This window comes from uncultured Anaerobiospirillum sp., assembly GCF_902485895.1.
GTDB classification, from domain to species: Bacteria; Pseudomonadota; Gammaproteobacteria; order Enterobacterales; family Succinivibrionaceae; genus Anaerobiospirillum; species Anaerobiospirillum succiniciproducens.
Genome location: NZ_CABTML010000051.1, coordinates 1 through 54,816, shown reverse-complemented (window position 1 = coordinate 54,816; position 54,816 = coordinate 1). Strand labels below are relative to the sequence as shown.

At 44.2% G+C, this 54,816-nt stretch carries 25 protein-coding genes; 18 read left to right on the top strand and 7 right to left on the bottom strand.

Annotation, left to right across the window (positions count from 1 at the left end; all coding sequences use genetic code 11):
- Positions 1 to 343: 343 nt before the first annotated feature.
- Positions 344 to 562 carry a translation initiation factor IF-1 gene (gene infA, locus RDO37_RS04115; RefSeq protein ID WP_027939629.1) on the top strand — a complete coding sequence of 73 codons (219 nt, stop codon included), beginning with the start codon at positions 344 to 346 and terminating at the stop codon, positions 560 to 562.
- Positions 563 to 1,178: 616 nt separating this feature from the next.
- Here the strand turns inward: infA and RDO37_RS04110 are convergent.
- The gene (locus RDO37_RS04110; protein WP_308498208.1) at positions 1,179 to 1,328 is read right to left on the bottom strand and encodes a hypothetical protein; all 150 of its coding nucleotides are present in this window, start codon (positions 1,326 to 1,328) and stop codon (positions 1,179 to 1,181) included.
- Positions 1,329 to 2,035: 707 nt separating this feature from the next.
- Here RDO37_RS04110 and RDO37_RS04105 point away from each other — a divergent pair.
- From RDO37_RS04105 to RDO37_RS04060, 10 genes are all read left to right on the top strand, one after another.
- Positions 2,036 to 2,164 carry a hypothetical protein gene (locus RDO37_RS04105; RefSeq protein WP_308498207.1) on the top strand — a complete coding sequence of 43 codons (129 nt, stop codon included), beginning with the start codon at positions 2,036 to 2,038 and terminating at the stop codon, positions 2,162 to 2,164.
- 1,303 nt (positions 2,165 to 3,467) lie between these two features.
- Positions 3,468 to 5,687 carry a hypothetical protein gene (locus RDO37_RS04100; RefSeq protein WP_308498206.1) on the top strand — a complete coding sequence of 740 codons (2,220 nt, stop codon included), beginning with the start codon at positions 3,468 to 3,470 and terminating at the stop codon, positions 5,685 to 5,687.
- Positions 5,688 to 6,099: 412 nt separating this feature from the next.
- Complete coding sequence (gene icd, locus RDO37_RS04095; RefSeq protein WP_027939632.1) at positions 6,100 to 7,356, top strand: NADP-dependent isocitrate dehydrogenase; 1,257 nt, start codon at positions 6,100 to 6,102, stop codon at positions 7,354 to 7,356.
- 847 nt (positions 7,357 to 8,203) lie between these two features.
- Entirely contained in the window at positions 8,204 to 8,668 is a 465-nt protein-coding gene (locus RDO37_RS04090; protein ID WP_027939634.1) for an NUDIX domain-containing protein, read from the top strand.
- Positions 8,668 to 9,894, top strand: coding sequence for a tRNA 2-thiouridine(34) synthase MnmA (gene mnmA / locus RDO37_RS04085; RefSeq protein ID WP_308498205.1), 1,227 nt, complete (start codon positions 8,668 to 8,670; stop codon positions 9,892 to 9,894). Before RDO37_RS04090 ends, mnmA begins: the two co-directional genes overlap by 1 nt.
- Before the next feature lie 212 nt (positions 9,895 to 10,106).
- The gene (locus RDO37_RS04080; RefSeq protein WP_052338952.1) at positions 10,107 to 10,778 is read left to right on the top strand and encodes a DUF489 family protein; all 672 of its coding nucleotides are present in this window, start codon (positions 10,107 to 10,109) and stop codon (positions 10,776 to 10,778) included.
- 443 nt (positions 10,779 to 11,221) lie between these two features.
- On the top strand, positions 11,222 to 12,589 hold the full coding sequence (purB, locus tag RDO37_RS04075) for an adenylosuccinate lyase (protein ID WP_308498204.1): 1,368 nt from the start codon (positions 11,222 to 11,224) through the stop codon (positions 12,587 to 12,589).
- Positions 12,590 to 14,285: 1,696 nt separating this feature from the next.
- Positions 14,286 to 16,943, top strand: coding sequence for an AI-2E family transporter (locus tag RDO37_RS04070; RefSeq protein WP_308498203.1), 2,658 nt, complete (start codon positions 14,286 to 14,288; stop codon positions 16,941 to 16,943).
- A gap of 1,307 nt (positions 16,944 to 18,250) precedes the next feature.
- Positions 18,251 to 20,815: an EAL domain-containing protein gene (locus RDO37_RS04065; RefSeq protein ID WP_308498202.1), complete on the top strand. Its 2,565-nt coding sequence runs from the start codon at positions 18,251 to 18,253 to the stop codon at positions 20,813 to 20,815.
- 298 nt (positions 20,816 to 21,113) lie between these two features.
- Positions 21,114 to 21,986 (top strand): DUF4253 domain-containing protein, encoded by an 873-nt coding sequence (locus tag RDO37_RS04060; RefSeq protein WP_303073774.1) that lies wholly within the window; start codon positions 21,114 to 21,116, stop codon positions 21,984 to 21,986.
- A gap of 300 nt (positions 21,987 to 22,286) precedes the next feature.
- Here RDO37_RS04060 and RDO37_RS04055 read toward each other — a convergent pair whose 3' ends face one another.
- From RDO37_RS04055 to RDO37_RS04045, 3 genes are all read right to left on the bottom strand, one after another.
- Entirely contained in the window at positions 22,287 to 23,477 is a 1,191-nt protein-coding gene (locus tag RDO37_RS04055) for an iron-containing alcohol dehydrogenase (protein ID WP_027939640.1), read from the bottom strand.
- A 357-nt stretch (positions 23,478 to 23,834) separates the two neighbouring features.
- Positions 23,835 to 24,437: a hypothetical protein gene (locus RDO37_RS04050; protein WP_308498201.1), complete on the bottom strand. Its 603-nt coding sequence runs from the start codon at positions 24,435 to 24,437 to the stop codon at positions 23,835 to 23,837.
- Positions 24,438 to 24,780: 343 nt separating this feature from the next.
- Positions 24,781 to 26,223 carry a DUF6056 family protein gene (locus RDO37_RS04045; protein WP_308498200.1) on the bottom strand — a complete coding sequence of 481 codons (1,443 nt, stop codon included), beginning with the start codon at positions 26,221 to 26,223 and terminating at the stop codon, positions 24,781 to 24,783.
- Positions 26,224 to 27,326: 1,103 nt separating this feature from the next.
- On the opposite strand from RDO37_RS04045, the gene mfd reads away from it, so the two are divergent.
- Positions 27,327 to 31,331 (top strand): transcription-repair coupling factor, encoded by a 4,005-nt coding sequence (gene mfd / locus RDO37_RS04040; protein ID WP_308498199.1) that lies wholly within the window; start codon positions 27,327 to 27,329, stop codon positions 31,329 to 31,331.
- A gap of 356 nt (positions 31,332 to 31,687) precedes the next feature.
- Here mfd and RDO37_RS04035 read toward each other — a convergent pair whose 3' ends face one another.
- A complete protein-coding gene (locus RDO37_RS04035; protein ID WP_308498198.1) occupies positions 31,688 to 32,617 on the bottom strand; it encodes an AEC family transporter in 930 nt (309 codons plus the stop codon).
- Between the two features lie 1,491 nt (positions 32,618 to 34,108).
- Between RDO37_RS04035 and RDO37_RS04030 the strand changes: the two genes are divergently transcribed.
- From RDO37_RS04030 to RDO37_RS04010, 5 genes are all read left to right on the top strand, one after another.
- The gene (locus tag RDO37_RS04030) at positions 34,109 to 35,458 is read left to right on the top strand and encodes a RimK/LysX family protein (protein ID WP_308498197.1); all 1,350 of its coding nucleotides are present in this window, start codon (positions 34,109 to 34,111) and stop codon (positions 35,456 to 35,458) included.
- Positions 35,459 to 35,821: 363 nt separating this feature from the next.
- Positions 35,822 to 37,519, top strand: a complete 1,698-nt coding sequence (locus RDO37_RS04025) for an inactive transglutaminase family protein (RefSeq protein WP_084281689.1) — start codon at positions 35,822 to 35,824, stop codon at positions 37,517 to 37,519.
- 3 nt (positions 37,520 to 37,522) lie between these two features.
- Positions 37,523 to 38,491 (top strand): alpha-L-glutamate ligase-like protein, encoded by a 969-nt coding sequence (locus RDO37_RS04020; RefSeq protein WP_308498196.1) that lies wholly within the window; start codon positions 37,523 to 37,525, stop codon positions 38,489 to 38,491.
- Positions 38,492 to 39,716: 1,225 nt separating this feature from the next.
- The gene (locus RDO37_RS04015; RefSeq protein ID WP_308498195.1) at positions 39,717 to 42,713 is read left to right on the top strand and encodes a sensor domain-containing diguanylate cyclase; all 2,997 of its coding nucleotides are present in this window, start codon (positions 39,717 to 39,719) and stop codon (positions 42,711 to 42,713) included.
- Between the two features lie 498 nt (positions 42,714 to 43,211).
- Complete coding sequence (locus tag RDO37_RS04010; protein WP_308498194.1) at positions 43,212 to 45,071, top strand: diguanylate cyclase domain-containing protein; 1,860 nt, start codon at positions 43,212 to 43,214, stop codon at positions 45,069 to 45,071.
- Positions 45,072 to 45,213: 142 nt separating this feature from the next.
- Here RDO37_RS04010 and RDO37_RS04005 read toward each other — a convergent pair whose 3' ends face one another.
- Both RDO37_RS04005 and rluC read right to left on the bottom strand, forming a co-directional pair.
- Positions 45,214 to 45,906, bottom strand: a complete 693-nt coding sequence (locus RDO37_RS04005) for an HAD hydrolase-like protein (RefSeq protein ID WP_308498193.1) — start codon at positions 45,904 to 45,906, stop codon at positions 45,214 to 45,216.
- A 520-nt stretch (positions 45,907 to 46,426) separates the two neighbouring features.
- Entirely contained in the window at positions 46,427 to 47,398 is a 972-nt protein-coding gene (gene rluC, locus RDO37_RS04000) for a 23S rRNA pseudouridine(955/2504/2580) synthase RluC (RefSeq protein ID WP_273324502.1), read from the bottom strand.
- A 2,688-nt stretch (positions 47,399 to 50,086) separates the two neighbouring features.
- On the opposite strand from rluC, the gene rne reads away from it, so the two are divergent.
- Positions 50,087 to 54,469 (top strand): ribonuclease E, encoded by a 4,383-nt coding sequence (gene rne, locus RDO37_RS03995; protein WP_374045303.1) that lies wholly within the window; start codon positions 50,087 to 50,089, stop codon positions 54,467 to 54,469.
- The last annotated feature ends 347 nt before the right edge of the window (positions 54,470 to 54,816 follow it).

Here is a 54,816-nt window from a genome sequence, read left to right as displayed (position 1 = left end):
TAAGATTAATATCATTAGAAAAGTATTCAAAAATGCTTCTGTAAAGAAGCTATTTGATAGCGGCTGCGTGTTTCAGCCGATATGGGTAACTTGTTAACCGTATGAGATTTGGCGCAACGGCGCCATGAAGCTCACGCCATAATCGTAAGATTTGGCAGGAGCAATTCACGGCTCAAAGATGGTAGCTGTTTATGGCAATGCCAAGCAGCTTTGTATAGCAAAAACAGCTCATTGCTCAGACACAGCAGATCACAAGATTGCTCTGCAGGTGTTGTGACATCTGCTGCAAGGTGCTCAAAGAGCGTAACCTGAACACAGTTTTTCAAATCATTACAGTTTACTTATGGCAAAAGAAGAAAGTATCGAGATGCAGGGCACCGTTCTTGAAACCCTGCCAAACACCACCTTTAAAGTAGAGCTTGAGAACGGCCACATCGTTATGGCCCACATTTCCGGTAAGATGCGTAAGAACTACATCCGTATCTTAACTGGCGACAAGGTAACCGTTCAAATCACTCCATACGATTTGACCAAGGGTCGTATTACCTTCCGCGCTCGCTAATCTTTAGCGCTAGCTGACAGCTTGCCAAAGCTTTAGGCATCTGTCTAATCTGACATCATAATGTCACGACTGCAGGGCATCTATAGCTTCATATAGATGCCCGCTGTGTTTCTAGGCACAGTAAAACCATCTAGCCTCCACTTACCCTGCCTCACTTTAAACAATACTAACCTCCAATAACCTCAAAAGAATCGCTAGGCTACCGTAGCCATACACTCAATTATCACCAAAGCCCCAAGCTCGTATTGCATCTACAGCTGCAAATGTTTAGTTCCCCTCACAAGCCACACGCCACCAGTCTCAATGACTCTTGATCACAAGATTCCATTTTTTGTGATCGATTCAAGGCCAGATCCCAAAATAGGCTCATAATCACCATGCTGTGATCGATGAGCTCAAGTTCCTGAAAAGCTGCTTTTACTAACTTGCTTGTGAACTAGCGCTTAGGTTAATGGGGTAGCGGCCTCATCCGAACCAAGACCACAATACATTTGTAAGCCCTTGTTTGTTGTGGAAGTCGAGTTAGATGGTTGCTGCAGCTGTATGCTGAGGGGCTATTTATTTGATGAAGGCTCGTGCTATCAGCAAAGATTGAAGTTAAGGTGCTGCCGTTTGCTCAGGCATAGGCATAGGCATAGGTTGATACAGAGACTGAGGCTAAGCCTAGGCAGCGGCTGAGACAGAGGATGAGGATGAGGATGAGGATGAGGATGAGGATGAGGATGAACTGATGGAGCTGCAGCGGCTGCCAGCTTTTGATTACCAATGATGGCTACTTGAGTGAGATACTCTGTATAAATATGACATATAAGCCATTTTGCAGGTACACGATGTCTTTATGGAGATATTTTGCTAAAGCTTTGTATGATGTCTTGTCATTATATGAAACATGTTACATTCTATTGATGGTTTTGAGAGCATATATACACAAAGTTATTGATATAAAGTTGGCATAAAAGAATCAAAACAAGGCCTCTTGTGAATTTTTTACAAAAAATATGTCGATTTTTACCAAGAGCACTTGTATACAAGAAAACACTAGATGTTATAAGGCTTTGCAGCAATTTCTAAAAGGTATGACAAGTAGCTGAAATTTTACAGTTTTACACTTTAAACAGCTTATATATAGTCTTTATTACTTTTTTGCACACCTAGATATAACGTGACAGCGATCATAAATTTAGCTTGCAAGGCCGTTTTGATTTGGATACATTTGCATGTGTGTTTTGGGGCTAGAAACAAATCTCCCAGCACAAAGCATCGCTAAGCGATAATGCTTAACTACTTATCTTAGTTGTCATAATTAGATGTGTGATTTTGACTTTAAAGACAACTATGAGTTGCTTCATCAAATCAGATAGCATCTGTTTTGTGTGATAACCAAAACTAAGCACGGTAGATCTAGCATATTCTCATTGACGCTTAGTTAACTTGCTCAAGCAAGTAACTTATAGGCCTTTTGGGTTGTATAGCATGATTAAAATGATCTCTGGTATCGTCATCACCTTGTCTTTCTTAGTTTGCGCATCTGTTGTGATTGCTAACCAACATCTGCTTGAAACTAATCCTGACGTTACTGAAGATCATCATATCTCTAACTAATCTGTACCCCAAACCATCGCCTCGAGCTAAGTTTTACCTCTAACAGCTAGCTCCAATCTATAAGCCCTAGCCACAAGCTAGCGGCTTGTACGAACCTAAAATCCCTCATCTGTTAGCATCTTAAAGCTACCTTGGCATCGTGCCCAAGTCTATCTTTAGCCACCTTGGCCTCAAGCTAAAGTCTCTCTTGAACTACCTTGGCATCGTGCCCATGTCTAACTTTAGCTACTTAAGCCTCAATCTAAGTCATTTTTAGCTTTCTTAGCTCCAGCTTAAGACTATCTTTACCACCTTAACTGATCCTAATGGGGTTGCCTTTGCAGTTGGATTTGCCTTTGTATTTCCTTTAGCTTTGAGCGCTGCTAATTACACTCGTTTAGCACCTTGCATATTTGCATCATTGTTTACTAATAAATTGCGTTTGAGCTGATGCACTTAGGCGTGTTTTTTTTGTTAGTTGCATATTGGGTTTGATTAGGCCTTGTAAGTTAGTTTTCACTAATCAAGCATGGATAGTTTTATGTGTTTGACTCGCTCTAAAAACGACCATTTTTGACAACTTGTATACTAGTTGACATGGTGCATATTTAAGCTATAATTACGCGCCTTTATCAATTTGTTTGTGCAGAATAATTAAGCTTCACATGCTTAAAAATCGGTATTTGCATAGTGCAATGCAAAATACGAATGGTTGCTTCAAGATAGGCTAGAGTGGTCATTCAAAGCTTTTGGTGCTCTGTACAACATCTTTCAAGGTGTTGATGATCTCGTGTCATCAAAAACCGCCTTTGGGCAAATGAGTCTTACAAAAATCCTGGCAAGCAAGACTCAATATGAAATTAAAATGTATTACAACTCGCAAAAAACACAGCTATGACCTACAGTGCGCTATAGTTTTTGACGCCGTAATGCTATGCTATTGCTTATTGCGTGGCTGATGGTAAGTCATTGACCTACATCTGAATGTCTAACGCTTGTCTTACTGAGTTTGTTCTGTGTATGTGCTGATACACTAACCTCAAAGGCGTTTTTTATAAGAGCAGAGTATCTTAAAGCTAAGAACGTGTAATTAGCTAAGTGCTTACATAAGTTCTTTTCCAATACTTTTGCTCAACCAAAAGTTTATTGTGGTTAGCTAGCTCGATGCATTTTTAAAGTTAGCTTGCTTACAGTGAGTGATACCTAGTTAAACCAACATATGCAAACTAAACCTGCTTTGCTGTTTGGTAAGCTTGCGCTTGCCTCATCTCGACTCTGTCAGAAGGCCATCTCCTTCTCTGTCAGTTTTGGCAGGGCTAGTTTTTTGCGCTCTGAGCACAATGCTATTGAGTCACTTAACTATCATTTACAAGAATCACTCAATGCACAAGCCGAGGCTTTACTAAGCGCATCTCATCAAGAAGATACCTCTGTACGTTCAGAGCAATCAGATATTGCTCCTTTGCACCTTAGCAGCCTTTCTTTTGAGCTTGCCTCACATCTGCAACACAATGAAAATGCAAAAGCACCCTTATATACCGAAGTGACCATCTATGATCATGATGATTATGCTCATAGGAGTTTTTGGTCCTTTGGTGCGGCTTTAAGTACTTGTACTGCGCTCATTCTCTCTTTAGCTGCCGCAAATACCTCAATAGCTGCACCTCATAATATGAGTAATGCAAAGGGTGCTGACACTCCTGTCGATCAGTACCTCATCGGCAGCTCTGCGATCTTAAAAAATGGACCAAGTCTTGAGGTTGAAAGAAGTCTTCTAACAACCCATGAGCAAATGGTTAAGCATTATGCAGATAACTATGTCAGCATGATGCAAAAGAAGCAGCCAGCTAATAAGACTGAACCTTGCACCATTACCGCTGACGCCCTTGATCGCGTTTTAAAACCAAATTCTATGGTGTTCTGGGAAGGTAACTGCGCCGATGGCAAAGCAGATGGCTTTGGTCGAGCCTATGTAGTTACTGGCGGTCGTATTGTCTTTGAGATGCTGACCAATCTGCACTCAGATGATCCGCTGTACAACACCATCTACTACATTAAGAACTCTGAGTTAGAGTCATCTACTCAGTACTTCTATGGTCGCTCCGTACGTATTCAAAGCTCTGGTCTTATCATTACACATACCAAGCTCAACAATGACCTTACCGTCGGCATGCAGATGTCGGACAAGGCCAATTTGATTACATACCAAAAGGATACCTCCTTAAAGGAGCCATACATCCTTAATATTAAGGACTATGGTAACTACGCTCACTTTATCCACGATCTCTCTGAAACCCCATACCCAACCTTGAGCATGTCCTATCGTCTGCTCGATAGACGCAGTGGTTACAATGTGGGCTATCAATTTACAGGTCGTAAGTCTGGCATGCTTAATGGCAAGTTCACCGACGAACAAGGCCATGAAAAGAGCGTTACCATTCCTAAAGATGTAATTGAGCGTGTTAAAGAAGTCGCTGATGAAGTGGATATCAACGTTGAGAACACTCTTTCTGATGTCATCGACTCAATGAAGGTATTCAACGCTTACAAAGAAGCCGTTTGCGATAGTGCATTTGATAACAATCTTTGTAAGAAGATGCGCTGCAAGGATATCTGTGATCTTAAAACCTACATCACCCCAGACGATTCTCGCGTCAAGGAGATGCTGGTGCGTTTAGTTAAGCATCACAATGGCCGCCCATTGTATGCATATTTAAGCTCAGCTAAAAGTGCAGACGCATCTGAAAACCAAGGTGCACAATCAGCCGCTCCTGGCATTGTGGATAAGGACTCCACCATTGTTGCCAACACTATTTCTGGCTATAACAATGGCACCACTACTCAGCAGCACGGAACAGCTGCTGATTTAGACTTCGTACCTTCATCAGAAAAAGCCAAGCAAGAAGGCATCTTGCACAATAATTTATATCCACGTCAGCTCACCGAGGAGCAGATGAAGGCTAAAGTACGTGACGCTCAAGCCGTAGCTGAGGCGTACCAAGCTGCAGCACAACGCGCATCTAATGAGAATATTAATAAGCGCTTAGAAGCTATCTTTGGAAAAGATGATGCTGCTAGAGCAAATACTAATGCAACGGCTTCTGATACATCAAAGCCTAGCTTTGGTAACAATGAATTTGGCTATGGCGATAATGATACTTATCGTCCAGAGAATACTCCTCTAGAAGGCGCACATAACGCTCCAAAAGAAGAGCCACTGTACCAGGCTAAAGGCCCTTCTTTAGCTCCACGTAGCTACGATGCCCATGATCCAAACTCTAAAGAGCGTCAGCGCTTAAGAGAGGCTCATCAAACTATCGATCCAAAGCTTAGTGCGCACGATCAAAAGTTTAAGGCACAGCAACAAGAGCTCATCGAGCAGCAGCGTCTAGAGCATCAACGTGAGATCGATACAGCGAAGGCACGTGCCTTAGAGCAGCTTCAACGTGATCGTGAGCGCCGCGAGGCTATCTTAGAGACCTCACGACCACGCATGTCTCAAGAAGACCAAAATCTCCCAGTAGACTTAAGCTCCGGCGAATAAGTCCTCACCATCTTAAATGCGGCATGCCCTCCAATCGGCATGTCGCTAAATCCCAATGCAGCCTAATTTCCATGCGGCAAAATCCACATGCGGACTAATTTCCATGCTGCAAAATCCACATGCCGCCACAAAATCCCATCTCATCGGCTTTCAGACTGAGTGCTTGCGCTTTGTTTGATTGTCTCCATATTGCTCAGCCTACTGTCTTATTTTTGTGCACAATAGCGTTTAAAGCGCCAAGAAAGCACCTTAGTTGTGCATAAATGCTGGCTAATGTCATAGCTTCACAGACTTTTTCGCTTTTTCTGTGCAAAGACACTTTCTTAGTTTACGATTAATGAGATCTGCATAGACCTCGTAGCCTATGCATAGCCTATTTTATGGCTTAGTTAATTTTTATTGAGGATTGAGCATGAGCTTTGAAAGTAAAGTAGTTGTTCCTGCAGGTGAGAAGATTCAACTTGATGCAGGCGGCAAGCTGCAGGTACCGAATAACCCAATCATTCCGTTCATCCGTGGTGACGGTATCGGTGCAGACATCACTCCTGTTATGCATGAGGTGGTAAATACTGCAGTTGAGAAAGCTTATGCTGGCTCTAAAAAGATTTCTTGGATGGAAATCTACGCAGGCGGCCGTTCATGCGAAGTTTATGGCGAGAATGTGTACCTGCCAGATGAGACCATGGAGTTTATCAAAGACTACCATGTTGCCATCAAGGGCCCTTTAACCACTCCAGTTGGTGGTGGCATTCGTTCATTAAACGTTGCCATGCGTCAGGGCTTAGATTTATACATCTGCCTGCGTCCAGTACGTTACTTCAAGGGCACCCCAAGCCCAGTTAAGCAGCCAGAGCTTACCAATACCATCATCTTCCGTGAGAACGCAGAAGATATTTACGCTGGTATCGAGTGGGATGCAGATACTGATGAGGTAAAGAAGGTCATCAACTTCCTGCAAAACGATATGGGCGTGAAGAAGCTGCGCTTTACTGAGCACTGCGCTATTGGTATCAAGCCAATGAGTAAGCCAGGTACTGAGCGTTTAATCCGCGCTGCAGTTGAATACGCTATCGAGCACGATCGCAAGAGCGTAACCATCGTTCACAAGGGCAACATCATGAAGTTCACCGAGGGCGGCTTCAAGAGATGGGGTTACGAGCTTGTTGAGCGTGAGTACGGTGCTAAGGCTGATGACAAGGGCGTTGTTTCATTCATCAATCCAAAGACCAACAACCGTATCGTAGTTAAGGATTGCATTGCTGATGCATTCTTACAAAACATCCTGCTCTACCCAGCAGACTACGATGTGGTTGCCTCCATGAACTTAAACGGTGATTACATCTCTGATGCATTAGCCGCGATCGTTGGTGGTATCGGTATTGCTCCAGGTGCCAACATTGGTACTGAGGCTGCGATCTTCGAGGCTACCCACGGCACCGCTCCAACCATCGCTGGTAAGGGCCTTGCAAACCCAGGTTCTATCATCCTCTCAGCTGAGCTCATGCTTCGTCACTTAGGCTGGAATGAGGCTGCTGATCTCATCGTTAAGGGTATGGAAGGTGCTATTAGCGCTGGCCGCGTCACCTCTGACTTTGCAGCTCAAATGCCTAACGCTACCCAAGTATCTACTCAAGAATTTGGTAAGGCTATTATTCAGGCTATGGCCTAAGCCACAACGGCAAACTACTATCTTGCTTAGCGCAAGGCGCTAAACAAGATCCCTAGTCCGCTACATTGCGGCATGCCCTTTAAGGCAAGATCATGACCCTAGCTAACCTAGGATGCGTGATCTTGCCTTTTGCATTTTTAAGCGCCACACCCTAAGCACAAATCTTAAGAGCTATTTACAGCTGATTCCTTGTAATTTAGGCCTCTAGCGAGAGTAGTTAAGACAGTTTTTATCATCAAGCGAGCGAGTCACTTTTGATGTTTGTGGGCAATGCTGTTCTGTCTATTAATATGCATGTGATTAATTATTTACATGCACCAAGATTAAGATAAAGCTGCTGCTAGAAGTCTCGCAGCTATCAAAATTACTCTGCTTTTGATAAAATTACGGGTTTTGTGAAGTAATTGTGCTGATTTTTGACTCGCTTTATGTTGCAGTAAGCTGCAAGCAGTCATGATCTTTTTTAGCAGCATTACTCCATCACCACCTGCTACTCTAGGCTTGAGCCTAAGTGCAAACAGGTACCCAATTAATACTAATAACCCCATCTAATGGCCGCATCTAGACTAAGATCGCAGTAGACAAAAGATCGCTATTGTTATGCGCTAAGATCGCAGCAAGCAAATGATCACTAGCGTTATGCGTTAAGATCGCAGTAGACAAAAGATCACTGGCGTTATGCGTTAAGATCGCAGCAAACAAAAGATCACTGGCGTTATGCGCTAAGATCGCAGTAGACAAAGGATCGTAGATGAAAAAAGGCATAAGCTTGTCTTTGCATCAGCACTGCAGTCGATTTGTTTATTGATTGCTAGGCTTTTAGATTTAGGTTTTTCAAGAGGCATGTATGGCCGAGCGTTTTAAGCCACATCTGACCATTGCGCTCATCATTGAGCACGAAGGTCGTTTTTTAATGGTTGAAGAGTTTCAGGATACTGGCGAGCGTTGCTTTGGTATTCCAGCAGGCCATGTCGATGCTAAAGAGAGCATTTTAGAGGCTGCCGTGCGCGAGGGCCTTGAAGAGACTGGTTGTGAAATTGAGCTTGAGCACTTAGTTGGTATTTACGACTACGTAAAAGAAAAGGATACCATTATCCGCTTTACCTTCAAGGCTCGCCTCAAGGACAACGATCCTACTAAGGCACATCCAGCCGATCCTGATGGCGATATCTTAGCTGTACACTGGATGACTCGTGAAGAGATCAACAATCGCAAGAGTCAGTGGCGTACTCGTTTAGTCGGCTCATCTTTCGATGATTACGACAAGGGTCAGAATTTCCCTCTTTCATTAATCACTACGGTTCGTGGCTAATGTCTAAGACTTTATTTGCTCCTGACCATGTCTTTGATGACAAGATTCCTTATGACGAGCTCAAAGGTAAAAACGTCGTAGTAGGCATGTCAGGTGGCGTGGACTCTTCTGTATCTGCAGCCTTACTTAAAGAGGCAGGCATGAACGTCACTGGACTGTTCATGAAGAATTGGGAAGAGGACGATAACGACACCTATTGCTCAGCTGCTGAGGATCGTAAGGATGCTCAGGATGTTTGTGACAAGCTTGGTATCGAGCTTAAAACCATCAACTTTGCTGCTGAGTACTGGGATAACGTTTTTGAGAACTTCTTAAGCGAATACCGCGCGGGTCGTACTCCTAATCCAGATATCCTGTGCAATAAAGAGATTAAGTTTAAAGCTTTCATGGATTACGCCATGGAGGATTTGAACGCTGACTTCATTGCAACTGGTCACTATTGCCTCAGATCTTTTGATGGCGGCATCGGAGCAGATGCGCATTTACTGCGTGGCTTAGATAAGAATAAAGATCAAAGCTACTTCTTGCACGCCATTGGTCCAAATAAGCTTAGCCGCGTTCTCTTCCCAGTTGGCCATATTGAAAAGCCACGTGTAAGAGAACTTGCTCTAGAGCGTGGCTTAGTCACTGCCAAGAAAAAGGACAGCACAGGCATTTGCTTTATCGGCGAAAAGCGCTTTGGTCAATTCTTGCATCAGTACTTACCTGATGCCTCTACTCCAGGCCCAATCATTTCAACTGAGGGCAAGGTAGTTGGCGAGCATCCTGGTTTAATGTACTGCACTATTGGTCAACGCAAGGGCCTGCACATTGGAGGTAGCGCCGATGGTACTGGTGAGGCATGGTATGTTGTGGATAAAGACATGGCTAACAATGCCCTTATCGTAGCTCAAGGCCATAACCATCCAGCCTTGTTCTCCAATGGCTTACTTGCTGGTAATGAGACCTGGATTGTAGGCCTACCTGAACTGCCACTTAAGTGCACTTGCAAGGTTCGCTATCGTCAGCCTGATGTTGCATGTACAGTGCAGCGAGTTTATCTCGATGATAATGGCACTCAAGTAAACTCAAGCCCTGCTACAGCAACTGAGTCAAACGGCCTGCGATCCATGCTCAAGGTTACTTTTGATAACCCAGTCTCTGCAGTAGCTCCAGGACAGTCTGTGGTCTTTTACAATGGTGCTGACTGTTTAGGCGGTGCAATTATTGAAGAGCCGATTAAATAAGAATTTTGTTTGGCAAAACTTTAAGCATTGCTCCTAAGTTTTGCCTTACTCAAGAGTGCTAAAGTCTTGTGACTAGGCTGCATTCAAAGCATAAGATCGTAAGATCGTCTAACGAACAAAATCTTATGTGTGCCTTCAGCCGAGCACTTAAACAATTAAAGTATTAGTATCGTAGTTTTTATGGATGCTCTTAAGAGTAGGAGTCCTTAACAATGTCTACCAATACCTACGCCGAAACTCTTGCGCTCGCAGGCGTGTTCCAGTCTGCTGCACAAATCCAAACTGTTGCTCGTTTCGGTAAAGTTGATGAAAGCGCCATTGCTCCTTTAATGCGTGCTCTCATCATCACTAATCCAAACACTGTTGAGGACATCTATAATCCATCAACCATGATCCCTGGTTTAACTCAGCTTCTCACCTCTTTATATCCAAAAGAGGCCGCTCAGCCTAAGAATGCAGAGTTAATCAAGATCGCCTTCTCTATCATGTCACTTGAGACTAATTTAGAGCGTCAGTCTATGGTCTCAAAGCAGCTTGATAGCGAGGTAGATAGACTCAGAGATCAAGTACTTGCTATGCATCCAAACTATGAAACTGCCGAGAATAATGTCTTAGTTGATTACGATGTCATCAAGCTCTACTCAGGCATTTACTCTGGTTTAATTAGCCCTAACTTCCCTAAGCTCATCATCTACGGTGAGGAGAGCTACTTAAGCCGCAGTGAGTTCCAGCTGATGATTAGAGCCCTGCTCTTATCAGGCATCCGTGCCTCCATGCTCTGGCATCAGATGGGTGGCAAGCGTTATTCATTAATGTTCCACTATAAGAACATTATTGAGTGCGCCCGTCAGATCATCTCTAAGCATCAAGGCGGTCTCCGTTAATTACGTCTTAGTTAAAGACCAAAAGCAGCTATCTAACTAGATGGCTGTTTTTGCTTTAACACTTGCAAAAGCACAACACTAAAGTTACTTGAGTACCAAGACTACTAAGCTTAAGCACGTAGTTAAGCATATGCAGATCATTTACTCAAACATCAATAGATTGTTGCAGCTTGTTTAAAAAACTCTTGATTAACTTTAGTAACGTTTAAGGCGATCAAAAGATCATGGGCTGCCATTGCACTGCAACGGCGCTTTTTTAAGCTAGCTTAGCTTTTGTCTAGTTAGTCTGCAGCATGGTTTTGCGCTTTAGATGCAGACAAAATAAGTTTTTTTCATTGACGGGGCGGGCTGTGCAGTGCAGAATTACATATTTAGCTGCATGTGCTCACGTCTAGTACATGGCTACGTCAATGCCTACATTACTTCAACTTTTGGGGTCAGTTATGCAATTATCGCCGCTTACCGCGATTTCTCCACTTGATGGTCGTTACGAATCTAAAGTAAAGGAACTGCGCGCTATCTTCTCAGAGTATGGCTTAATGCGCTTCCGTGTTCAGGTTGAGCTCACCTGGCTTAAGAAATTAGCTTCTTGCCCTGAAATTAAAGAAGTTCCAGCTTTTTCAAAAGAGACCATCGCTTTTATCGATGACATCATTGCTAACTTCTCTGTTGAAGATGCTGAAGACATCAAGCGTCGTGAAGCTGTTACCAACCATGACGTTAAGGCTGTTGAGTACTTCTTAAAGGACAAGACTGCTAGCAACGAAGAGATCTCCAAGGTCAAAGAGTTCATCCACTTTGCTTGCACCTCTGAGGATATCAACAACAACTCCCACGCTCTGATGTTAAAGACTGCTCGTGATGAAGTTCTCCTGCCAATGTGCGATGAACTCATTAGCGAGATCACTCGTTTAGCTCATGAGTATGCTGAGCTGCCATTAATGGCACGTACCCACGGCCAGCCTGCTTCTCCTACCACCTTAGGTAAGGAAATGGCTAACGTTGTTTACCGTCTGCGTCGTCAGCGCGATCAGATCGCCGCTGTTGAGATCATGGGTAAGATCAACGGTGCCGTTGGTAACTACAACGCTCACTTAAGCGCCTACCCTGAGGTTGATTGGTACACCTTCTCCAAGGAGTTCGAGGAGTCCTTAGGCCTTACCTTCAATCCTTACACCACTCAGATTGAGCCTCACGATTACATCGCTGAGTTATTCAATGCCTTAGAGCGTTTCAACACCATCATCTTAGACTTCGATCGTGACATTTGGGGCTACATCTCCTACGGCACCTTCAAGCAGAAGACCATCGCTGGTGAAATCGGCTCTTCAACCATGCCTCACAAGGTTAACCCAATTGACTTTGAGAACTCTGAGGGCAACATCGGTCTTGCTAACGCCATCTTCGCTCACTTAGCTGCCAAGTTACCAGTATCCCGCTTCCAGCGTGATCTGACTGACTCAACCGTTTTACGTAACTTAGGTGTTGCTTGCGGTTACTCAGTATTAGCATGGAAGAGCACCTTAAAGGGCATCTCCAAGTTACAGGCTAACGAGGCCCACGTACGTGACGAGCTTGACCACAACTGGGAAGTTTTAGCTGAGCCATATCAGACTGTAATGCGTCGTTACGGCATCGCTAACCCATACGAGAAGCTCAAGGAGCTCACTCGTGGTCGTGAAGTTAACGCCGAGACCATGCTCAAGTTCATCGATACTCTCGAGATCCCTGAGGAGGCTAAGGAGCAGCTGCGCAAGCTCACTCCTGAGACCTACATTGGCCGCGCTGTTGCTTTTGCCAAGGACATCTAATTTAGTCCCCATGCATTAGCCTTAACGGCAAAACTAAAACTAGTCTTCGCCTAATGGCTAAGAAAGAACAGTCTTAGCCAAATGACTAAGCTAGAACAGTCTTAGCTTCAAAGGCAAAACTACTCTTGCCGTTTTAAGCCAAGCTAATTTGGCAAAGCAAGTAAATCATGATCTGCATGAACCTTTACTTGCTTTGCCATGATGTTCCCCTCAAAGAGGTTTTATAAGACCAATAGAGTTTAATGAGACTTCTTTGAGGGTCGCATCGCGACCAGATAAGATTTAAAGCCTATCACGGGGCTTTGAGTCTGCCATACTGATTAGGTGTATTACACCCTCCTCCTCTCCCTCAATATAAGGTGATGAGGTCTATGGCTAAGCTTTATAGAAATGATGCTTAACTCTATATGCTACAGCCATACTATGCACGGATGTGTTTTAGCTACAAGGACTTACGCTAAGTCTTACTAATAAATGGCTCATCTGCGCTTTTTTAGCTGATGATGCGATTTTAAAGCGCTACTATCTAAACAAAATAGATAGCCATGGCTCATAACAAAAAGCTCTTTTACGAGTAAAGATCACAGCCACGGTAAAGCGCATCGCTAGCAAAAGACATCTGTAACTACTATTTGTACTAGACCCAATGGTTCTAGCTACTAAAGCCCCTAGCTTGAGGAGCTTAGCTTTAACTGATGAGTAAATTGCTAAGCATAGTTATCTAGCTTGTTATGGGCTATGAGATAGTAAGTTTTATAATTTTTTTCGCTAACTACTTTAGTGGCTCAAGCACCCTTGGTTCATAAGATATGTACCGTATGCCATGCCACCACTAAACCCCAAGCACGCTTATGCACTTGACAGCGTTAAGGCTGTTTAATTTAGCTTAAAAGAGTGCCAAGGCCGCTCACAGCGACCTTAGGTTTATCACTGATAGCTTAGCTAGCACTACTGGCAATTTGCTAACTAGTGCTATAGAAACTAGCAAAGCTATACATAGTTTTGCTAGGAGTGCTGCAGTGTAAGTTTAGTAAGTACAGTAGTTATAAAACATTAAAGAATTAGGCAAGATCGCCATAAAAATGGCATCTTGCTAAAACCAAATCTTGGCCATTGCTTTTTGTAATGACCAAAATGAGTATCGCCACTGCTTGTACAAGCTTTTTTGTGCAAGGAGATGGCTATATCAAGCAGCTTTTTAGTTTGCGCTTTGCAAGTTTAAATTGCTCACATGCTTAACTGCTTGATATAAGCATGGGCGTAGTCCCTGCTAGTCTGGGCTTAGTTCCTGCTAGTCTGGGTGTAGTCCCTGCTAGTTTGGTCTTAGTACCTGCTAGTCTGGGCTTAGCCACAGCTAGTTTGGTCTTTGCCACCACAGAGCTCTAGCTTTAATTTGAGCACTCTTAAGGGTGGAAAATGGCTTGTTTAGACCAAGTTTATAGCGCTATGCCACGCTAGATTGCTACAAGCTTTATAGCGCTGCAGTTGGTGTCTTGGCTATTTACTAAAGCTAGCTTATGATGCCATCATGAGTTGTTGTTCATGGCCATGTTAAGTGGCGCTAATGCTATTAAGTACTTGGTCTAGCGATGCTTAGATAATTTGGTTACTTTAATGTTTTGGGGCGTATAAGATCAGTAACGGCATCTGGCTGATGCGGGTTTTAATGTGAATGACAAGCTCTTAGAGGCTGATCTTGAGCCACAATCGCGAACTCATTTTTGAGTGGACCTTAATTGGATTACTGCTCATCTTAGGCGGTCTGTTATTTGTACAGGCAATGCCTTTTCTAAACGGTACCTTAGGTGCAATTACCCTCTATATTCTGTTGCGCCGTACTAATATCTATCTTGCTAACCGCCTATCTCCTGGACTTGCTCCATGGATTTTGACCATTGCGGTAGCAGTCTTCGTGGTACTACCTTTCTCCGCTGCCATTTGGTACATCATTGAACTTATCAACAATCTTGATTTTGATATCAATGTTGTGATGAAGCGCTTTGCTGATACGATTAAGTACCTTGAGAGCACTACCAAGCTTGACTTGGTTTCTGAAAAGAGCATTGCCTTTGCTACTGCAAAGGTAACAGCTTTTATGAACTCCTTGGTAGCAGGCATCAATGACGCAGCTATCAATCTGTTCACCGCTCTGCTCATCTTATTCTTCTTGCTTGCAGGCGGTATCCGTATGGAGCGCGGTATTGCTCGCTGCTTACCTTTTAATGACCGTAACAAGACTATTGTCATTAACAAGGTATCTACCATCGTAAAGTCCAACGCCATCGGTATTCCGCTGCTTGCCATGATTCAGGGCACAGTAGCTGCAGTTGGCTACTATATTTGTGGCGTGAACAATCCAATTGAATTTGGTGTGCTCACTGGCTTTGCTTCCATGATCCCAATCGTGGGCTCCATGTTAGTGTGGATTCCTCTGGCCATTGTGCAGTACTTTGAGCAAGGCATGCTCCCTGCCCTCTATATTTCCTTATACGGTATTGTGGTGATCTCTCAGTCTGATAATGTGCTGCGCATGATTGTGCAAAAGCGCATGGCTGACACCCACCCATTAGTCACCATCTTTGGTGTTATTGCTGGTTTGCCACTGTTCGGCTTCATGGGACTTATCTTTGGCCCGCTCTTAGTTGCAATGTTCTTACTCTTCTTAGAGATGTTCATTAAGCAGTACATCACTTGCGAGTACGCTAATGAAGAGAAGGGCTCAAACTCTAGAGCAAATTCACGCCAAGATAAGTGGGCCTTAAAGAACGCCAATCCTAATGCTCCGCAAAACAAGCTTGAGGCTCAAAAGAAGCGCCCAAGTCAGGAAGAAGACGTCAGGGGATTTGGCCTTTTAGGCAAAATGATGAACCGTGCCCAGGCTAAAAATGACAATGCTGCTCCGCTAAAAGATAGCGCAAGCAAGCGTACGCTCAAGGATAACGACACCAAGCGTGATCTCAAGGATAACGACAGCAAGCGTACGCTCAAGGATAACGTCAAAAAGCGCGACCTCCAGGATAATAAGCTTGCATCTGACGGCAAGTTACCTCGCGACTCACGCTCTAAGGCAAGCTCAGCACTTAAAGAGAAGTCTCAAGACAAGACCTTTAACGAGACTAAGTCCGCTGACGGTGCCAAGTCTAAGGATTTAAAATCTAAGGAATTAAAGTCTCAGGATTTAAAGTCTCAGGACAACAAGTCAAAGGACTTACGCAAGAGCTCTTCGAGTCAAGACAAGAACGTTGCAGCCAACACTAGCTCTACTGCTAATGCCAAGGCATCAGCTGCAGACAATGCAAATAACTTAGCTGCTACAAAAGATGCTACTGCTGTAAAAGATGCTACTGCATCCAAGAATGCCGCTAATAAAAATGACTTTAGGAGCGCCAAGGCCGATGCTAAGCATCAAAAGCGCGAGGCTGCCAAGTTACGTGCAGCTGAAGAGCAAAAGGCTATGGAGCGTCAGATGGCTCGTGAAGTACTGTCTAATGAGAGCCGCCCTGCCGTAAACCTTGCTGAGCGCTTTAATGAGCGTAATGAGCATCTTGATAATGCTGGCCGTACTTTAGTGGCTCGCGCTATCTCTGATGCCATTGGCTCCTTTGATAAGTTTGACGATATCGAAGGCAGCATGCAGTATGCAGGCACTAGCGATCTGTTCAAAGATGACTACTTAACCGATGAGACCAAGGCTGCTATTGCTAAGCGTCATAATCGTAATAAGCGCACTGAAGATTCAGTATATGGCGAGCCTATCAAGCATAGCCGTACCGATGAAACTGAGGCAAAGTCATCTAAGAGCTCAAAAGATAAGCGCAAGGGCTTAGATAGCAAGCGCCAGGATAATCCTGAGCGCAAATCTTCCAATAGCGACAATGTCAGCGCCTCTGCTTCAGACAGTGCTAAGTTAGATCCTTACCATACTCAAGGTTCTTCAAGCACTAAGGCTGAGTCAAACTCTTCACGCCATAGCGATCGCCAAAGCCGTCGTCAGCGCAATAAGGAAGAAGGAGCTAATGCCTCTTCATCTCGCAATGACAAGAAGACTAGTACTCAAAAGCGTACTAATGAGCGCAAGCAAAGCGCTAAAGACGCCCCAAAGGGCAAGGCTAAGTCATCACGCAATAATCGCCGCGTAAACTCTGTCGATGACTATTACGCACGCTCTGCTTCACGTCGTAGCGAGTATGACATGCCAATGTTTGAGACCGTTGTGGCTCATAACTATGGTGGCAACGGCTCTAGTCGTCGCCCACAGCTGCGCACTCAGCTCGTGTCCATGTACACAGCTAAGGGCACAGTAAAGGCCGAACCACGTAGACGTCCTAGCAAGAAGCGTCCGCATCATCGCTAAGACATAAAAAGCTCTTTTCTTTAGGCCGCAAGCCTAAAGCTATGCATGCAGCCAAGGCTGCATCAACCCCAAAGGCAGCGCATTAAACGCTGCCTTTGTCGTATTTGCCGCTGCCAAATATCATCGGCCTATGGGCATGCTTGTGCAGAACTTCGTTAAATGACTGCAAAGTGTTGCAGCGGTTATGGTTTGAAAAAGTGCACTAAGTGGTCAAAAGTGTAGATTTGACGTGACCTTAAGTCATTGCACTGTGATAGGTCAAAAAGCGTTGGTTTTCTTAACATCTATGCAAAAAAGTTGGAATTAAGATTGTCAAACATCTCATTTTTGATATCTAGATGACAAACAAAAGCGCTAAAGTGTTTCATCGTGACCATCACACAAGTATCATGCACTATTAAGTACTGTGTAGTTTTAGTACAAGGCCCAAAAGTTGAGCACGCTTATGCGTACCTGCTCTAATGTTTGCCAATTTAAATCTACATAAGTTACGGCAACTTATAAATGAAGCACTAATATCTATCGGCCCATCTGTTCATGGCGCTAGACAAAGTGCCGTTCAGGGCGCTTGGCAAAGTGTGGCATTTTCTTTACGTACTACGTAAAACATACTCTGGCCATAACAGTTTTAGCTTAGTTTGTAAGTTCAATTTAGGTACATGGATAAGTACCTAAAGCTACTTTAGTTAGCCCATCAAGTTTATAACTACAGTCTGTATAAGATTGTTACGTTAATGCAAAGAGCTGAGGTTGCATTACTTGATGAGTACAGCCAAGGATGGTTAAAGCTATTTTTAGAACCGTTCGCAGCGCTCTATGTTACGCCTGCTGCTTGAAGTATAGATAGCTTGATTGAATGCCGCTGTTTAATAAGTGGCCTCAGTAAGATTTTTGAGTGGGCCTCATAAGCTCAACTCTCAACTTAATGTTGTTTTAGTGTGCCTAGGCTAAGGCTTGGTCACAGTAAGTAAGTTTGCAATACCGCCACTGCGGTTAATTGAAAAAATTTTATCTAGGATCTATTGGTCTTGTGATGGTATGTCTTTGTTACTTAACATCACTCGATGCTGATGCTAAAGGCTATCGTGGCTGTTGATGCTGTTGCTAGTACTTTACTGAGTGGCAATAGCATGCAGATGCACACAGGCTTTATGGCTAATTAGCGCTATACAAGGCCATCATCGCCTCTCTTGAGCAATTGCAATACGTAGCTCTCTTAAGAATGGCGAAATGTGGCATAAGGCCTAACCATAGATCACTAGAGATGGTCATCTAGATCAAGCATCTTAAAACACAAGGATGTCACAATGGCTAGCTATATTAGTGAAATTAAGCTCAAGCAGGGATTACGCAAGGTTGCAATTATCTCTTTTGCATCTTTAGTTATCTTGTCTCTGTTTGCCTTCGCCACTTTTAAAGTTGTGTCTTATGTTTACACTTCTGCCAACGACTCAGAACTCAAGGCCACGCAGTCAGAGTTTGCGATTACCATTAAGCGTAAGGCAATGGGCGAGCTCAGAGCTTTGCGTACTTTGGCCATGTTCACTAAGAAGTCTGATGACATCACCAAGACCTACTCTGCTGTGGGCAAAGAAAACATTCCATTTGATGTAGTAGGCTTTTGGAATCTTGATGGTACCTGCGAGCAAGTTTCTATTTCCGGCGTCAAGACCGACACTGCGTACAAGAACTTACCACCACAGGTAAAGCTTGCTATCTCCACCGCTTGGCTTGGTCAAAGCACCGTTTCATCCCCATACTTCTCACCAACCATCGGTCAGGACATGATTACTTATGTGGCTCCTGTCTTTGCCAATGATGGTCGCGTTATCGGTGCGCTCTCTGGTGCTGTAAGCCAGGTTACCTTTGATGCCAACTTAGAACAAATTTCTGTTACTAACCCTGATATCGACTCCTTCTTAACTACCGCTTCAGGCTTTATCTTCTCAAGCGGTGTTAATGAGGTCATCCCGCGCGATCTGCATAACGTCACTGATTTCAAGGGATTTACTCGTAATGCTATTGATAAGATTCGTGTTGGCCTAGTATCTACTACCCCAACTTCATTTACCACCAATATCAATGGCTTAAAATACAACGTAACCTTAACTCCACTTGATTTTGCCGATTGGTATTTAGGTACTATTAGCTCTGCAGAGGTAAAGCACAGCCCTTACTTCCAATCTTTAAGCTTCTTAATTGTTAGCATCGTTATCATCTTCACTGTGTGCTGCTTCATTGCCATCTATCTCTTTATCAATATGAAGAGCAGCTACAAGACTCAGCTGTTGATCGCTCACTATGATCCAGTGACCGATGCTTATAACTACAATAAATTCTTACTTGAGTTTGCCAACCTTGACTACAAGGAATCTCCAGAGATTAAGTACGCAGTAGTATCCTTGTCGATGCAAGACTTTAGCTACATGCAGGATATGCTCGGTGAAAAGAGCTCTGATGACTTGCTGCGCACTATTGCCAATATTTTTAGAGAGCAGGACAGCTCCAAGCTCATTATGTTCTGCCACCATGAGAAAGATCAGTTCTATCTCGTCTATAAGATCAAGGAGCAAGACAAACTTAACGCAGAACTTATCAAGCTTATCAACATTTGCACACAACGCATTAACGCTGAGATCTCCTCTATCCCAATCGTTATGTGTGCAGGTGTTGCTTTTGCACACCATGATCTTAACCCAGATAAAGTAGTGGCTCGCTCTGAGTTTGCTCGCAAGCAGATTAACAAGACCTATACTCATGCTATTCGCTTCTATGACGAGAATGCCTATAAGAAAGAAGCTTTCTTACATAGCATCGAAAAGAGCATGCGTGCAGCTTTAGAAAACGAGGAGTTTAAGCTCTTCTTACAGCCTAAGATCGACCTTAAGACTGGCAAGATCTACGCTGCAGAGGCCTTAGTACGTTGGATCTCTGAGTCAGATACCATTGTTTATCCAAATGACTTCATTCCTCTGTTTGAGGCCAATGGTTTCTGTACTGAGCTTGACTTATACATGTTTGATAAGGCTTGTGCACGTATTAGATCTTATCTTGATCGCGGTATTGAGCCTATCTACTTATCGATTAACCAAACTAAGCTCCTCTTCTTCAAGAAGGGCTATAAAGAGCAGCTCAAGCAAATCATTGATAAGTACGACATTCCTCCAAAGTACCTCATGATTGAGGTTTTAGAGGACTTAGCTACTTACAAGGTTAATGAGCTTAATAACCACATTAACGAGCTTAAAAAGCTTGGTCTTTCTATCGCTCTTGATGACTTTGGTTCAGGCTACTCCTCACTTAACATCATCGCTGGCTTAGACCTTGATGAGATTAAGTTTGACCGCGAGTTCATGCTCGCCCACGATCCAGAGCAAATCGAAAAGAACCACATGATCTTACGTGTGCTCTCAAGACTTGCAAAAGAGCTTGGTATTCGTACCGTAGTTGAGGGCGTCGAGCGTAACGAGGATGTTGAGTTCTTAAAGACTATCGATTGCGACTTAGCTCAGGGTTACTACTACGATCGACCAATCCCTGCAGATGACTTTGATCGTAAGTACATTCTCCCAGAGGGCTCTCGTCCAAAGGCAACCTACAAGCCAACTCGTCCAATTGGTGAGCTCCCAAGCTCTAGAATATCTGCCTACAGCGCAGCCGCTAGCGCAACAGCAGCTGCAAACGCCGATAAGGCCAATGCAGCAAAGACAAATAACGCCGAAGCTGCAGGCAACAAGGACCATGCAGCTGATAATGCCAATGCAGCTGATAATGCCAATGTATCTGATAGCAAGGCTGCTGAGGCAAAGGATAGTAACAGTGCAGCTCCAAGCAATGCTACGGGCGCAGAATCTACCGATAGCGCAAAATAGCGCCCGCTCCTAAGCTTTATGGAGACTTTCTCGGTCGAGCTAAAGATAGGAGCAATTAACCGCTAAGCGCTACAAATGTTTTTCAAAGCCTAACTTTTAGTTAGGCTTTGTTGTTTCTAGATAGACATAACTTAACTTATTGTTGTACTTTGCTAATCAAAGCTATGTCTATTTCACAAATACGCAAGCGTAATTAAGCCTTTGCACAATAATCTAAACACAATGAGTAATACTTGCTTATAATGAGCATTGCGAGCTGAAAAAACACCAAAGTTCTTATCATGCTTGAGGACTTGTTATGGAAAGACTTATTGAGATTAGGCAATCTATGGCCCTGTTTTTTGACTGTGGCTATGAGTACTTTGCTGAATATACCTCACCTGATATTGTGCTAAATCGTCTTCTCTATTGCATGCGCGATGGTAAGCAACAAGGCTACACGCCTATTATCGTTGTACCTGATGAGCCTTTATTAGAGACTTTTAAAGACAATTGCAAAGACGAAAATGATAAGTTCAACATCTTTTCATTACGCAAGTTCAGAACAGCCATGCTGCATGCCGAGCTAATGGATGGCAAGGATATTCTAGAAAAGCGCTTAGATTCGCTAAACGAGCAGTTAGTTGAGTCTGGCGTCAATATCAAAAAAGTGGTGGGTGATTTTGAAGAGGCTTACGAAGGACCAAGCAATAACATCAATGCACTTGAAGACATCTCCTTTAATGGCGTCTTCATCGTAAAAGTGCCCGTACGCTATCCTTGGCAGATCTTTGCCTATCTGCCGATGGGAGATTGGGGCATATGTCCTAGCAATACTGAGCTCATGTCCATTAGCAAATACATGTACGAAAGATATCAAGCCGTACCTGTAGCCATGACTAGCAATGAGCTCGAGTTTAAAGTCTTAAAGCCAATTACCTCCGAACATGAGGCGATGGGTGCAGCCTTTGAGCATTGCCCACTTTATCCAAGAATGTTTGAGGACTTTGGCACCATTGGCTCTTATGCAGGTACTTTAATTAACTCGAGCATTTGGTACTTTGTGTGGCCATACCTAACCGAGCACAAGCCAAAGAACAAAGCCCCTGCTATCAAGCAAACCTCTCAAACCCACAAAGAGTTTGCCTACACCACCAAACAGCTGCAGCGCCTCTACGGACAGAACAACTAAAGTTAGAACTAAAGGCATCCTGTTAATTGCTCCACGCCCGCACATAGTTAAATGCACGGCGTGGCGTAGCTAATACAGAAACAAACGCTGCCTAGCACTACCATAGTTCGCTATGCGTGCTTTTCGTTTGCGCATCCTGAGCATGCATAAAGCTCACATCAACATGCATGAAGCTCAAGTAAGCATGCATGAAACCCGAATCAACATACATGAAGCTCACATCAACATGCATGAAGCTCGAGTCAATGCTCTTGGCTTAGTTTGGCTTGGCTTGGTTTGCATATGGCATTTAGTGGCGGTCTAGTGGCCGTCGTAGTTGGCGGCGAGGTGGTAGATAACTTCGCAATCGTCAGGAGTTAAAGAGACAAACTTACCCACACTCTTTTTAGCTTGAGAAAGCAGCTTGAGCATATGTGGGATATCCTCTTCTTTTGCACCAATCTCCTCAAAGTTAACTGGCATGCCGATAGACTTAAAGAAAGATCTGAGAGCATAAATACCAGCCTTGGCTGTGCGCTTAGGATCCTCAAAATCCATGCTAATACCAAAGACACGTGAGGCAAATTGAGCAAAGCGCATTGGATTGTGCGGCATAACAAATTCCATCCACGCTGGGAAGATAACTGCTAAACCGGCACCATGGGCCACATCATAAATAGCCGATAACTGATGCTCGAGGGCATGTGAGGCCCAATCTTGCTCACGACCTACACCGCAAATGTCATTGTGAGCTAAGGTACCAGCCCACATTAAGTTAGCGCGTGCCTCATAATTCATTGGCTCTCGAATAACACGTGGCACTGTCTCCACAATAGAGCACATTACTGCCTCACATAAGCGGTCAGTAATGGAGACATCAGTGGTATTAGTAAAGTATCTCTCCATCACGTGAGCCATCATATCCACAGCACCACAGGCAGTTTGATACGCTGGCAGTGACTTAGTCAGCTCCGGATTCATGATGGCAAAGACTGGCACATTGTAAGGTGAGGTTAAACCAGCCTTAATAAAGCCTGAAGGAGTTTCCTTTTGGATAACGGAGCTTGAAGAGCCTTCTGAGCCAGCTGCCGGAATAGTTAAAATCACACCAACACCCAAGGCACCATTAGGCTCGCGGGTGTGCAGCCAAAAGTCGTAAAAGTCACCTTCATTGACGATACCAATGGCAACAGCCTTAGCTGTATCAATCACTGATCCGCCACCAACAGCTAACACAAAGTCGACATTTTCAGCTCTACCGCGCTCGATAAGCTCATAGACTAAATCAGCACGTGGATTTGGCACTACACCACCAGCTGTCACGTAATTTAATCCTGCACTTGCAAGATTTTCCTCCACACGACCAATGAGGCCTGAGCGTACAGCACTACCGCAGCCATAAATAACAAAGACTTTGGAACAACCTAAATTGCGAATAATTGAGCCCGTCTCTCTTTCTCGATCATTACCAAAGTAATAAGCAGTGGGACGGTAAAAATCAAAGTTCTCCATAGCGCTCTATCCTGTAGTTAAGCCCCAATCACAGCAAAGCTTGTAGTACCTTAGCTCCTTGATTAAGTGCCCTTAGTCCATCTAGTGCCTTAATAATAACAGTCTCATTGGCAAACTTGCTATGTTTTGCGTAAAAACTGACTAAAAGCCAAACTTACGCCGTTTCCGACCAATGCCGCCAGCAAATCCTATAACCAAACCTGATCTTTGCAAAAGATAGCAAGAGGCATCTTAATGTGGCTTTAGCCAAAGACGGGCATGAGGCATCTTAATTGGACTTTAGCCAAAGACGGGCATGAAGCATCTTAATTGGGCTTTAGTCAAAGACGGCCATGAAGCATCTTAGCTGGGATTTGGCTAGGCAAGCAGGCGCTTTAGTAAGGTGACGATGCGATCGCGATTCTTTGCTGTCTTAATGAAGGTGGGCAGGTGATCTGCTTGCGTACGCATTGGGTATGTATATGGCTTTTGTCTAAGATCCGCGCTCAAATAATCAATGAGGTAGATAAGATGGCTACGGTTTATGGCCCAAATGAGCTTGCCTTGATAGGAGGTCTGATACCACAGCTTGTAGCCAAAGTATGGCTCACTTCCATCTTCTAAAAATTTGTAGATATAGCCATATGGCTCAATGGTCTTTTGCACTGGGCCTTGATTGATAGCACCACAATGCGGACAAGTTACATTTAAGATCTTAAAGTGCTGCTGCTGAGGATCATCAATCTCGCATCTAAAGTAGCGCTGACACTCAGAGCAGTTGAGCTTTACTGAGTAGATTGCTGCTCGAAGATCTTTTTGCAGCCTAAAATTACAGTGGGTGCAGCTACAGCTTGCTTCGCCATCGGCCATTTTGACTATGGCTAATTTGCCACACTGTGGGCATTTAACCTCAATGCCTTGATCTGAGGCACTATTGGCGGTGTAAGTAAAATAGCCCTTATCTGTATAGCGCGTAACCATTGCCCCATCCTTATGTCCTGCCTCAATAATCTAAGATTATATTCAAGACCTCGCTCTTTTTGTCAAATGAGCATAGCCTCGCTAGTACTTAGATACGTAATGCAAAATATTTGAAGTTCTCTCAAAAGCTCTTGGCTTGATGTGATGCGATGGCGTAAGTGGATTGATTTAATAGAAACTTTGGAAGCTTAAGATTGCGCCAATTGCGAGTGGCATTGAAAGCGCTGATGGGGGATGGCAAAAAGCGCTGATTTTTGGTGGGTTGTGAAGCTAGCGCCGCATGGGCGCTAGCTAGAAGGATGCACTCTTGTTTGCTTAAGGCATAGGCCTTGAGTGCATGGGCTTATTTGTGAGCTACAGGTACGTCATCACCAGTCTTTGGGTTTAATACGCACTCGCTATCACTTCTGATGCGACCAAATAAGATGAAGTCACTTTGCCAGCCAGGACGTGCATAGTCGCAGTTTCTAACTACGGAGTTAACCTCAAGATACTTGGTGATGATCTTATTAGTCCAATACTGAGGATTAGCTCTTACATCAGCAACATAGACATATTTGTAAGTGTAGACATGCATTGGGGATAAGGTAATGTCTTTCTTACCCTCATCAATCTGAGTAATGAGCTCTTGAGTTCTGAGCTTTTGGTCATTGTTCAAAGTGATAGTGCACCACAGGGCATTGCCAAGGGCACAAAGCATAAAGATAGTAGGCACAGTGATCAGCAGTGCCTTAACCTTTGGTCTAAAGAGATCTTTGTCTCTCTCAAGGAGTGGCTTACTTAAGGCCACTAAAGCCACAATCATAAAGATGGTAAATGGTGTAGCGGCTCTAGCAGGAAAGTTTGGCGCAAAGATCATCAAGAACAGTGAGAATAAACCAGTATAGGCAAACCACATTCCAGCGTTGTAATAGACTGGATAGCTCATATGTAAGAGCTTAGATCTAACCTTTTGACGCAAGAAGATAACACTGATGATGAGCAGTGAGCACACAAGGAGTGACTCAAAGAAGATATCAATAGCGCCGATACTATGTTCTACAGCATCAAAGCCATGCTCCTCCATGCTATCAAGTCTAGCTTGATTGCCAGGAGCAAAGATAAGTAGAGCAAAGCCAATTAAGAAACCAGCATAGCCGATGCTTTGCCAGAGCTTGAGCTTACCGTTTTTGAGGCACCATAAGAGATATAAACCTAAGCTTGTGGCAACTGCAGCTGCGGTGTTTTCATTGGTCCAACCTGCAATGACACCAAAGATAAACATAAATGGCCACAGCAAGTAAGGACGAGCGGTGATCTCACGGGCCATAGAAATACGGTATGGCAATAAGAAGATCAGCACTAAAGTGGTAGTCCACAAATAGTTTGCAGAACTTACGATGTTAAATACCACCTCGCCATACACTCTGAGCTGTAAGAACAAGAATAAGGTGATGACGAATAATGGCATGGCACGTAAGTGCAGAGTTGGACGAATGCCAAAAGCATTAAAGTAGATAAACAGCACTAAGGTTACATAGCATAAAGCCTGAGCAACAGCTGAAGCTGGTTTACCCCACCACAGCAGAGTTTGGGCAATGACGTGAGCTACAGATCTACCGCCCCACTCAAAGTAGTGGCGATACTGAGAGAGAACGATATCTGCAAATGAAGTAACAGGATCCTGAGTACCCTGAATCATCATATAGCGGAAGTCATTGGCAAAATATGGTGTGAGGTTTGAGATCATCGCGATGATGCCAAACCACAGCAACAAGTAGCAATAAGAGCGTGGAGAGAACTGCATTTGCAAAAAACCTCTGCCTAAATTTAGGCACTGAACGCCACCACAGAATTTAAGATAAGCTCATACAAGCGCTTGAGCCTAAGCTTTTAATGCTTAACCATCTTTAACTCTGCACAAAACCTTTGGACGTCCTACCGAGCTATTGAGCTCACAACAAGGCAAGTTAACTATGTTCAGTCACGAATCAACGACTGACATTACTGTAAGATGGTATTAGAACACAACAAACTTTGCTCTAAATTAGCCAAAGCGTGTCTACATATACCACCTAAAAAATTTCTAGTTCGTACGGCACCACATACTTTAAAGCCAAAGCACTTAAAATCCTATGGTGCTAATGAAGCCGTGATTATACAAAACAACGCTCAGCCCAATGTAGCTTACACTCATTGTGGTAAAGATATGCCCATTTTAAGTGCGTACAAACACGCTTTTTACCAGCTATTGGCAGTTATAAGCACCTTAATGATGAGCAAAATAACATCAAAATGGTAAGTAGCATCTAATCTAGACCACGCAAAAGGACAGTCCTTATCTGACCAACTCCCATGGGCAAGCCCATGGGGTTCCTGCGTATCAAGGTTAACCTATTTTCGTAACACGCTTAGGCGATGCGACTTACGCATGCCTCTTAGGCAGAGTACAGACGAAAGCATCTTCACAGGCAGCCGCCCTGGAGGCGATATATTAGGCCTTTTGTCCTTTTGAGTGCACTTTGTGAGCACAGAGGATCAAAAATCCTTATAATATTTGACGCCCATAATCTAGGCAGATAAGTCTGCACTGGAGGCTTTGCTATGCCTAAGAGTTTTAGCTGACCACTCAGCATGGCTTAGGCTGCACTTGCTAATTGGCAATCATAGTAGTTGTCACTCGGTCACGTGCAATAAGCGTAGTCCTCTTAATGCATGAAGTAGCCTTGAGTGTAGAAAGCACTTTACTCTCTAGATTAAATTGCTCTTAGCATGAGCATGAGAATACTCTTAAGCTCGAGCATGCACTTGAGCTGAGCTTGAGCTTTGGCTTGCGCTTGGGCTTGGGCTTGGGCTTGGGCTTGATGGAACCTTAATGGGCATTGGTCAGGTAAGATACGGACAGGGATAATGCAAACAAAACAATTACTCAGTGGTTCACTAAGTAAGAAAGGCACCGTGCTTGGCAACCTCAGTGGTTGTGCTCAGGCACTTGAGATTGCTGCGCTAAAGGAGCAATGTGAGCATCCTTTAGTTGTCATCTGCTCAGATACAGTTGATGCAGCACGTTTAGAAAACGAGCTTAAGTATCTGTGTGCTAATGATGAAGTCACTATCTTTCGTGATTACGAGACCTTGCCATACGATGTTATGTCCCCACATCAGGACATCATCTCCTCCCGTATCGACTTTCTCTCCCGTGCAATCGGTCTTACAAAAGGTATTGTCATTACCTCACTGCATGCTATTGCCCAAAGACTTGCTCCTGTAGAGTTCATGGTGCAAAACGCTTTTAACTTTAAAGTAGGCGATGCTAAAGACTTTACTTACATGCGTAATATGCTCGTCGAGCGCGGCTATTTACATGTACAACAAGTACTCTCACCTGGTGAGATTGCTACCCGTGGCGATATCTTAGATGTGTACCCAATGGGCCTTGAGGCTCCATTGCGCATCAACTTTGAGTTTGATGAGATCGAAAGTATTTCCTACTTTGACGTGCAAACTCAGCGTAGCCAAAAGAAAGTAGACTCCATTAAGATCTTGCCAGCCAATGAATTTCCGGTAACTGAAGAGAGCATCTCTACCTTTAGAACCAATTACCGTAATGCCTTTACCAATGGCAATATCTCCCATCATCCTGTATATCAAATGGTGTCTAAAGGCACTATACCAGCTGGCATTGAATACTATCTGCCATTGTTCTTTGATAAGACTGCTACTTTCTTTGATTACATCAGTAAAGACAGTGCCTTAGTACTCACAGGTGACTTTGAAAAGGCTATCTTTGACTATGACAAAACCTTACATCAACGTGCCTACCAAATCTGTCACGATGTCGATCACCCATCACTGCCAGTTTACGATGTCTTCTTAACTCCACTTGAGATCATCACTCAGATTCAAAACCGCAAGCATATTACCTTGCGCCAAGATCCAGCTTTTGAACCAAGTGCTATTGCCAAGCAGGCAAAAGATGGTGAAGACAATCAAGTACAGTCATATAACAGCGAGTTTATTAACGCCCCATGCACTAAGGTGCCGGATATTGCCTTTGATCGTCATGACCACAATAGCAAAGCAAAGCTCGTGGCCTTTGTCGATGAGTTTTGCAATAAGCGCGGCGGTCGTATCTTAATTAGTGCTCTATCAGAAGGTCGTAGACAAAACTTACATGAGCTCTTACCTCAATCCTTAATTAAAGATTACGGACTCAAGGCAGCCTCATCCATTTCAGATTTTATCCAGTCTAAAGATCCATTAATGATGACCATTGCCCCATTTGATCAGGGCGTCATCTTGGATACATCTGAACACGGTGTACAGGCCGCTACCACACAGATTAAAGAGCAAGTTTGCGCCTTAGCTGCAGCCACAGCCGCTGTAACTACAGCTATGAGCTACCACAATCAGGAAGTTCAGACACAAGAAGACATCTCAGATACTGATAGTAAGCCAAAGCGTAAGCGCAAGAGTGCTGCATCCAAAGCCGAAAGCTCCAATTTACAGAGCCAAGCCGTATCTGAGCTTAGCATTGATAACGCATCTTTGGTGCAAGGTGCTGCAAGCGCTGAAGAGGCGGCCGCTGCTAGCATTGGCGCTGATTCTGTCGCTGCTGCAACTGACGAGAAGCCAAAGCGCAAGAGCCGTAGCAAGGCCAAGGCAAAAGATGAGGCCCAATCATCTGAGGCTGCCTTTGCAGCTGCTGCAGCTGCCCAAGGCTTTAAGCTTGAGGTTGTCATCTCTAAGATTGAAGGTCTTGATTGCCCAATTGCGTTTTTAACTGAAACCGAGCTTTTAGGCTTTAAGGTAGTAAGACAACGCAAGCGTAATCGTCGTTCACAGCAAATTGATCAGGACACCATTATCAAAAACCTAGCTCAGCTTAGTGAAGGTGAGCTTGTGGTGCATATTGATCATGGTATTGGTATTTACCGTGGTCTTAAGACCGAAGTTATCAATGGCGTAAAGGGCGAGTTTATTGGTATTGAGTATCAAGGTGGCGATAAGCTCTTCTTGCCTATCACCTCACTCAACAAAATTGCTCGTTACTCAGGAGAGGAAAATCCACAGCTATCCAAGCTTGGTAATGACTCTTGGTCTAAGAAGAAAGCCAAGGCTGCTCAAAAGGTACGTGACGTCGCCGCAGAGCTTTTAGATCTCTATGCGCAGCGTGAGTTACGCCAAGGCTTTAGCTTTAAGGTCGATCGCCATGCCTATGATGAGTTTGTCTCTAACTTCCCATACGAGGAGACTGAAGATCAGCACAAGGCTATTGAGCAAACTTTAAATGACATGCGCAAGCCTGTGGCTATGGATCGTCTCATCTGTGGTGATGTGGGCTTTGGTAAGACTGAGGTAGCGCTGCGTGCTGCGTTTGTAGCAGTGATGAATGGCAAGCAAGTAGCTATTCTCTCGCCTACTACCATCTTATCTGAACAGCATTATCAAAACTTTAAAGAGCGCTTTGGAACTACAGCAGTTAATGTTGATATTATCAGCCGCTTTAAGACTACTAAGCAGCAAAATGAGACTATTAAGCGCGTTGAAGAAGGTGCGGTGGATATCATTATTGGTACTCACTCTCTGCTCTCAAGCCGCGTTAAGTTTAAAAACTTAGGTCTGCTCATCATCGATGAGGAGCACCGCTTTGGTGTACGCCAAAAGGAAAAGCTAAAGGCGCTGCGTGCTGAGGTAGACCTTTTAACCTTAACTGCCACCCCAATTCCACGTACTTTAAACATGGCCTTAGAGGGCATGCGAGAGCTGTCGATTATTGCGACCGCTCCAGAGCATCGTTTGGCCGTGAAGACCTTTGTGCATGAAGACTCAGCAGAGCTTGCTCGTGAGGCGATCATGCGTGAGCTTAGACGTGGTGGTCAGGTTTACTACCTGCACAATGAAGTCTCCACCATGGAAAAGAAGCTTGAGGAGCTACAAAAGTTAGTTCCTGAGGCCAAGATCGAAATTGCTCATGGTCAAATGGATGAGCGAGAGTTACAGCGTGTTATGCAGGACTTCTGTCATCAGCGCTTTAATGTGCTCTTATGCTCCACCATTGTAGAAAACGGTTTGGATATTCCGACTGCTAACACCATCATTATCGATAGAGCCGACCTTTTAGGCTTAGCACAGCTCCATCAGATTCGTGGTCGTGTTGGTCGTTCACACCATCAGGCCTATGCCTACATGTTTACGCCTAATCAAAAGGCCATCACTGCCGATGCTAAGCGTCGTTTAGATGCTATTGCTGGTATTGATGACTTAGGCGCAGGCTTTATCTTGGCATCTCACGATCTTGAAATTCGTGGTGCTGGTGAGCTCTTAGGCGAAGAGCAGTCAGGTCAGATCACCGCGATTGGCTTCTCTTTATACATGGATATGCTAAATGCAGCGGTTAATGCACTTAAGGAGGGTAGAGAGCCTACTCTTACCGAGCTTAGCCTCAATGAGTGCGATATCGATATGCATATTGCTGCATTCTTCCCTGATGATTACATCGGCGATGTAAATACCCGTCTGTCGATGTACAAGCGTGTTGCTTCATGTAAGAGCAGCGAGGACTTTGATAATCTAAAAATTGAGCTGGTCGATAGATTTGGCACCTTGCCACCTGAGGCAGAGAATTTATTTATCCTCTCAAGACTCAAGCAAACTGCTACTAAGCTTGGCATTAATGCGATTCGTGGTGATGCAACTGGTGCGCTTATCAAGTTTGAAAAGAACTTTAAGGTAGACCCTGCCTATCTCGTTGAGTTAGTGCAAAAGTCCAAGCATGGCGAGTACCGCATCACTCAATCTGACTCTATTCGCTACAGCCTGCCAGAATCAGACAAGCATCCTCGCCTGAAGCTTTTAGAAATGGTGCTTCGCGCTTTCTATGCCCACAGCACCTTAAACACCAAGGTCCAATAGGCACAAGCACAACAGCCCAAAAGCCAAGGCCCGAAGCCCGAAGGCATAAGCCTAATAGTCCAATGCCACTAAAGGCTACACCTCAAAGGGATTCGGCCACGCCGAGCAGCTCCTCAAAAGGCTTAGGCCACCAAGGGCAACGCCGAAGATCAAGGGCAAAATGGGCCTGGCTTGCGCAGCTCACTGCGCTGTGGAGCAGCAATTTTGGGCGGGCGCTGCTTTCAATAAACAAGTCTTGATTGGACAGGCACCATTTTAGGTGCTGTGCCCCCAAAAATATGAGGCCGTGCATCTTGCAAGGCCTCTTTGTTAATTGCTAAATAGCATCTAATAGTTAATTGCTGCTGCTTGGTTCTTTATAAAATAAGCGCGAGCAGCGGAATAGTGATGATAGAGAGCAAGGTACTCATGAAGGTGCCTTGAGACATGGTCTTTGGATCGATGTTCTCTTTAAGGCAAATCATAGTACCGTATGAAGCTACCGGCATAGCTGAAAGAATAACTAAGACGTCGGTATAGCGCTTGTCAAAAGGTGAAATGGAGTAAATTGCCCAGATTAAAGCTGGGATGGCCAGCAGTTTTAGCAGACTCATTACGTAAATGCGCCAATTGCCAAACATTTCTAAGACTTTGATATTAGCTAAAGTAGAACCAATTACGAGCAAGGATGCAGGAATGGTCATGTAGCCTACTAAATGGATAGCCTCACCAATGATCTTTGGGGTGTGAATTTGAAAGAACACCAGCACAATTACTATATAAGTTGCGCTCAGGGCTGGAGAGAGCACCATACGCCAATTTAATTCGATCTTAGCCTTTGTGTCACTCTTATCCTTACGGCAGCTTGAGATAAAGAGCTGGCCTAAGAGGAAGATGAAAAAGTTAAATGGAATTGTCAGTACCGAGATGTAGAAAATCGCGTAAGTTCCAAACAGTGCCGATGTTACTGGCAGACCAATAAAGTTGATATTGCCAAAGGCAAACATGAAACGATAAATACCCTCTTCACTAGAGCGTAAGAGCTTCGCACAAATAATACCCGTGATGAGCATAAAAACTAAGGTACAGGTGCCTAAAATTAAGACTGGCAAAATCTCCTCACGTCCTGGTAAGGTATCACCCATGACCGATGAGAGAATGATGCACGGTGCCGTAACGTTGATAATCAGTACTGACAAAGAGCGATCAAAAGTATCGTTCATCAGCTTGAGTTTGTGACAAGTAAAACCAATGATTACCATCAAAAATAGGACACCCATTTGTCCTAAGGTATCTAAAAATCCCATACTATCTTCTATCCAAGGGAAACTAAAAACGGCAAAACATCCATATCTTGCAGCAATAGATGGCGCTAGTATCTAGACTTGCATCTGCTGCAGCTTAGGCATCCACATCACTAAAACTAAAGCCACCTGCCACGAAAGTTCCAAGATACCAGCCATGTACTTTTTAAGATGGCAATGGTTAGTAAGATAACTTATTGCAAGTCGCATTAATAATTTTAATTTTTGTGAAGTGCATTACACTATTTTACGCTTCCGTACACTAAGCAATAAAAAAAGTTTTTCACTGCCCCTTTTGTGTACACTATCCAAGCCCTCAAAATATCCACAAGCGCTATTTATAGCCTTGTCTAAAAACAAAGCGCCCCATCTTCACTTAGTCTTGTATTGCACTTTTGCCATATCCGCACTGAAAATTCTTGCAAATACCGACAAACTAAGACTTAGCTATGTTTTTCCTAATACTCTTAAGAAGCTGCTGCAATACTTTTGGCAATTGAGCGCAGCTTATGTGGCTGTACTCCTGAGCTATCACACGGAGCTTGGGTAGCTATAAGCTTTTTGCTATTGCACGAAGCTTAGGTAGCTGTGCGCTTGAGCTATCACTCTGAGCTTAGCTAGCTGTACGCTTCTAGCTATCGTGCACTGCTGCTGTAGATGATTGCTTGTTGCTGTAGTTTGAAGCTTGGCGCTGCAAGCTTAGTTCTTGTTGTTGCAGGGCTATAGCATGGAACTGTTGCTCTGTATAACTGCATTTTTGCAAGTTAAGTTGGTGCTATTTCGTTGTTTGTTTGCGCTTAACTTGGCTGCAAAGATCATTTACGTGGACGTTTAGTGCTAACTATTTGTGCAATGAGGACAAGAGTCTCGTTGTTTTGCACTTGTAAAGCTCAAAATTAGCCCCGTGTGTCGCGAGCAAAACTCAGTACCTATATTTTTTCGCGCTGTAAAGTTCATTTGACAGTTTTATGACTGCAAAACTGCGGTATAATTCCGAGATTTAGCACTGTGGATATGCTCAAGTTTCTAATCTGAGTAAACCTTAAGCTCACCTTATAGTTTTATATGCCTAAAAGGTCTTAAATGAGCGATGGAGCCACATTTTTATTAGGCAATTGCTTAAGATTGCTAGTCTTAGTAGCTAGATTAAGAGCTAATTTTTCAAGATTTAGCCACAGCCTATTACCAAGAGCTTTGCATAGGTTTTAAACACATAAGTACATCGGCTTAGTAAGAGCTCTTACTAGGCTAACTTAGATGTAAGTGCATCTACTAGTTTCTTAGCATGCGTGCTTATCTTTTTAAATTTATTAGTACAGCGCATGCACCTCATCAACAAGCGCACATAAGGATTCTCTTCATGATTTTATGCAGAGAAGGTGTCGTTACGTGATGAGCAAAACTCAAGCTTGCTAGTTGTATTGGCAGCTTAAAGACACTCTGTGTCACCGAATTTTTGTTTGTATTCACATTTTGAATAGGTTGTTTGTTTTCATGTATGCTTTAAAGAAGAGTACCTTTAGGCTCAAGGCCCTGCCTTGTGCCCTCTTTTCCGCACTCATTGTGTGTTCAGGCTTTACAAGTGCTGTCCATGCTGAAGAGGCCGATGGTGACAATAATGCAGCCCGTCTTACTCAGATGAAGGGTCAGATTCAAAGCATTAATGAAGAGTTGTCAGGACAGAGAGCTAATCTTGGTGCTATGCGTGCTGAGTTAGTTGCCACTCGTGAAGAGACTGATGATTTCCGTCGTGCTCTGTTAAGCGAGATGAAGGCTCTGCGTAGACAGAATCAGTCCTTAGTTGACTCTATCTATGACAACAAGTTGATGGTAAACAAGAACAACGAAATGGAAATCAAACCTCTGCGTAACTATGATCTGCAGACCCCAGATGGCAAGATGTACTTCGGTGAAGACGAGTATGTCTACGTCAAAGAAGCCGATGTTACCTTTGATGCCCGTATCGATACCGGTGCTGCAGTGTCCTCCATTTCAGCTAAGGACATTACCGAGTTTGAGCGTAATGGCAAGCGTTGGTACCGCTTTACTATTGAGGCTAACGAAAAAGAGATCGTAGTTGAGGCTCCATATGTTCGTACCTCCACCATCCGTCAGGTTTCCAAGCACACTACTACCGATCGTGTCGTAGTTGCTCTTAACGTTAAGGTTGGTAACTATTCCACAAAGAGCGAGTTCACCTTATCTGACCGTACCAAGTTACAGTACCCACTTCTCATCGGTCGTACCTTACTTCAGGATATCGCCGTAGTTGACGTCTCTCGCGATCACATCCAAGGCCGTAATCCTGATACCTACCTTATCTTAAGCCGCGAAGACTATCAAAAGCACATGAAGAAGGGCCAGGATCCTAATGCTGAGTTCATCAAGAAGCGTGCTAATGAAGAGGCTATCGGCAAGGTTGCTCACCCAGCTGAGAGCTACGGCGCTAACTTAGGCCCTAACTCTGAAAATGCTCTGCCTGCTGTTCGCAACAAGACCTCAGTTGATGAGGACAAGAAGCCAAAGGTTGATGCTAACGCTCCAGTCAAGGCTACCCCACGCACTCCAAGCGGCGTAATCATTGAAAACGTCACCAAGGAGAGCACCGCAGCTAAGAGCGCTCCAAAGACCGACAAGGAAAAGAGCACCGTAACTACCAAGGATAAGGACGAGCCTAAGGCCAAGGCTGAGCCTAAGGCTAAGAGCGAGGCCAAGGCCGAGCCAAAGGCTAAGGATGAGTCCAAGGCCAAGGCTGAACCAAAGGCAAAGGCTGAGCCTAAGGATACCAAGTCTGAGTCTAAGGACAAAACCGAGTCTAAGGCTGAGGCAAAGGACGACAAGTAATTTGCCGACAGGCCAAGAGGTAAAGGTTAAGGCCCTGGTGGTTTATTGGGGCTATCGCCCTTTGAAACAATTTGTCCGATTGGCCTAAGCCATATCCTAATCCATGGCTTATTTAATACAAATGCCATGGCATATACCTAGGCCTTAAAAGGCTAATAGATAGCCTAGGATACATAGCTTAGCTAGTGCTCAGTCTGATATGTCCACTAGCTTAAAAACAGCTGCAGTTTTGAGTAAGTCTTATCTTGGTAATAGGCTTGTTTAGGCATTGAGTTAAGATAGTTTTTAAACTTTATCTTGCTGCTCGTGCGTGTAGCTGATTGAAAGAATTCTTTTTGTTTGTGAATAACCGGGAAGTTATACATGGTTTCACGTGGCGTTTTTTATGTGGTAACCGCCATCCTGTTCATAACAGGTATTCTACTTATGGGTTACCAACATGTAACTTTTGAAATCCCTTTTTTACCAGGTGAGCAACGCACCGTTTGGCAAGTAGAGGCCAAGGTTGAATTCGAGCCTAATGATACTGGTGCAGCCACTGTCGATCTGGTTATTCCAGATGTACAGCCAGGCTTCTTCCAGCTTAGCCAAACTACCTCCTCACTTGGCTATGGTTCTACCTACATTCAAAGACAGAATAGCTCTTATGTAGAGTGGACCAAGCGCAATCCAGCTGGTCTGCAGACTCTGTACTATCGTGGCGAGTTCTTAAGCGACTCTAACGCTAAAGACTCTTCCATGATCGTACCTGCTATTCCTAATGTAGTTATTCAAGAGCCTTATGCTACTGCCATTGGCGAGATCGCCTCTAAGGCACGTGAGCGCTCTTCAACCCCATTCTCATTTACCGTACAGGTAATTAACGAGCTCGATCGTCAAGAAGAAATCCGTACTTTACTTTTACAAGAGTACACCCGTTCTGAGCTTATCTTAAACATCCTGCACTATGCTCAGGTTCCTGCTCGCATCGTACACGTACTTGATTTAGAAGATGGTCGTCGTAACCGTTCTTTAACTCAGCGTATTGCTGTATTTGATGGCACCCACTACGAGATCTTTGATCCAGTAACTGGTACTTCTGGTATCCGTACCAATCAGCTTATCTGGAACAACAACGGCGGCTCTCTGCTTGATGTGCAGGGTGGTCAGAATGCTCGTTTATCCTTCTCCATCATCAAGACCTCTGTTCCTGTAGCTCAGGCCGGCATGCTCAAGGTTATGACTGAAAAGGCTCAGGGTAACGATGTAGTTTCTCTGTCTATTGAGTCACTGCCACTTGAAGAGCAGTCCTTATTCAAGGGCATCTTACTGCTGCCAATTGGTGTGTTAATCGTTGTGTTCTTACGTACCTTAATTGGTATTAAGACCTCCGGTACCTTCATGCCAGTGCTGATCGCTATGGCATTCTTACAGACCTCCTTAGTAGTTGGTCTTATCGGCTTCGTATCCATCGTATGTATCGGTCTTATCGTACGTTCTTGGTTATCGCACCTTAACTTGCTGCTCGTAGCCCGTATTTCTGCCGTTATTATCGTGGTTATCGCCATCATCGGCTTTATCTCATTAGTAACCTACAAGATCGGTCTTACCGAGGGTATTAAGGTTACCTTCTTCCCAATGATCATTCTGTCTTGGACCATTGAGAGAATGTCTATTTTATGGGAAGAAGACGGTTACAAAGAGGTTATTAAGCAGGGCGGCGGTTCCTTATTCGTAGCCGTATGTGCTTTCCTTGCTATGGACAGCCTCTTCATTCAGCACTTAACCTTCAACTTCTTAGGTCTGCAGTTAGTCATCCTCGCCTTAGTACTGTGCATGGGTAACTACACTGGCTTCCGCTTAACTGAGTTAAAGCGTTTCAAGCCACTTGCTGAGCAGATGAAGGACACCTTAAACGGTGATGAGTCTGAGCCAGAGAATGTACGTTTAAAGCGCGAAATCGCTCAGCTCAAGGCTAACCCTCGTGCCTTTGACAATGAGACTGCTGAGGCTGTTGCTCAGGCTCAAGAGGCCAAGGCAAAAGAACAAGGCCAGTCCACCGAGGCTAAGGACAAGGAGTAGCCCATGTCTTTATTGTCCAAATACTCCAATCCGTTTACGCTGATGCGGCTTGGCATCATGGGTATGAACCAGCGCAATGTTAACTACATTGGTCGTTACAACAAGCGCCGTCTGTACCCATTGGTGGATAACAAGCTGTTAACTAAGAAAATGGCCATTGAGCATAAGGTCAATGTGCCTCACTTAGTTGGTGCCGTACGTAATCAGGTAGATGCTCAAAACATCGTTTCCATCATTGGCGATCGCAAAGAGTTTTGCATCAAGCCAGCCCAAGGTTCTGGTGGTAAAGGCATCTTAGTTATCACTGGCCGTGAGGATAAGTACTTTATCAAAGCCTCTGGTCAGATGATTAACATCCATGACTTACGTCGTCACGTATCTAATATCTTAGCTGGCTTATTCTCCTTAGGCGGTAAGCCAGATATCGCCCTTATCGAAGATCTCATTCACTTTGATCCTTGCTTTGAGGGCTATAGCTACGAAGGTGTGCCAGATACTCGTGTTATCGTTTTCCAGGGCTTCCCTGTGATGTGTATGATGCGTTTATCAACTGCAGCATCTGACGGTAAGGCTAACTTGCACCAAGGCGCTGTGGGTGTGGGTATTGATATTCGTACTGGTCGTGCCGTACGTGCTGTACAGCATAACGAGCCAATCGAGTTCCACCCTGACACCAACAAAGATCTCTATAAACTTCAGGTGCCACAGTGGGATGATGTACTCCACTTAGCATCCTCTTGCTATGAGATGTCAGGTCTTGGCTATATCGGTACAGATATCGTGCTCGATAAGTTTAAAGGCCCAATGCTCCTTGAGCTTAATGCACGTCCTGGTATGGCTATTCAGACAGCTAACAACGCAGGCTTAATCCCTCGTCTGCGCTTAGTTGAAGCCCTCACTCGTCGCTCGAACATGAGCGTTGAAGCAAAGGTTGCTTTTGCTAAGAAGCACTTTGGCGTCTACAACAGCTAATCAGCAAATTAGCTAAATGCATATGAGCGCAAGCTCCATAGTCGAGCTTACGCTTCAAAACCGAGCTCAGGCACATTAATCGAGCTTACACTCCTCTTATGAGCTAAGTTCATTTATTGGCTGTAGCATAATTACAAAAGGCTTTGCTTTGGCAAAGCCTTTTGTTTTTGTGGGTATGTCAGCTTTGGCATGTATTAATTTGCTGGCTTTGCAGCCATTTTGATTGCTCACAAAACTTGTAATTTTTGTGATGTAATTTGTTAAAAATATCATCTAAGTGTGGGCTGCATCGCAATTCTAGTTAGTACAGTAAAATACTATCTTGTACTCTTGCAACCTACTCTATAATGTTTAAATTAGCCCGTTTGTGGCTTAATTTGCTGCAAACTGTAACTAGGCATCTTTAATGATTTAGCTTAGATTAAGGTGGCTCTTTAGTAGAGAACTTTTGAGTTTAAAGACGCTTGATTCGGTAAATAACTGCATAATCAAGCTGTTTTTTGCCAATTTATACTCCACCAATTGAGCTTACTTCTATCTTAAAAATGTAGCTTTACAATGTAGACTTTCAAGCCTAAAAGAGTGCAGCTTAGTATCTAGTTATGATATATCTAGGAACTTCTGTATCAATCTAGTGCAAATACATAGTAATAGTGCATTATTAACCTATGATAACGATCATTGTTCTAGGCAATAGAGTCTATACAATACTCTAGCTAATGTTAGGTACATTAAAAGCACAAAAATTTCAGTCTGTGTACATCTGCTCTAGGCATGCAGGAGTACAGGCATCATAGTTAGACAAGCTGTTCTGATGAGGCAAACTTGTAGCAACATGCTTATATACAATCAATTTTGTAAGGATAAAGCTCTCAGGCAGCAAAGATCTTAATGTGGCATAGCTGAGTATTCACTTAAGATCTCAACATAAGCTAAAACGGCTAGTAAGCGCCTTTAAATTTAGGACTTGCAAAACAGCCGTTTATAGCATTTAGGAGAATAGCTTTTGGTTTAAATGGCATGGCATTGTCATTTCAATGCATGCGGCGTATGAAACTTTTTCTTAAGAGTATGCTTTTGCTCTTTGCTATATGCCAATATAGTAAGACTACCAAATACCTCTTAACAGATCGCTTACGATCTTAAGTGTCTATGGTTATGGGCAATTGCAGAGCAATACTTTTAGTCACTCATGCTAAAAATGCCAGCGAGCTTTTAGGCAGACATGGTTAAGAAGAATCCAAACAATACACAAGTGCCGGATTTAAACGAACGTGACGATGTACCGAGGGTTGATTGTTCCCTTCAAAACGGTACAGCTTTGCAAAGCGATAATGCTCAAAGCAGTCATGACACGACCTCAGATCAGGCCGTGCGCTTAGCTATTGACTCTAGCAGCCCAAGCTCCACTACCATAAAAGCGCCAGAACAAGACATACAAGACCATTGCTGCGCTAGCTCTAGCAGCGCCAACACCTCGAATTCTTCATGCGCTAGCGCATCTAGCCCATCATGTGCTAGCGCCTCTAGCTCTTCATGCGAAAATGATGCTGCCCATGCAAGCGGAAGCTCTAGTAGCGCTAAAGATGCATCATGTGCTACTGGAGTTTGCAATCAGGCAAGCTTGGTGGAAATTATAAAGCCATATGACTATGCTCATAGTTCTGTCTATGGTACCAATAAGCCACTGACCTCTTTATTAGATAGCAAAGCTAGCATTGATGTTGAGCCTATAGTTGAGCAGCTTGTTGATACTTGCCCACTTTATGATGAGGATATAACTAGCAACACTACCGCCCCTGCTGTTTTGCAAAGCGATATCAATTGCCTTAGTGATCTCATTAATGGACTTGGTGATAACTCCGGTATTACAGCATCCATCGGTATTGCTAACGAAAACCCTGACTCATCCTCGGTTTACCATACCGTACAAACTGCACTGAACGCTCGTGAAAACGAAAACGGTATACTAAGTGAAAAGCGTAAGCGTGCCTTAGAAAAGGCCAAGCGCTTCTCAAGTACCAAAGATAAGCGCACCAGTCGCGATAGCAAGAACAAAGATAAAGACAATAATGCCGCGTCAGACGATAATGCTGCATCAAGTAGTACTAGCAGCAAAAAGCGTCTTGAGACAGGCATGAGGGCTCAGTACAGCTTTGATCGTAATATCACCTTCCCTGGTTTTGGTATCTACGATATACGTAAGCGAGGCTTCTTCCTCGATAAGCATGCTGTTGCCATCTTGGATCTTGATCCGTCATTTATATCTACATGGGTATCGCCAAGATCAGTATTGCGCATCTTAGGCCGTAAAGTTACCCATAAGATCTTTGCTTATACTCGTACCTTACGCGACACCAATAAGGAATTTATCAATCCATGCCTTGCTCATGGCAACAATGTATGCCCATATACTGAGGATAATCCTGAGTACAGCACCAGTGGCGGCGTGGATGATCTGACCGTTGAAGATCTTGCAGGTGGTCCTGCAGCTAAGCCTATTATTGACGATCCAAACGAACTTTTGCATGCTATTGGCTGCCCAGTGCACGAGATTCGTCAGATTAAAGCTCGATCAGAATCTATCGCCACTAGCTTAATCGATGCGATTAGTGAGCCTGTTGATACTAGCGATAGCGCAAAGAACTCAAACACTCAGAGCAATGCCAATATCTTCGATACTCTGTTCCACAATGGTCCATATGAAAATATGCCATCGATTGAGCACAAGAGTACTGAAAATAACTCTGTTTATGGCACTAACTTTGTGACTGGCCATCATGCGAAGATTAACTACACTTCCAATGATGCGCTACCAGTAAACTTCGATAGTGTTGCATCTAACATGCAATACTCAGCACTTACCTCAAAGAATTTAAACAGTAAGCAGACTAATAATAATAAGCCAAAGAGCAATCTAGGCTTTAGATTTGGTCTCTTTGGTGTAACTCCTCGACCTTCTAAGGCTCAAGATCCTACGGCTATCATGCCTGAGACTAAGTGTACCGAAGTAGCTAAGTCGCATTTAGAGCTGACTCACTCTAATGGCAATTTGTATCGGCGTTATGACTCAGTCTACCTGCCAGGTGAGCACTCTCGTGATCGCGCCTCTTTTGCTGTCTTCTTAACTCATGGCAAAGATGCAGGCTCAAAGATTTACATTAAGCTTAATGCCTTATTTGAGGGTGAATGTTTAAGCCATATTACTATGACCTTTACCCGTGTAGCTTCATACCTGTTTGCTATGCTGCCACACGTTGCTGCTGAATCTGCCTCTTTTGACTGGCTTACTAGCACTGGTGAATGCGTCTTTGGCTCTAACTACTACTCAATGCTTGGCTATAAGCCTGATGATCCACGTGCTAAAGCCATCAGATACAATTGGCATCGCACTGTTGTACATCCAGACGATAAGGAAGTGCTTAAAAAGCAAAGTCGCTTAGTACTCTCTGAAGCTCATGGAGACAACTTTGAGTTCTTATATCGCTCACGCTGCCGCAATGGTTCATACATTTGGACTAAGTCCATCGGTACCGTCATCGCACGTAATGAACAGAAGTTAGCTACCCGTATTTTAGGTATTAACATCGACATTAACCGTGTTATTGAGGGCTATGAGAATCTGCAGAGCAAGGTGTTTACTGACATCTTAACTGGTCTTAAGAATCGTACTTATCTGACCACACACTTACCTGAGATCATCGCCAATACCCGTGGCCAGCTTAGTGTGATCTTTACTGATGTCACTGCACTTAAAGCCTACAATGATTATTTAGGCCATACCGTTGGCGATAGACTGCTCTGCTCGGCTGCGATCTTAATTAACAGCGTTATCGATATGCCAAGTGAGCTTATCCGTATTAGCGGTGATGAGATCGTCTGTTTGCTCCCAGATTGCAATGAAGAGCAGGCTGCAAGTTTAGTTAACAAACTAAATGCTGCAGTTAAGGAATACAACATCAACGCTCCTGTGCGTATGCCGGTATTCTTCAGCTGCGGTGCTAATACCACTGATTTAAGCGAGTTTACTAACAAGGAACTGAGCAAGAGCGATCTGCACAGTGCCATGGAGAAAATCCATTTAGCCATTCAAGAGGCCGATAAGATCATGCAGGTCAACAAGAAGGCAGCGCATGACGAGCATTACAATTTAGTTAAGGCCTATATTGAGCAATCACTCAAGCAAAAGGTCGAGTTTAACGACAAGCGACTCTTTGCCTAAGTCTTATTCATTCTTAAGCATGTATCAGAAATCAAACAAACAAATTACAGAACTAACTAAACATAGCTAAGCATGGCCTTGATAAAACTTATAAGCCGCAAGGCAGCAACAACCATTTAGGTTCATTGCCAGTGATGTGCCGATCCTCTTATTTAAGTAAGCCTGTTATGTGGCGATGATCTTATTTAAGATGGCAATCAGGTGGTGATGATCTTATTTAAGATGGCAATCAGGTGGTGATGATCTTATTTAAGATGCCTGTCAGGCTATGATGATCTTATTTAAGAGAGCAGCAAAGTTCATAGCGCCTTCACAAATTAAGTATGTTTGCATGAATGAGCGGTGCTAAGTGGCTTAAGATAGTAGTTCTTTAAGATTTTCGTTAAGTTATGCTCGTGCTCATGTGCACTAAAATCTTGTGAGCATGACTAAATACAACAGTTACGAGTATGATTAAGCTAGCAATGGCTACTTAGTCAACTTCGTGCGGGGGTTAAGATGCAGTATTTCAAGGTCAGAGAAGTTCTCGCTAATGACTCTGGCAACACCGACGAACATATTGTTGGTCGTGATGAGAATGCACCTTTTGAGTCTTGGACTGAACACGAATCAAGTGAGGCTGATGATATCTTATCAGCCGAAGAGAGCAAGATCTTAGGCCACTGGTATTACGATGGAGAGCGTGATGAATTTATCTTCGATCGTACCGCTGCATCTTTCCTTGGCGTAAAAGATCACCATGACGCTCAATCACCGCATGTTGTAACTCGCATCCTTAACAGTTTTGATGCCACCCGCTTTTACCTCAACATGAACGATAAAAGCATGGGTGACGTGATCTTTGAGCATTTGACCATGATTGACGGTCCATATAAAGGACGTTCTTTTGTGGTTCAAGGATCAGTACTGCACCGTCGTCCTGACGGTAGTGCCCTTTACTGTGTTGGCTATATTTCTTTTGAGCATAGCCCTCACTCTGAGCTTATTCCACGAGAGATCTCGGGCGATGGTATGTACATTTGGGACAGTGCCACTAATGAGTTAGTGTGCTCTGCCTCCTATCACGCCATGATTGGCTATAAAGAAGAAGAGTTCCCTCGCTATATCGACGACTTTATTGCTCGTATTGTTCACCCTGACGATAACGACTTTTTCATGGTGCTTAGCCATATGTGCCAATCTGAGCAATATGGTGACTACTTTGAAAGCTGCATGCGTATTCGTCACAGGCAAGGTCATTACCTTTGGTGTGTATGCCGTGGCTTAGTACAAGAGCGTGACAACTTTGGTCGCGCACGTCGTGTTATCGGTACTTTAACCAATATTAACCTAGTACAAAGCAGCTTCGATAACATCAAGCTCATGATGTTTACTGACTCGCTTACAGGATTGCACAATCGTAACTTCTTCTTACAAAACTACACTCGTTACGAGAACAAGGCAGTTATGCCTGTATCAGTGATCTTCATTGATATCTCTGGTCTAAAGCTTACTAATGACATCTTAGGCCATAGCCATGGTGACTACTTACTTATCAAAGCTCGCGATCTGATTCGTGACGGTATTGCAGCCTCATCCTATGCTAAGACTATGAAGCTGCATAAAGAGCACTCTACAGATAACGGTGCGCAGCAGATTATTCCAGGTACCGAAAGCCTTACTCAGACTCGAGCTCAAAAGACTGTTGCTTTAACTCCAGATCTTGAGGCCCTAACTACTGACAAGCCAGTGTTAGAAGATAACCTCGTCTATCAGCTCAATGCAGGAGAAAATAGCTCTGTAGATAGTCATATGCTCCATGACTTGATCAAGCAATTAGATGGCGATGACATTCAATCTACCCGCAGCGATCCTATTGCTAAAGACAACTTAGATAGTCTTATCCATCAACATCAAAACGAGGCGTTCAAGAATGAACTTAGTCCTAACGACGAGGGATGTGAACAAGATACTAGCCTAGAAATCATGCGTCTTGCAGGCGATGAGTTCTTGGTGATCTTGCCTTATTGTAATAAGCAGCAAGTCGATGAGATTGCTCGCAATATTGATAAGCTGCGCAATGAGAATAACGCCTACCACAAGCAGCACACCCCAATTGAGACTAGCCCTGTACCGATCTTCTTTGGTATTGGCTGCAGCACCTTCTATGGTTGTGAGGATGGTTCACAGACGCTCAAGCAAGTAATCGATCAGGCCGATGAGCTGATGCAGATTAATAAAGACGAGCGCCGCAGCGAGTTCTACTCTCAGCTCAAGACATTCTTTGAGGCTAAGAAAGGTCGCCCTGTTTCCATGCGTGATGACCGCCGTGTCACCATTCTTTCTGAAGAAGAACGCGCTAAGATGCGCTCTAAGTAAATCCCACTTACGTGAGTCCCATTGCTTGCGGACTCACAGCCAAAACCAGACCATATTCTGCGCATGCACAGCCACCAAAAACAGACCATACTCTCAAAAGTAATTAACAGAGCTTAGCTTAGTTGTTAACTACTATAAAGGCCTAGTCGAGGTAGTGGACAATATCGGTAGCCTTTGGCAGGATAAACTCAGTATCGAAGTCGTCCATTGCATAAAAATCAGCTACGCCAGTTAATACACCGAGCTCATGGCATTTAGCATTTCTAAACATCTGAATATCTAAGATGGCATCGCCTACACCCATGATCTTGCCAACAGGAACGCCAGAGAGCGCACTGATTTCATTAATCATGGCAGGTGATGGCTTAGACTCGCACTTGTCTCCAGTGCAAATGATCTCAAAATAGTCCTTAAGCTCTGGGCAATCATCAAGGAGGCGATCTACACCCACGCGTGACTTACCTGTTGCCATGGCGATCATATAGCCTTTGGACTTTAAAGCCTTAAAAGTATCTAAGATGCCATCAAATAGAATGGAAACATTGATATCCGGGCTTACAGAAAAGGTATCGCGGTAAAGCTGAGTAGTCTCTAAAGCCAAACGCTCATCAGTTGGATCTGGCAGCAAACTTTGAATACCCTTATTCAAAGTCATGCCAATAGTGCCCTTGATCTGCTCAGGAGTAGGCACTGGCAAATTGGCGTACTCAAAGGTACGCTGGAAACAGACAATGATCTGCTCAATACTGTCAGTGACCGTGCCATCAATATCAAAAGCAAACAGTTTAACCTCTTGGAGGCATTCTCTTAATCCTTCATCTGCCTTTAGTGACACGGTATTGTTCCTATCTTTGATTATCATTAAGCCACTTAAGCTGTGGCCACAAAACTTGCTGCTAAAACTTAGCTGCAAAACTTGCTGCTAAAACTAAGATGCAAAACTATCGGCAAGCCTTGGCAGCACCATATGGCTGCTTAAATGGCAGCACCGTATGGCTGCTAAAAATAGCTGCTTATACCTGCTACTTTATATGTGCAGCAAGACTAAAGTATACACAAGCAAAGCATGTCATCTAGCAACAGCGTAAAAAAATAATAGAACTTATCAGAACGCCGACGGCTAAACTAAGCCAAACTTTACATAAATGCTACTGTGCAGCCTAAAACAGACTTGCATAGTTCTTACAGTAGCCCCATGAGCATGTGACTATCTTTATTGCGGTGATCTATCTTTGAGATCCCTAGGCACAAATAAAGCCCTGTGATCTTGCGACTACAGAGCTTTTTGTTGAAATCTGTTGCTATGTATTGTTTGCTGTGTTTTACACACAGAACCTCAATCTATTTAGCTTAATCTAGTTGCGCTTGCGCAGCACCTCAAGGATTTGCTCAAGCTCAGGTGGCAGCGGAGCCTCGACCTTGACGACACGATTAGTAGCAGGATCGATGAAGCTAACACGGAAAGCATGCAAGAACATGCGATGCATACCTAGGCTGCGTAAGAGCGCATTGAAGGTCTTATCGCCGTACTTTTCATCACCACCAACGGCGTGCTTTACATAGGCTGAATGCACACGAATTTGGTGGGTACGACCAGTATGTGGCATAGCTGCCATTAAGGTAGCCTCAGTGCCAAAGCTCTCGACAATGTCATAACCAGTTGAGGATGGAGCACCTTCTTTAAAATTAACCTCCACCATACGCTCGCCTGAGCGTAGCTCATTACGAATAAGCGGGGCATTAACGAGGTTAATCTTACGATCCCATTTGCCAGGAACTAAGGTTAAATAGCGCTTTTTAACCACACGGTTTCTAAACTGCTCATGTAAATTACGCAGCGCGGCTCGGCGCTTGGCGATAATGAGAGCACCGGAGGTATCACGATCGAGACGGTGGGCTAACTCTAAAAATGACTCTTGAGGATATAAAGCTCGCATGGCCTCGATAAGACCAAACTCAATACCAGATCCACCATGAGCGGCTAAACCGGCTGGCTTATCCACCACGATGATGAGATCGTTTTCAAAGAGAATACGGTTTTTAAGATCTTGTACTAACTTGAGATTTGATGATGGGATGGTAACAGGGCCAGTACTTACACGTACTGGAGGCACACGAATCTCGTCACCAGCTTTGAGCTTGTACGATGGAGATACACGACCCTTGTTTACTCTCACCTCACCACGACGCAGGATGCGATAAATCATGCTGCGCGGAACTCCCTTAAGCACACGGGCAAGGTAGTTATCTAAGCGCTGGCCATCATCATCTGCTGATGCGGTCTTGTAGGTTACTTTAAACTGGGTCTGATTGTTATCATCAGCCATCGCATCTTCCTCAACATCCTACTTACCTATCCTCATGATAGGTTCGTTATGCACAAAACGTCTATTTTACCAAAAGTTATTGCGCATACCAAAAGTTTTGCTAAAAGCACTCGCTCCCTTCCCCTCTCTGCTTTCGCGCATGAGAGGCATATTTATCTTATTTTGACTGCCTTACACTTATCAGCATCCTCACGCGTAGGCCTAAGACTTACCTGCTCTTGCCTAATACGTACTTGCTCTTGCCTAAGACTTACCTTATCTGTCCTAAGACGTACGTGCACTCTATCAATGAAAGGGCGGCTGGCTTTAGCGTCTAGTTTCTTGATGGCATGATGCACGTTGTCCCTTGCTGCTTTTGCTTGCTGCTTATGTTTGCTGCAGCAGCTTGGATATGTTTTTGCGCAGATAATGGGGATTGTTTTGGTCACTTGTGTTCTTGGTAATGTGCGCTCAAAGTGCACCACGATGTTCCTTAAACCATATATTAAGTTTTAATGGGCTAGTAATGCGTTCATGCACTTATGTTGCTGTCATTTGCTTTTGATGGCTAAAGCCTGATTTGTATCGGATTTGTGATAATGGGATTAGTGTGTTATGGGCGATCTTTTGAGGTGAATTTTGGAGCTTTTAGGTAAATCACTGTTAAAAGTGCTTAGATAACTTGTTTAGTTGCGATGTTTTGTCAGATAATAAGCCACAGTCAAGATAGGTTTATTGTGGTCTTAAGACATGACCTAGAACCTATCCTGGTGACGCTCTGTATGGCACTGTCATACGTCGTGACCTTTGACTGCCGTCTGATACTTAAGCCGACGCTTTAGTGCAAATGCCTTGGCAAATTCAGCACATAGCGCAACTTATGATATCGCTTGAGTCTTATACCTTTTCAAAGTTGTAACTCTAGCTTTAAACACCATTGTCAAATGCTAGATAGAGCTTGGACTTAAAACTGCAGCTTTAAATGCCATGAGGCGCAGAGGCTTTAGTTTTTCCAAGTGTAAGGTATCAATACTTAAGGCTGATCGTAACTTGTTCTTAATGTACTGTTTGTTCTAACTAAACAGGCCATAAGCTTTAAACCGTCGTATCAGTGCGCTTGTCGAGTGTGATTTGTTCACAACAAGCATGCTAAAGCTCATTAGTTACACACGAGCTTTTGCATGAGCTTAAAGCTTAGCACTGACACATAAGTTATCGCTCTTAAGCTTGTTAAAAGCTCACTTACGGACCATGCAGCGATCTGCATGAGTTATTAGCATGAGACTTATGTAGCTTATATTTAGCTACAAGCTTTTAAGTAGCGCTCAACAGCTTATCTATCAGAGCTACTAAGCTTTTTAGAGGGCCCCTAACAAGGTCTCTTGAAAGTAGTGTAGTCAGGTGATCTTAGGAAGGGATTAAGAGACGTCACGGTTGCAAGGCCCTGTCCCCTCTTCAAGGAAGTAAGGTGAGCTTCGCCTTGTGTATTACAAATGCCGGTTTCTGTTTGAAATCAGATTACTACTGCGAGTAAGACCTAGACAAAAGGGAGATAGTTAAAAGCAGGTTTTTAAAAGAAATAAGCATCATTATCTTGGCTTTTAGGCCGCATGAAGCTTTATTTCTTTAACATTACCTAGCTGCTCCTAACAGGCCTCGCCCGGTTTCACTTTTAACGACAATCTCAGTTTGCTTGTGTGGCTAAAGGACAATCAGTCTAGAGAATTGGTGCCGTTACATCGCGCTTAAAGCGTATCTAAACTATCGACCCACTGTAATTACACGGTCTTTATCACGACGGCCTTTGCTTAAATTAGCCTTAGCGCACTGACTTTTGAGTTAAGCAGTATTGTTTAGATGTTTTAAAGACGCTTCATTCTTTGAGCATCTTGGCAGTACTTTTTGAGGATTGTAATGAGGATAAGTAAGTCTTTAATCAAAGATACTTACTTATCTTAAGTACTGATAGTCACTTTCACTAAAAGATCTAGGCTCAACTGCAGTTACTTAAGCGCACTTGTAGCTAGAGATTTATGTGAAAGGCTCAGACAAACTTATGTTTGCAAAGCACTACCAGTCTTTGATGCTGCTTTATGCAGCTTAAGATTTTCAGCAAACAGGCTACCCTGTAGCTAAAAGTCTTAACTGGTACACTAAAGACCCTTTGAGCAAAACTTAGTCGAACAAGAGCTCATCTTATGAGTTTGAGCCTAATGCTAAGACGTTTTGGTCAATATGACTTGAGTTTTGATGCTTAATTGTTGGTCTTAAAGATAAGAGTTTTTCCTTAGGCTTTATGGTCTAGTAACTTGAGTCTTGAGCTTGTGGCAAAGATATAAACGATCTGACGTATTGCTATGCTCCTTGTAAGGTGCTGATGAGATCATTCATGTTTTTCGTGGTGGACTTATTAGTATTTTGGTTAGGAAAGCTAGTAGTGCAGGGCGTTCGGTCAAATTGCACTTTTCAAATAAAGTATCTCCAACAATATTGCCAACACTAGATATCTTGGGCTAAATGCCTAGCTTATGAAGTTGCTTTTTAAAGCATGGTTTATGGCTAGTGCTACATGCCTTACTTAGGCTTGGCGACATGCCTTAATTAGGCATGGTTCATGGCTAGAGCTCAATGTATGAGCTTACAAGATGATGGTGCTTGGTGTGAAACTGCGTTCTGATTACAAGAGATCGCCTCATAAGGATCTTTTCCGTGAAAAGAATGCTTATCAACGCCACGCAAGAAGAAGAAGTGCGTGTTGCGCTGGTCGATGGTAATAAGCTATACGACCTTGATATTGAATCTCCTCAGCATGCTAATAAGAAAGCCAATATCTACAAGGGTGTTATTACCCGTATTGAGCCAAGCTTAGAGGCTGCTTTCGTTGACTATGGCGTCGAGCGCCACGGTTTCTTACCGCTAAAAGAAGTTTCTCGCGAGTACTATCCTGAGGGCACTAATTTTAGCGATCACAATGCTCTTAAGACTGCCCTTAAAGAGGGTCAGGAAGTTATCGTTCAGATTGAAAAAGAAGAACGTGGCCTTAAGGGTGCCGCTTTAACCACCTACATTTCTCTTGCAGGCTCTTACATCGTCTTAATGCCGAACAACCCACGTGCTGGCGGTATTTCCCGTCGTATCGAGGGTGAAGATCGTGCTGAGATGCGTGCTGCAGCTCAAGGCATTGATATCCCACAGGGCATGGGTGCCATCATCCGTACTGCTGGTGTGGGCAAGTCAGCTGAAGAACTGTCTTGGGACTTATCTATCTTAACTAAGCTTTGGGAAATGATTAAGAAGGCTGCTGCCTCTAAGAAAGCTCCTTTCTTAATTCACCAAGAGTCATCTGTTGCGATCCGTGCTATCCGCGATTATCTGCGTCCAGATACTGGCGAGATATTAGTTGATAGCAAAGAGGTCTACGAGAAGATCGTTCACCACATCAAGCTCGTACGTCCTGAGTTCTCTGATCGCGTTCGTCTGTACCGTGGCGATATCCCATTATTCTCTAAATACCAAATTGAGAGCCAGATTGAGTCAGCTTACTTACGTGAAGTACGTCTGCCATCAGGTGGTGCTATCGTTATTGATCCTACCGAAGCTTTAACCTCCATTGACGTTAACTCAGCTAAGGCAACTAAGGGCGGTGATATTGAAGAAACTGCATTGCAGACCAATATCGAAGCTGCTGAAGAAATTGCCCGTCAGCTGCGACTTCGTGACGTGGGCGGTCTGGTAGTTATCGACTTTATCGATATGACTCCAGTTAAGCACCAAAGAGAAATTGAAAATCGTATGCGTGAGGCTTGCCGTCAGGATCGTGCACGTATTCAGTTCTCTCGTATTTCTCGCTTTGGTCTCCTTGAGATGTCACGTCAAAGACTGCGTCCATCTTTAGAGGAGTCTACTAGCCACGTATGCCCAATGTGCCAAGGCCAGGGCACCATTCGTGATACGGCGTCCCTCGCTCTTTCCATCATGCGCTTGGTCGAGGAAGAAGCGCATAAAGAGCACACCGGAGATGTAATGGCTTTCGCTCCTGTAGAGATCGCCACTTTCATTCTCAACAACAAACGTCGTCAGCTTGAAAAAATCGAAAAGACCACTGGCATCAAGGTTACCGTGATCCCAGATCCTCATATGATGGCTCCAAGCTACGAAGTACACCGCGTCTTAAACAACGCCCGTAACCTGCCTTTAGATTACTCAGGTAATGATGATCCAACTGAAATTTTGCAAGAGCGTGCAGCTGCAGCTCGTGCTCAAGTTCAGGAGAGCATGTTACGTCGTGAGTTTGCAAACAAGAAGCAAGGCAAGCAAAAGCGTTCTGATACTCCAATGGTTTACACCGAGGACATCACCGTTAACCTGCCAGCTCCCATTGTAGACAACTCTAATAACGATGGTCACACCATCAATGTAAAGAACGAACGTAGAAACAACCGTGCTGAGGGCAATAAGTCTAATGCCGTGATCACCGATGCTGGTAGTAAAGAAAAGCAAGGTGGTTTGTTTTCTAAACTCTTCTCTTTCATCGGCGGTATCTTAAAGAACAATGATGCTTCCGAGCAAAACAAGAGCGAAGCTCAAGGAGCTACCATAGACAACAAGGACAGCGCTTCACGCGATAGCAACAAGCGCAACGATCGTGGTCCACGCCGCAACAATAACAATCGTCGCCGCAATGACCGTAATAGCGATCGTCAAGAGCGTAATAATGAGCGCACCGAGCGTGGTGAGCGTAATGAGCGCCCATCTCGTGAGGAGCGTGATCGCCGTAAGACTGAGCGCTTTGAGCGTTCTGAGCGTGGTGATCGTCCAGTTCGTGAGCGTCAAAACCGTGAGGAAATTGCCGAGCGCAATAACCAAAACTTATCTGAGCGTTTTGATTCTGAGAGCACTCAAGAGCGCCGCAGCCGCCCAGAGCGTTCGGAGCGCTCTGAGCGTTCTGAGCGATCTGAGCGCGGCGAACGTGCCGAGCGTTCTGAGCGTGCCGAGCGTCCAGAGCGTAGCGAGCGTCGTCCACGCCCTGAAAGAGCACCTCGCGTTGAGTCTGAAATTGATACTAGATCAGATGCTTACGAGGAGAATGTTGGTTTCTTCCAGAAAGCTAACGAAGAAGAGCCACGCAACAACCGTCGTAAGGAGCGTCGTCCACGTGCTGAGCGCGTAGAGCAGTTTGACACTGAGATCAATCCATACGCCGACAGCCCATCCGGTAATTCTGAGCGCACAGAGCGTGCAGAACGTCAAGAGCGCATCGAACGTCCTGAGCGCAGCGAGCGTGCAGAACGTCAAGAGCGCTCCGAACGACCTGAACGTGCCGAGCGTCCAGAGCGTAGCGAGCGTCGTCCACGTCGCGATAGCGAGGCAAATGAGGCTCCAAGCACTGAGCGTAATGACAATGAGGCTCCTCAAGAGCGTCGTTCACGCCCTGAGAGATCAGAGCGTTCTGATCGCCGCTCACGTGGAGATCGCAAGGAGCGTCGTCCAAGCAAGCCAAAGGTTAAGGTTGAGCTCAATCCACGTACTGTGGGTATTGATGATGCAGCCGTATTTGATCTTGATAACTTAAGCACTATCAAGCTCTTTACCTTTGAAGAGGATGACTTTACTTGTGCTCCAATGGGCCAAGGTCCAGACAATGACATCCCATTTAATGGCGATACTAAGTCTCGCTCCTATGATGATGGCGTTGACTTTACCAAAGCTGAGTCACAAGGTGGCTACAACGAGGCTGATGTATCAGCTGAGGTTGAGACCATTTCTGAGCCAGCACAAGTTGAACTTACCTTCACAACTGAGCATGAGTCACAAGAGTTTGACTCAGGCATGGAGTTTAACAAGGTAGAGATCGCCGGTGGCTTACACGGTGCTAAGTACAATACCTGCGCTGATGCATCTTTAAGCATGAACGATGAAGAGGCTGCCTCTTTAATGGCTGAGACCTTTAATCGTCCTGCTTGTGAAGCTGCTGTTCTTGAGCCAATCGAGCCTCTTATTAAGGCTGTAAAGAAGCCACGTAAGAGCGCTGCTGCCAAAAAGGCCCAAGCTGCTGCCAAGAAGGCAGAAGCTCAAGCTTGTCAGTGCTCAGCTAAAGATGAGCAAGATCAAGCAGAGGCACAGACAGAGCACAAGTGCACTGCTGACAAGGAAGCTCAGGGCGTAGCTGCAGCTATCGCTTGCGCTGCCCCTGTTGAGGCCGCCGCTAGCGCTGTTGACTCATCAGCCTCTTGCGCAGTTGAAGCCGCCGCTCCTTGCGATGCTGCCCCAAGCGATGCAGAGCCTTGCGATGCAGCTCCTTGCGAAGCCCAGGCTCCATGTGCTTGTGCTGCAGAGTCTGCTCCTCAAGAGATTGTTGCTAAGGCAGATACACAAGAGGCATGCTCAAAGGCTGAGCCTGAGGTAAGAGCACAGCGTAATACCGTTGTTTATGACGAGGTTGATGCTGATGACACCTCTGATGAGGTTGAGCAAGATGATCATGTTTATGCTCATAGCCATAAGCATGGTGACTTCTGGTCTGCAGATCGCAACAACCGTCTGTCTGCACGTTATGCTCGTGTAATGCGTGATGAGCAGGTTGAGGACATCGACAATGATGCCCGTGCTCGCAACATCCGCACTACCATAACTGAGGCTGTATCAGGCTTTGATGATAGCTCCGTACTCGACAGCTCCATCATTGACTCACGTGGTTATGACCCAACTGTTGGCTATATCCGTGATGAGGGAGAAGCTAGCGAAACCACTATCGAGTCATTAACCGCCGTCTTTGAGTACGACGAGGATGATTTAGAAGAGGCCATCGCAGCTCAAGAGGCTGCTGAGCGTGCCTTAGCTGCATCTGATGAAGTCGAGCGTCCTTACTTTGAGGATGAAGATGGCGAGGAGCAAAAGCCACGTCGTCGCCGTCGCAAGGTAAAGGCCAAGCTTGATGACAATGAAGTAGATTCTCCTGCTCAAGAAGAGAGCGCAAGTGCTGCTGCTGCTCCACAAGACGTAGCTTCACAAGCTGAATCTATTAATGCTGAGGAGCTTACAGTGTCATTAAATCAGGCACTCGAAGAGTTTAGGAACAAGTCCAGAGATTAAGACTTTGCTAAACTAATTCAAGCCACATAATGTGGCCAAAACGGGACCTCATCTAGGTCCCGTTTTTTATTCCGCCCTACCATTCACGATCTAAAATCGCATCCTAAAATCACATCTCCATTTTCACAAGCTTGCGCATTTGATGCAGCAACTCAGAGTGTTCAAAGCTAGCGACACTTGTCCAAAGAACCCCGCCACTTTAAAGAATCATCGGCTTGATGTGTATTTGTACTTGGTCGATTTTACGGGGGTTAAATTTAAAAGCTAGCATACATATTATAAACCGCATGTTTATCGAATTTTAAGGAAACATGCAATTGCTAGGATTTAACAAAACCACACTGATT

Excerpts from the sequence above, each read along its gene's own strand:
- infA (WP_027939629.1), top strand. The coding sequence starts at position 344 with ATGGCAAAAGAAGAAAGTATCGAGATGCAGGGCACCGTTCTTGAAACC.
- RDO37_RS04105 (WP_308498207.1), top strand. The coding sequence starts at position 2,036 with ATGATTAAAATGATCTCTGGTATCGTCATCACCTTGTCTTTCTTAGTT.
- icd (WP_027939632.1), top strand. The coding sequence starts at position 6,100 with ATGAGCTTTGAAAGTAAAGTAGTTGTTCCTGCAGGTGAGAAGATTCAA.
- RDO37_RS04090 (WP_027939634.1), top strand. The coding sequence starts at position 8,204 with ATGGCCGAGCGTTTTAAGCCACATCTGACCATTGCGCTCATCATTGAG.
- mnmA (WP_308498205.1), top strand. The coding sequence starts at position 8,668 with ATGTCTAAGACTTTATTTGCTCCTGACCATGTCTTTGATGACAAGATT.
- RDO37_RS04080 (WP_052338952.1), top strand. The coding sequence starts at position 10,107 with ATGTCTACCAATACCTACGCCGAAACTCTTGCGCTCGCAGGCGTGTTC.
- purB (WP_308498204.1), top strand. The coding sequence starts at position 11,222 with ATGCAATTATCGCCGCTTACCGCGATTTCTCCACTTGATGGTCGTTAC.
- RDO37_RS04065 (WP_308498202.1), top strand. The coding sequence starts at position 18,251 with ATGGCTAGCTATATTAGTGAAATTAAGCTCAAGCAGGGATTACGCAAG.
- RDO37_RS04060 (WP_303073774.1), top strand. The coding sequence starts at position 21,114 with ATGGAAAGACTTATTGAGATTAGGCAATCTATGGCCCTGTTTTTTGAC.
- RDO37_RS04055 (WP_027939640.1), bottom strand. The coding sequence starts at position 23,477 with ATGGAGAACTTTGATTTTTACCGTCCCACTGCTTATTACTTTGGTAAT.
- RDO37_RS04050 (WP_308498201.1), bottom strand. The coding sequence starts at position 24,437 with ATGGTTACGCGCTATACAGATAAGGGCTATTTTACTTACACCGCCAAT.
- RDO37_RS04045 (WP_308498200.1), bottom strand. The coding sequence starts at position 26,223 with ATGCAGTTCTCTCCACGCTCTTATTGCTACTTGTTGCTGTGGTTTGGC.
- mfd (WP_308498199.1), top strand. The coding sequence starts at position 27,327 with ATGCAAACAAAACAATTACTCAGTGGTTCACTAAGTAAGAAAGGCACC.
- RDO37_RS04035 (WP_308498198.1), bottom strand. The coding sequence starts at position 32,617 with ATGGGATTTTTAGATACCTTAGGACAAATGGGTGTCCTATTTTTGATG.
- RDO37_RS04030 (WP_308498197.1), top strand. The coding sequence starts at position 34,109 with ATGTATGCTTTAAAGAAGAGTACCTTTAGGCTCAAGGCCCTGCCTTGT.
- RDO37_RS04025 (WP_084281689.1), top strand. The coding sequence starts at position 35,822 with ATGGTTTCACGTGGCGTTTTTTATGTGGTAACCGCCATCCTGTTCATA.
- RDO37_RS04020 (WP_308498196.1), top strand. The coding sequence starts at position 37,523 with ATGTCTTTATTGTCCAAATACTCCAATCCGTTTACGCTGATGCGGCTT.
- RDO37_RS04015 (WP_308498195.1), top strand. The coding sequence starts at position 39,717 with ATGGTTAAGAAGAATCCAAACAATACACAAGTGCCGGATTTAAACGAA.
- RDO37_RS04010 (WP_308498194.1), top strand. The coding sequence starts at position 43,212 with ATGCAGTATTTCAAGGTCAGAGAAGTTCTCGCTAATGACTCTGGCAAC.
- rluC (WP_273324502.1), bottom strand. The coding sequence starts at position 47,398 with ATGGCTGATGATAACAATCAGACCCAGTTTAAAGTAACCTACAAGACC.